The organism is Rhodococcus sp. IEGM 1318 (assembly GCF_033142465.1).
Classification (GTDB): domain Bacteria; phylum Actinomycetota; class Actinomycetes; order Mycobacteriales; family Mycobacteriaceae; genus Rhodococcus_F; species Rhodococcus_F qingshengii_B.
Genome location: NZ_JAWLSC010000003.1, coordinates 456644 through 514314, shown reverse-complemented (window position 1 = coordinate 514314; position 57671 = coordinate 456644). Strand labels below are relative to the sequence as shown.

The following is a 57671-nucleotide window of genomic DNA, read 5'->3' as shown; positions in this document are numbered from 1 at the left end:
CTGTGGTTCTCCATTCGAACGTGCCTGTCGCAGTCATCCGAAACGTCCCGAAGTCGAAACAGCCGCAGATGAGCGGCCCGATAGTGGTGGGTATCGACGGGACAGAGAACAGCGAACCCGCGATTGCCGAAGCGTTCGAGACCGCTTCACTCCACGGAGTGGAGCTCACTGCAGTCCATGCCTGGAGCGACTCCGACCTTACAACCGTGTTTCGCTCCGACCCTGACGGTGTATCGCTGGACTGGGACACGATCTCAACCGCCGAGCATGCGGTCTTGGCGGAAAGGCTTGCGGGGTGGCGGGAGGAGTACCCCGACGTCGCCGTTCGATGTGTCGTCGTACGTGACAATCCTGCAAGGCAATTGGAAATCGAATCGAAATCAGCGCAACTCGTCCTCGTGGGTCGGCGAGGACGGGGCGGATTCTCATCGATGTTACTCGGCTCCACGAGTCGCCGTCTCATGCACACAGTGTCCTGCCCGTTGCTGATCGTTTCGTCCCCGATCCGCCAGAAGGACCAGAACAAGTGACAACGCACCTCGAACCCCAATCGCCACCGAACTCGCCGTCGGACCGCAACCAATACTCCGCCACGGTCAATCGACTCGACGCGGAGTTCAAGGGACTCATCTCGGCGGAATGCATCAACATCGTCATGATGGGCTGCCTCGACGATCTGTCCTGGACAACACCGCAAGCCCGACCTGAACTCAGCGAACGACTGGCGCGGCAACGCATCATCAGCTATCTCGACAGCAAGGCCGACAACTTCAACTGAGGGGCTACGCATGACCGACCACGACGGAAGAAGCGCTCTCATTTCCGGAGGAGCGGGCCAGGTTGGTGCGGCCATCGCCAAAGCCCTGTCCGAAGAAGGGTTCGGAGTCCTCATCGGCGACCTCCTCGAAGGAGAAGGAAACGCTACAGCATCGAAACTCGGTGACCGCGTGGCGTTCCAGCGTCTCGACGTGACACAACCGGAGAGTTGGGAATCCGCCATCGACACAGCCGAGTCAACTTACGGACATCTGTCCGTCCTCGTCAACAATGCCGGAATCATCGAGCCTGGAAGCGTGCAACTACAACGCCCCACGCAGTTCAAACATGTTCTGAATACCAACCTGTACGGAGCATGGCTCGGAATACACTGTGCTGCAAAGTCCCTGACAACCGCGGGCGGAGGTGCAATCGTGAACATCTCCTCCGCAGCGGGCCTGACCGGATACCAGGGAATGGGTGCTTACGTTGCCAGCGAATGGGGCCTCCGAGGACTTACCAAGGCGGCGGCCCTCGACCTGTGCGGTAACAACGTGCGAGTTTGTTCCGTTCATCCCGGACCGATACAAGGCTCAGCGACAAATGATTTCGGCGGTTTGCCCTTCGTTTCCGATCAGCCTATCCCGCGTCTCGGAAGTCCGAACGAGATAGCATCGACAGTGCGCTTCATCGTCAGCGAAGCGACGTACTCCACCGGCACAGAATTTGTCGTCGACGGTGGGTACTCTGCGGGGCGACCGCGCTCGTAGCCGAAAGAATACCGAGGATAATCGACCTGAACTGAACACGACCAGAGGCAAGCGCACAATGGTGAACCATGAGACGCAGAACCATGAGACTCGGAAACAAGAATCGGTGGCATCTGCATCCCGCAGTCCGCACGGGTTCGGAGCTGACCCGCGGAGAACGTGCGGCCGATGTGGTCCGCAACGGTATGGGGTCGTGGCCGTTCGTCTTCGTGTTCGTCGCGATCATGGGAATCTGGGCAGGGTTCAACGGCAATACCGGTTTCGATCCCTACCCGTTCATTCTGCTGAATCTATTTTTGTCGATGCTTGCCGGCATGCAGGGAGCAATTCTGTTGATCTCGGCGAAACGGGCGGATGCCATCAGTAGTGAAGTCGCGGTTCACACTCTCGACAACACCAATCAACTCCGACAGTTGATCGAGGCGAACACGGCACTGACCGAGACCGTCGCGGAACTCTCGCGGGAGATCCACAAGCATGTCTGCACTCCGGAACACACCGCAGGGTGACGTCACCGCGTCGATCCCGGCGGGTTCACCGGTTTCGTCGAACACTTGCGAAGTGAGAATGAAACGTCATCCTTGGCGATGTCGAGCGGTATTCGCACTTCCCGCTCTCACCCAGAGGCCGAGCCAGGACAAATCCAGAGTGCTCAGCCCAACTCCGTAGATTCGTCGAGTAACCGCTCCAGATAGTTGAGGTCCTGGCGAAGCAAGGCAATCGCCCTGGCGGGACCTTCGGAAGTTTCGGTATGCGGATTCTCCTGGATGAGCGAATGTAATGCCATGTCGGCGAGTTGGTTTGCGACAGCACGGTCGTTCTCGAGGTCGCCTGGTTGGTGCCACCAGGCGATCCAGTTGATCATGCCGATAACGCCGAGCGCCGCAGTACGGGGGTCGACGGGGCGCATCTCGCCGGCGCGAATTCCTTCCTCGATGACGCGGATGAATTCCTTGAGCACATGTCGACGGCTGTGGTGGTACGTGGTTGCGATGTCCTCGGGGAGTTCAGCTTCCGATCGGATGATCAATCGGAATCTGTCCGGCCCTTGCGCCTGGTGCAGGGCGATGGCTGTTGCCATTTGGCGCAGTTTTTCGGTAGGGCCCAAGTCAGGGCGGTCATTGATCTCGTGCAGAAGAGCCGCGGGTGCCTCTGTGCTTTCACTCACGAGGCGGGAGAGGAGTTCGTCCTTGTTGGCCACGTAATGATAGAGCGCCGGCCGGGTCAGGCCGGTCGCGTCCGCAATGTCCTGCAGTGTCGTACTCGCAAAGCCTTTCTCAGCGAACAGGCGGGTGGCCTGCTCCATTATTTGCTTCTCCACGAGTTCCCGACGCGGGTTGCTGCGGGTTGCCGCGCCCTCGATGGCATCCTGATCTGTCGTGGTCAACTTGCCCCGTCCCCGGGAACGGCGCCTGGCCGCGGCTTCCTCGCTTGTCATGCCCGAAGAATAGCCCGGCCGAGGAGGATGTTTGCGCTCACGCCGAGGCCCCGAACGAGGAGAGCTCCGGATCAGCAGGAATCGATTCGGGTTCATCGAAGAATGCGAGGTCGATTCGCGCACTGGCCAGGCCGGCGGCAATGTCCTCGCGGCATGACGACGGTGCTTCGACTACGAGCAGGGACCCCGTACGACCGCGAAGCCGTTCGGCAAGGTCGAGTCGGGTGAGGACGGCAGCCCGCGACGGAGGTCCTGTCAACCAGAGTGCCTGGGCAATGGGTGCGGTTTCCACGATGTCAGCGGCTTCGACGCCCCACGCGGAGTCGAAATCAATGTTGATCACTGCGGTGGAGCCAGCGTCACGCAGCTCCGAAGTCGCGACACGGTCCTCGAACCGGTCTTGGTCATGATCGAGGGATTGCGCGAGGATCCAGTCCTCGATGTCCGTCGGGGGTACCGCGCCGACAGGTACGTTGCCGTAGCTCGCAAGCCCCTTTTGAACCAGTGTGGGGGCGGACTCGTGAAAGCGGCCGACGCTGACTTTCCCGGCGCGGGTCATGTAGGCGATCATCAGCTGCTCGAGTGGCAGGTTCATTCGCTCCGGGAACGACTCCCACCAGAGTTCGCTGCGCCGCGCGATCTCCTGGAGATATTCGACAGCGGGCCGCCGCACCTTTTCGTACGCCACGAGGGCGTCCTCGACAGTCTGTGCGGCGATGAGTGCATGGTCGAGGGCGATGGCGTCCTCCATGGCAAGTTTGGTGCCTGATCCGATGGAGTAGTGGGCTGTATGGGCCGCGTCGCCAAGCAGGACAGTCTTGCCGCTGTGCCAGCGCTCGCACGAAATGGTACGAAAACGTGTCCACCGGGTTCTGTTCCCGATCAGGCGGTGGCCTTGGAGGGTGTCCGCGAACGCACGCTGCAAATATTCCAGGGCGAAGCCGTCACTGTCAGCGGGAGCTGTCCGGTCGGTGGAGACATCGAATCCGGCTCGCCGCCATGTTTCCTCGTCGGTTTCGACGAGGAAAGTGCTGCGGTCCCCGGCGTACGGGTAAGCGTGAGCGACGAAGGTGCCGTGTTCAGTGGTGACCGGAACGAAGATTGCGCGAGGGAGTGCAAACTCGGTTCCACACCACAAGTAGAGGCCGGCCCCGGTACTTACGCGAGGGCCGAAGGTATCGGCCATCTGTGTGCGTGTTGCGCTGTTGATTCCGTCTGCTGCGATGACGAGGTCCACATCGAGTTCTGCGGCTTCGCGCCGTTCGCCGAAATGCATTCGCACACCGGCATTTTGCGCTTGTTGCTGAAGTACCGCGAGCAGGGTGGTGCGCGCGACGGCAAGGAGTTCACCGTGTGCCAGCGTAGCCATTTTGTCGCCGACCTGCATTGACATCTCGTGAGGGTGCGCTGCCCCGACAATGGCTTCGAGCGATGCAGGGTCGGCCTCACGCAAGTTCCGTTGAGTGCGCGACGCCAAGCCGACGCCGAACCCGAACGTCTGATCCGGGCGGCTCTGCTCGTAGACAGTCACATCGGCGTCTGGATGACTGCGTTTGACCAGCCTCGCGGCGTAGAGGCCACCTGGTCCGCCACCTAGTACTGCCACTCGTTCCAGATTCATATCCAACTCCACTCTTTGTGACGCACTCGTTGATTATTCGTCGCCAACGTCAGATGATCAAACCGGCAACTTTTAGCCTCAGGCCGTCCACGAAACATCAACGCGGAACTCAAATTGACCCGTACGTAGATTATTCAACGTGGACGTCAAAAGTCAAGAAATTCAGGTTCTTCGCACTGGACTCACCACTCCGGCCAGGTGAGGACATGATGAGTACGACACCGGCACCGATTCCGTCCACAACAACCTGAGTGCATTGCTCCAGTCCAGCCAATGACATTGCAGAAAAACAACTTTGAACCAGTAGGTAGTCGAGCAAAGGTCGAGATTCCGAAAGAGGCTGTGAGACGCCAACGACGTCTCACAGCCGTGATTCTTCCGGTGTCTTGCTAAACCCCGATTGGCCGGGAATCCGATTCATCGACCAATTTCGCCGCAATCTCGGCCCTCAAACGCTTCTTGTCGATCTTGCCCACATTCGTCTGAGGGAAGGACGACACCCACTCGAGCCTTTCGGGCCACTTGAATTTAGCGACCCCCAGCTGGGCCAAGTGTTCCTGGACATCTTTGAGCGGCAGCACATCACCGCGTGTCGCGACAACGTACGCACACGTTCTTTCGCCGAGTCGGGGGTCCGGCATGGCGACGACAGCGACGTTGGCGATCCCAGGATGTTCCAACAGGAGCAGTTCGAGTTCTTCGGCGTTGATCTTCTCCCCACCCCTGTTGATCAGATCTTTGATCCGGCCCTCGATGGACAGGTAACGCGCGCCCTCGATCTCGGTGATCGTGCCGAGATCTCCGGTTCGGTAGAAACCGTCGGAGGTGAAGGCATCCCGGTTGTGATCCGGAGCGTCGAAGTATCCGGGAATCGTGTAGGGGCCTCGGCAGCACAATTCTCCGACCTCCCCATCCCTGAGTTCTGTCTCGGATCCCGGTTCGAGGATGCGTACCTCGTCATCGGAGGAGATCGGCGAACCCACCGTCGTCAGTCGAGCTTGTGCGGGCGCATCGAGAGGGGTAACTGTGAACAAGCCCTCGGCCATGCCGAACAGCTGGCCTGCCCACCGCTCAGCGCCGTCGTCGACGCGCTCGAAGAGCTCATGCGGAACCTTGGCCCCCGAAAGGATGATCCGCTTCAGAGACACCGCCGCTAGATCGAACTCCGGTGTCATGACGGCTTGGTAGTGACCGTGCCCGATCAGTACCTCGGTAGCGCCGGACCGTATCATCAGATCGAACGCAACCGAAGCATCGGCCGTCGCGAGAATCAAGCACGCTCCGACCGAGTGCGCCGCGTGCAACCCGCACGAGATGCCGGCATTGTGGATGATCGGGATCAAATGTGCGACCCGACTGTTCTCGTCCCATCCGAGGCTGTCTGCGTACAGCAACGCGTTGTTCCAGTATTCGGCGTGAATTCGTGGGATGACCTTGGGAACTCCAGTGGTTCCACCGGAGAGCTGGAACGCAGCCACGTCACTCGGATCGGTCTGTATTGCGATCTGCTCGACGACTGCATGCGCCGTGTGCGGATCGATGTCGAGGCCGAGATCTTCGAGTCGAGTCACCTCGTCCCGATCGTTGCTCGCAACATCGCCGACGCTGATGATGTGCCGCATCGTGGGGTGTCCGGCAGCGTGTTCGCGGGCGAACTCGACGAGGTCGAAGGAGGGCAGACCAGCCTCGACGAGGTGCGCCACAGCGCCGACCTTGCGACTGACGTGCCCGATCTCGTGCATGCGGTGCGCCGCCAGCGTTGCCACCGGTACCAGCCCCGCCTTGATGCAGCCGTACCACGCGAGGACCGTCTCCAGGCGGTTGGTGAGTTGGAAGATGACCGGATCGAGTCGGCGAAGGCCGAGTCGTATCAGCGCGGCGGCGATCTGGTCCGTACGGCGGTCCAGTTCAGCAAAACTCATCTGCCCTTCGGCGGCGATCACGGCCGGTCGATCCGGGAAGCGGGTAGCAATCTGATGCAGTCGCCGCCCCGTGGGATCGGAACTCCATGCGCCGCTGTCACGGTAGCGACGTGCACGTTCCTCCGGGAACGGAACGAGGCGTCCGCCCCAATCCGAGAATGTCACCGTTTTCCTCCTCTATTGATCGTAATCACGATTGTCCGGAACATCACCGATCCGCCACCGCAGGCAAAAGCCGCGCCAAATCAAGCGCATGATCGGGATGATCGGCGGGAACGATTCCGGAGTAGATGGCGGTCCAGCAGCCGGGGCAGCACAGCTGCCGGAAAACCACCGCGGCATCGACGTACTCGGCGGGGTCGGAGGTGACCTGTGGGCCGGCGATCGACGACGGGCCCTCGAATCGCGCGAGGTCGAGGGTGGTGCTGTTCTTGTCGTCGCCGAGTAGACGACCACACTGAGCGCAGCCAATCGCGCGGGTGTCTCCGATCGCGACCTCGACGAGGTTGTCGTCGAGTCGACGAGCACCAGCCAGCTCGAGTGTGGGGCCGTCGGCGGGAATGTCGCCGGAGCGCTCTCGCCGCTCGGAGCGCATCTCCTCACGCCGACCCAAAGTCTGTTCTTCGTCGACGTCACCGTCGACGAGCAAGACGCCGTACACGGTTTCGGCTCCGGATGCCGTGACTTTGCCCTCGCGGTAGTCCGCTGCCACAGCCGCCGGGTCACGTAGGAGCGGGTCACCGTAACCTCCGCCACCCTGCCAGTGCATGTAGAGCACTTCGCCGGGGGCTACATAGCTCTCTGCATAGCAAGCCCCGAGTTCGCGACAACCGCCGAGCTCGTGGAGCGAGCCGGGAATGCTGCCGGCTGCAAACTGCTCGACGATGTCGGTATTGCGGGCGAGCACCTCGACGCCGGTGTTGCCCGGATATCCGCCTGCGAGGCCGTTGTTCTGGGCGACGGCCTTGCCCGCAGAGGCAAGCACCAGGCCCATCGGCAGGCTGGTGCCGTACGGAGTAATGGCGATGGAGGCGCTGACGCCGCCGCGGTGACGTCCAGGCCCACCGGAGTCCGGTTCCTCACGGCGCCACAACGTGAGCAGTGGGTAGAGAAATTCGGTCATCTCGGTGTCGGGGATGCGACCCATCGGAATGCAGAACAGCCCACCGGTATCCATACCGTCGGCGGTAGGCCGAGCTCCGTACCCGCCCGCCATGGGTTCCATCATGATGTTGAGGAAAGGAACCGATTGTTCGGGGCGTTCGTCGAGGCCGGCGATCACAGCTGTGTCCCAGGTGCCGCAGCAGGCCGCCTGCACACTCTTACCGAGATCGACAGAACGATCCAGCATCTGGGACAGACATTCGGCGATCAGAGTTCCTGTGAGCCAGGCCGGACCGATAGGTCCACGGCTGACGGCAGCAGGGAAGGTGGCGTTGTTGATCGTGCCCTCTTCGGAGACCAAGTCGAAGCAGCGCATCAGACCGCCCGCGGACCACGGGATGTCGCCGGCGAGAATGGGCAGCAGAGCGAGCATGACGCCGCCGCGCATACCGGCGTAGGTACAGTTGATCACACCGGTCTGTGGGTCTGTGCCGGTGAAATCGAAGGTGAGATGGTCGGCTGTCTTGGTCATGGCCACGGTGATCTTGTGGATTCCGCGGTCGCCGATCTGGGACTGGTCCTGGTATCCAGTGGCCTTCCAGGTCCCGTCAGGTAGCGAAGTGAGCTTTCCGCGCAGGCGGCCCTCGGCGTCGGCCATCATCCGCTTCATCACGGCCTTTACCGTGTCAGCACCGTACTGTTCGATCACGGAGAGCAGCCGGTTACGACCGACGGTGTTTGCGCCGATCTTCGCCCGCAGGTCCAGTCCGACGAGCATCGGCACCCGGGAGCGCCGCACCCAGGCGTCGGAGACGTCGCGCTGCAGTTCGTAGTCGCGAACGACCTTGATCGGTGGTGTCGGAAGCGATTCGGAGAAGACATCCTTGGCTGAGGGATCGAACGACCCGAGGCCGGACCCACCGAGGTCGGGTTCGTGACAGATCGCACTGGTCCAGGCAAACAGCTTGCCCTCGTGGAAGATCGGTTGGTAGACGATCACATCACTCTGATGCAGTCCGCCGCCGACCCAGGGGTCGTTGCACAAGAACATGTCGCCCTCTGCGATACCTGGGTTTGTCGAGCGGTGCTTCAGAGTCCAGTAGATGGCCAGATCTACGGCACCGACGAGCATGGTGTTGTACAGCCCGACCTGAACTTCCTGGCCGATTTCGTCGCTGATCGCAAAGTCGAAGTCGTTGGCGTCGGTGACGATCGGCGACCCGGACATGCGCTTGAGCGCTTCGCCCATTTCGTCGGTGACCGACCACAGCCGGTGCCTGATCACCTCGTAGGTCAACGGGTCCAAGTTATCGATCTGCTCTTGGGTGACGCTATGAACTTCCAGCTTCGGGGGAAGTGTGCGCGCGAGTTCGTCCGGATCGATCGGTCGGCTCGAGAACACCTCGGAGCCTGGGATTTGCATGGTCATTGCGGAGCTCCTAGTTGGGATGAATGTTCAGGTTGCCGAGGCGGTCGACGGTGCCGGTGGTGTCGTGCGGGACGACGACGGTGGTGGTGGGTACCTCGACGATCGCGGGACCGGACAGGACGTGCCCAGCGAGCAGTTTGCTGTAGTCGTAGACGTCGGTGTCGACGAAGCCAAGCTTGCCGTCGAGGCAGACCTTGCGGGTACCGATCCGCGCGTGGGTGGAATCGGCGGAGTCTGCAGATTTGAGGTCAGGAAGTGCCGGTGAGAACGGCAGGATTCCAGTGGCACGAACGCGGTAGGTGATGGCCTGTATGCCAGCCTCCCGGAAGCCGCTGTCATTTCCGTAGAGTTCGGCGTACCGCTGTTCGAACAGATCCGAGGCCCGCTGGATCCCTGCTGCATCGAGGCTTCCCTCAGGCACCGGGGTTGCCACCTCAGCGAGCTGCATCGCGTAGCGCATGTCGATTTCGCGTTCGACTTCCACTCCGGTGAAGTTCAAACCCTGGCGATTGAGTTGCTCGAGCACCTGTGTCTCGAGCTGGGCGAAATTACGCTCGGCTCGGGACGGGTCGAGTGGCATCGCTGCCGGGTCCGATAGTTCGGCCGCGAGCACGATGTTCGACGAGGCGAGACCGTACGCCGAGAAAGCAGAAGCAACTTGACCGAGCGGGATGATGACTTCCTTGACCCCGACCTCTGCGGCGTATGCGGCGCAGTGTGCTGGGCCGGCACCACCAAAGGCGTAGAGAACGAAGTCACGGGGGTCGTGCCCCGCTTCGACCACCGTCTTGCGCAAAAGGTCACCGGTTTGGGCGTTCTGGACCGCATAGATGGCGGCAGCCGCGTCCTCGATCGAAAGACCCAGGGGCTCTGCGATCTTCGAGCGGATCGCTTCCCGAGCGAGGTTCTTGTCGAGCGGCTTACGGCCGCCGAGCAGACCTCGTTCCGGAAGAATCCCGAGCACAAGGTTGGCATCGGTGTTGGTGGGATCGGTACCGCCCTGGCCGTAGCAGGCCGGGCCCGGTACCGACTGGGCGCTATGGGGTCCGATCTGGAGATTGCCGCCGGCATCCACCCAAGCGATAGCACCGCCGCCGGAGCCGATGGCATGAACTTCGAGAGTGGGAACGTTGATCGGGTGATGGTTGATGATCGTGGTGCTCGCCCGGACGGGCTCACCGTCGACGACGAGACCAACGAGGAAAGTGGTGCCACCTACGTCCGTGGCGATGATGTTGCGATGGCCGAGTTGCTTACCCAGGGAAACCGCGCCGACCACGCCACCGGTCAACACTGAACCGACCGTGCTGATCGCGTTCTTCGGTGCCTCGGCCGCTGCGACAGCACCGCCGTTGCTCTGCATCACCAGCAGGGGGCCGGCCAGTTTGCGTTCGCGCAGCTTCGATTCCAGTTCGCCGAGGTAATCGCGGAGTCCGGGCCCGATTTGAGTGCTCATGATGGTGGTCGCGTTGCGCGCGAACTCCCGGATGCGTGGGCTCACCTCGCTCGACAGGGAGACGAACATGGTCGGGTCGATCTCGTGGACGAGTTCTCGAATGCGCTGTTCATGAGCAGGATTGCGGAACGACCACAGCAGTGAGACCGCAATCCCCGACACTCCATCTGCGAGGAGTGCGCGGATGGACTCGCGGGCAGACTCCTCGTCGAGGGCGACGACGACATTGCCGTCACGATCGAGCCGTTCGGTCACTTCGAGTGCATGCTTCTTCGGGACGAGACCGTGAGACTTCTTCTGGCCCATCACATTCTGGAGCTGTTCGGGCGAACCGCCGAGATACCGCCCCTCAACGTTCATGATGTAGATGGAGTCGCGGTGGCCCTTCGTCGTGAGGAATCCGACTGGTGGCACGTTTCCCATGACGAGCGCATTGAGCGACGACGTCGTGCCGTGCGCGATGTGATGGGTGTTTGCCAGCATCTCTTCGATCGGGCAGCCCAACTGCTCAGCAAGTGCCTCGAGGACGTCGAGGACACCCTGCGAATAGTCCGGGGGTGTCGATGGGGCTTTCGCCGCCACAATCGTACCCGCATCGTCGTCGAGCACTGCGTCGGTGAAGGTTCCACCGACGTCCACTCCGATTACATATGCCATTGCCGCTGTGCTCCTTCGTACTTGGGAATGCGACGGAGTGCGAGGTCATCTCGAACACTGCTTACGTCTATGTCGATTATTCGACGTCCGCGACAACAAGTCAATAGTCAAATGTGAGAATCGACACGAAAGGTGAACATGCCAGCACGACCACACAGATGCCGGGCGCGCTGGTCAGGTAAGCGGCGAACCGACCTTCGACCGAAGAGCGTCAGGAACCGTTCGCGAGCGACCCTCGTCATCCACGAAAACCGTGACCGTACAACCGGAGAAATAGACCTCGCCGCACATCCGTGCGAACCATAGATACACCACCGAGGTCGCGCCGACCTGCGCAATCTCCAACGACAGAGTGAAACAATCCCCGAACCTAAGGGCGCGATGAAAGTCGACTTCGACCCGGCGACGAGGAAAACGATCCGGCGGCAATTGCAACTCCCTGAGCAAGGAATGCTCCACGCGTTCAGCCCATATTGACGCCATCGAGTGATGCGCCGCGCCACCACCGTCCACGTCGACCCATTCCACTCGAATGTTCTTGCTCATGTGGGCCATTCAGATCACCCTCCTTCGCTCGCTCGCACGTCGAAGCCAGCGGAGCGCACGCATTCGCAATCGCGCTCGAGGCCCGACAGGGCTTGACGAATCGTCACTAACGTCGAATAATTGTCATCAACGTAAATCTACGTTAGTCGGGCGGACCATCACATGTCGCCCGGAAATTCCAGATCAGAAGGGCTACCCCATGGGCATTCACAGAATCGGACTCGTCGTTCCGAGTTCGAATGTGACGGTCGAGACGGAAATGCCGGCCCTGCTCGGCCGACATACCGACGCCGAGTTCTCGTTCCACTCGAGCCGGATGCGGATGCAGTCCGTATCACCGGAACAGTTGCGGGCTATGAACGCTCAACGTGAACGATGCATCCTCGAACTCGGTGACGCAGGCGTCGACGGCGTCCTCTACGCATGCTTGGTCGCCCTGATGTCAGTGGGTCCAGGCGAGCACCAGCGAGTGGAAGGACTCGTCGCCGAGCAACTGGCAACCGGCGGTTCGGATGCGATCGTTCGCTCCAGCGCGGGCACCCTCGTCGAAGCGCTACGCGCGATCCACGCGAAGCGAATAGTCCTGGTCACCCCGTACATGCGTCCGCTCGCCGAGCAGGTAGTCGCCTACATCGAGGCCGAAGGTATTCAGGTCACGGACTGGCGTGCACTCGAGGTGGCGGACAACGCCGAGGTCGGCTGCATCCCCGGCGAACGAGTCATGGAGGCTGCCCGATCCCTGGACCTCACCGGAGCCGATGCGATGGTGATCTCTGCCTGTGTGCAGATGCCGTCTCTCAACCTTGTCCAGTCAGCCGAAGACGAGTTCGGACTGCCAGTTCTCTCAGCCGCCACCGCTGGTGCTTACAGCCTCCTGCGTGGCCTCGACCTTCCCGTCGACCTTCCCGGCGCGGGGAGCCTGCTACGCGCCGACTCGCCAGCAACCACCCGTCGCTAGCCCGAAACCCTTGGGAGAGTTCACCATGCCCACACTGCAACACACCGTCAAAGGCGTCGATCACGTCGCCTACCCGACCTTTGATCCCGCCGCTACCGTCAAGTTCTACCGAGACGTGCTCGGATTTCCGGTGGTGCATTCCATCTGCGCCGCAGGGTGGGGTCCGGAGAAACACCCGGACTTCATCCACTTCTTCTTCGACATCGGAAACGACGATCGGCTTGCATTCTTCTATTACTTCGGCCTCGACCCGTTCGAAGGTGGCCCGCAAGGCGATTCGTACTCCCGCTTCGCCGCAAACGTGCCGATCTTCTTCATCCGATCGAGACACCTCGCGATCCACGTCGACAACGAGAAAGATCTGTTGGAATATCGGCGGCGCCTCGACGGCAGCGACTGGCCGGTCGAAATGCAAATCCAGCACGAGACGATCGAGTCGATCTACACCCACGATCCCAACGGCTACATGATCGAGATCACTCGTGCCCTTCGTCCGGTGACCCCGCAGGAGGATCTGGACGCCAATCTCACCATCGACGCCCTCGTCGATGTCGTGTCCAGCCCCGAACCGAGCATGTCAGCCCTACTGACTCGAAAGGCCGAGCTGATCGTCGAGCGAGCCGAAGCCTGGCAGCGAGTACAGGACGAGAAGGAAAGGTCAAGCATCTGATGACCACTATGTTCATCCTCGACGTTCCCGAGAACATTCCAGTCGCCGCAGTCGCCGGACAAGACCCTGCGGTAACGATTGAACGCGTCGGACCGTACTACCGAATTGTCTCCGACTCCCCCATCGTGATCGACCGACGGGCGACCGAAGCACGTCACGCAGTGTGGTACAGCAGCGTTGCCGGACTGTATCGGTCTCGAATCACCCAGTGGGACAAGGACGCAATGCGAATCGAGCCGCAATGACCGAGCAGACACCGCGCCTTGGTGCCGGCCGTTACATCGACGCCGCCCAAGCGCCCGAGACCACAGTGGTCTCACTGCACGAGCTCAACACTGCGGACGGGGCTAAGGTCAGTGGAATCCTGCGGGTCGTGCCTGGCGCCCGCACCGTGGTCACGCTGATGCACCCTCGGCAAGACCTGACACACCACGTGCTCGTCCCCGAGTTGCTCGCACGCGGATACGCGGTATGGACGCAGGGCACCCGGTCGGTCAACAACGACATCGCTTTGGTGCATGAACAGGCCCTTCTCGATGCGGCAGCAGGGCAAGTATTCCTGCGGGAGAAAGGGTTCGATCACGTCGTCACCCTCGGGCATTCCGGTGGCGGCACTCTCTTCGCGTTCTACCACCAGCAAGCTGGTTTACCGGCCGCTGAGCGCCTGACCCACACGCCCGCCGGCCGGCCCATCGACCTGGCGGGAGCGCAGATGCCGCTGCCCGACGCGGCAGTGTTCATGGCCCCGCACCCCGGTCAAGGAGCACTGCTGTTGCGGTTGATCGACCCTTCGGTCATCGACGAAACAGATCCACTGGCAACCGATTCCGAGTTGAATCCGTTCGATCCCACCAACGGATTCGCCGAACCTCCGCACAGTTCCTCGTACTCGCCCGAGTTCGTGATTCGCTACCGATCAGCGCAGCGGGAGCGCATCGCCCGCCTCGACGCGATTGCCCGCGCACGCATCGACGAAGCCGCAGCTGCGCGTGAGCGATACACAAGCACTTCCGATTCAGCCGAACGCCGCGCCGCGCTCGCACCCCGAGTGTTGACCGTGTATCGCACCGATGCTGATCTGCGATTCACGGACTTGTCTCTGAGCTCGAACGGGCGCCCCTACGGCTCGCTCCTCGGCCGGCGGCCGGACCTGACCAACTACGGACTCGTCGGCTTTGGACGCTTGGCCACCCCCGACGCCTGGTTGTCCACCTGGTCGGGACTGAGCAGCAACGCCGACTTCCTCCGCTGTGCCCCTGCTCTCACCACACCGTCCCTGTTCGTCGAACTCACCGGCGACCAAGCCTGCTTCCCCGAGGACGCCACAACCATGGTCGACGCCCTCGGATCAACGGACAAAACCCACGTCCGCGTCGCCGGTACCCACTTCGGCGGCCCGATCCACGACGGTGCCCCCACCGGCGCCAGCCTTGCCGCAGCCGATATCGGCGCCTGGTTGGCAACTCGGTTCGCTTGAGCATTCCCCCCAATCCCTCTGAGCCCCGACCCATCTTGCATTCAGGAGAGCCGAAGGGGCCAATCCACGCCGAGCGGAGACACTGATGTCTGCCCGTATCCCACCCGCAGCGCCCGTCGTCGGGCTCTGCCTCATGGCACTCGTCCTCGAGGGCTATGACCTTCTGATGTACGGAACCGTCGTTCCTTCACTGCTGAGCTACGCCCCCTGGGATCTCGATGCCACCGACGTAGGAATGCTCGGTTCGCTCGTCGGCGTCGGAATGCTGGTCGGCGCCCTGCTCGCCGCGGCCGTCGGCGACCGATGGGGACGGCGACGCACCATCCTCGCCGCCGTCCTCGTCTTCTCCGCAGCGACAGGCCTGTGCGCCATCGCACCGACCCCCGCGATCTTCGGGGTCGGGCGCCTCCTCGTGGGTCTCGGTGCCGGCGTACTCATGCCCACCGCGGCAGCGACGTTGATCGAGTTCGCCACCCCCGGAGCCCGGGCCCGGTCGGTGGCGCTCGGGTTCGTCGGCACCAGCATCGGCGGGATTTTTGCCGGAGTGCTCTCGCTCTGGCTCGTGCCCGAGTACGGGTTCCGCGCAATGTTCCTGGCCGGAATGGTGCCAGCACTCGTCTTCCTACCCATGATGCTCCGGTATCTCCCAGAATCACCCGCGTACCTCGCCGCCCGGGGCCAGCACGACGCTGCTGCAGCAATTGCCAACCGATACGGCCTCGACCTCCCCGCCGCCCCCGCGCCCGAACCGGCTTGCATCCCCACACACGAACGCGGACTGCGCGCACTCTTCGGCAACGAACGCACCCTGGCGACCTTGCTGTTCTGGGCAATGACTCTGGTCTGCCTTCTCGTACTGTTCGGTGTCGCAACCTGGCTTCCTGCGCTCATGAAATCCGCCGGTTACCCGCTGGGGGCCGCATTGTCCTTTCTGCTTGTCTTGAACGTCGGCGGTGCGGTAGGAGCGCTCGTCGGCGCGATGCTCGCCGACCGGTACGGCATCAAACCCGTGACCGCCGCCTTCTTCCTCAGCGCCGCACTGTCCCTGCTGGCCATCGCCACCACTCCACCCCTCGCAGTCGTCTATCTGCTGGTATTGCTCGCCGGACTCGGTACCACGGGTACTCAAATCCTGCTCAACACCTACATCGGCACCTTCTACCCCGCCTCCTGCCGCGCAACCGGGCTCGGTATGGCACTGGGGGTCGGGCGGATCGGTGCCATCGTCGGCCCCACCTACGGTGGCCTCTTCGTCTCACTCGGCGCCAACACCACCTGGCAACTGTTCGCTTTCGCCGTGCCTGCCGTCGTCGGCGCGGCACTGACACTGCTCGTACCGCGCACCACTGGTGACACGGCAACAACTTCCAACCCAACTGGAATCACAAACCAAGAACGCGGTGTCGCGCCCACCAACCTCGCCGGATAAACCCCACACCGAGAAACTTCACCCAGAAACGAGCACACCATGAGGGAAGCCGTCCTCGTCTCGACAGCCCGAACGCCGATCGGCAAGGCATACCGAGGCGCCCACAACAACACACAACCTCAGCACCTGGCCGCACACGCGATCGCCCACGCCGCGCAACGAGCCGGAATCAACGGCCGGGAGATCGAGGACGTCGTACTCGGCTGCGCCATGCAGGAGGGCCCATCCGGAACCAATATCGCCCGCCAGGCCGCGTTGCGCGCCGGGCTCCCAACCTCCGTGCCAGGGATGACCATCGATCGCCAGTGCGCCTCAGGGCTGATGGCCATCGCCACTGCCGCCAAACAGATCGTCGGTGACGGCATGCACATCGCGATCGGCGGCGGCGTCGAGTCGATCTCCCTGGTCCAGAACGAACACCAAAACCGTTATCGCGCAACAGATCCTTGGCTCGTAGACAACCTCCCGAGTACCTACCTGCCGATGCTGCACACAGCAGAAATCGTGGCCGAACGGTACAAGGTCAGCAGAGACCGGCAAGACGAGTTCGCGCTGCTGTCCCAGCAGCGGACCGCCGCAGCGCAGGCCGCGGGCCTCTTCGACGCCGAAATCGTTCCCATCGACAGCATCAAAACCACCGAAGACGGAATCGCGCCCGTACAACTGATCGCCGATGAAGGGAACCGCCCCTCCACCACTGCCGCCGGACTCGCCGCCCTCCGGCCGGTCCTCCTCGACGGCGAAGTGACAACCACGTCGACTGTGACCGCGGGCAATGCTTCGCAGCTCTCGGATGGCGCCTCGGCGTCGGTCCTGATGGAGGCGAAGGAGGCCGAGCGACGCGGTCTCGAACCGCTCGGCGTGTACCGCGGCATGGCCGTGGCAGGGTGCGGACCGGACGAAATGGGAATCGGACCGATCTTCGCGATCCCGAAACTACTCGCGCAGCACAACCTCACTGTCGACGACATCGGGCTGTGGGAACTCAACGAAGCGTTCGCCTCCCAAGCCGTCTACTGCCGCGATCATCTCGGTATCGACCCCGACCGATTCAATGTCAACGGCGGCGCAATCTCGATCGGTCATCCGTACGGGATGACCGGCGCCCGCCTGGTCGGCCACGCTCTCGTCGAAGGGAGGCGCCGAGGCGTTCGGTATGTCGTGATCTCGATGTGCGTCGGCGGCGGAATGGGCGCAGCCGCACTCTTCGAAACAAACTGAAATCTGTCATCCTGCAAAGCTTTTACCCTGAAGGCGCAAGATGGGCAATCGCCGCGTGCAAATGTCCGGCCCGGTGGATTTCGCTCCTGGACCGTCAACCCTGCGTAGGGCTGACGGTCCAGGAGCCGTTTGGCAGCTAGAGCCGGTCAGGTCCACGGAAGGTCGACATAGTGGACGTCCGGCCCGGGGGTGGTCAGTGTTATTTCGGGAACCGCGCACCGCGGCGAGGTGCGCAAAAGGAATCGCACCGCTTCGGCGACGTCCGAGGGCGACAGCATGGCACTTGGCTCCTTGTCCATCCACGTGGATCCGGGTGTCTCGACCAATCCCGGGCAGATGGCGGTGACCTGGATGCCAAGGCGGCTGAGCTCGCCGTGCGCCGATTGGCTCAGGGCGATCATCGCCGCCTTGGTCATCGAATACGCGGCCACTCCTGCCCGCGGCAACTTGCCGAAGATCGAGCTCACGTTGACGATCAAGGCCTTACCGTGTTCGGCTCCCGCCACCTGCAGTGTCGGAATGCAGCTTTGCATCAGCAGATAGGCGGACCGAAGGTTCAGATTCAGATGGAGGTCGAGCTTCGGCGTCGCCATGTCGGCGATGTTTCCGCTCAGTCCCAGGCCGGCATTGTTAATCAGGACGTCGGTGCGGCCGTACCGCTCGACGTGCGAGGTCACTACGGCCTCGCAGTCGGCGCTGTGGGCCAGATTCCCGGACACCGGCAGGACCTCGACGCCACGCGTGCGCAGGTGAGTCGCAGCGTCGGCGAGTTTACCCTGGTCCCGGGCGACAATTGTCAGGTTGTAGCCCTCGTCAGCGAGCGCTTCCGCGATAGCCAGCCCGATTCCTGCAGACCCGCCAGTGACGAGCGCGGCTCGTTGATTCCCGTTCATCGCATCCTGCTTTCTATTCATGTTCGTTGCGGCACGTGGTTGTTCGGCGTGCTGTGGCATCCGCCCAGATTGGGGCTGCCAACTCCCGGCGACTGCCGGACGCAATTCTCAGGTGTGTCCCTTGACACATCAATTTACATTGGTGTTCAATATATTACATCAACGTAAATGCTGTGACTATGGATGGCAGGACAATGACAGACACAGGATTCGCAATCAGGGATGTAAGAGTCTTCGACGGAGAGGACGTCGTCGAGCATTCGACGGTCCACATCAAGGGCGGATTCATCGAGTCCGTCGCGACGCAGTTCGACTCGACTGCCGACATCGACGTCATCGACGGGCGGGGGAAGACTCTGCTCCCCGGACTGATCGACAGCCACACACACGCGCAGCCGCCATCATTGGAGAACGCCCTGTTGTTCGGCGTGACAACGGAACTCGATATGTTCTCCTGTCCGGAATGGATGGACTCGCAGCGGCGCGATGCCGCCGAGCGCAATGACCTCGCTGACGTGCGGTCCGCATCCATCGGTGCCACTGTGCTGGGCGGGCATCCATCGATGATGATCGGGACTTACTTCGATGAGCAGTACCCGGTGGTGAATTCCCTCCAGGACGCCTTCCCATTTGTCGCCGCCCGCGTGGCGGAGGGCGCGGATTACATCAAACTTCTCATCGACGACGGCACTTCGCTCGGGCACGATTCCCCCACCCTCGGCGAGGACGTGGCACGGGCAATCGTCGACGCGGCACATGACCACGGCAAGATGGCGGTTGCGCACGTCACGTCACTGGCCGGAGCGGAGCAGGCTCTTCGCGCCGGAGTCGACGGGCTCGTACACATCTTCTTCGATCGACCGCCCACAGACGAGATCATCGCCCAGGCGCTCGATGCTGGGATCTTCATCACTCCGACACTCAGCACGGTTGGTTCCCTCGCCAGCGACATCGACGGTACTCACCTCGCCAACGACGACAGAGCCCGTCCACTCATCCCCGCTTCGTGGCACGAAAATCTATGCCAATGCTGGCATCTCGGTTCTCCTGGATCTATCGACCATGCAATTGAAGCGACCCGGCGGATGCACGAAGCCGGAGTGGACATCTTGGCAGGCACTGATGCTGCCGGCATCGGAGTGGTCGGCACCGCGCACGGCGTGAGCATGCACGGCGAACTCGAGCTTCTCGTCCGGGCAGGTCTGTCGCCGGTGCAAGCGCTGCGCGCGGCGACGTCATCGCCCGCCCGGCGGTTTGGTCTCACAGACCGGGGTCGTATCGCACCAGGGCTTCAGGCTGACCTGCTTCTGGTCGAGGGCGATCCCACGCGTGAGATCACAGCAACTCTCTCGATCGCGGGCATATGGCGGCGCGGTGACAAACTCTCTCGCGTCCCGCGATAATCGGACAGGTACCCGACGACCGATCGGCAGGCGGTCTGATCGAAACGCACACTCACCGTTACGGTTTCGTGTCCAGCGCGAGCAACGCTGCATCCGGACTCGCCACGAGAGCATCCGCGGTTGCGGAGAGGGTCTTGGCGAAGAGGGTGGCGGTAGCTGCGTCGAAGAGATCGGAGGAGTAGACGAGTGTCGCCTCGATCCCGGCGGGTTCACCGGTTTCGTCGAACACTTCGGCGAAGTGAAAATGAAGGTCACACTTGGCGATGTCGAGTGGCCGCGGCGTGACCTCGAAGGTAAGCCCGTCGGATTCGAGCACTGCGGCAGGGAAGTTCTCGAACGACATTGCCACCTGGAAGAACGGGTGCAGCGACGCATGACGAGGAGGATCGAGGTAGTCGACCAGTCGCTCGAACTGCACATCACTGTGATCGTGCGCCAACAGTTCTACTCGGCGGCACTCGGCTACAAGAGAGTCGAAGTCCTCCGTGACGTCGACGTGTGTGCGAAGCACGAGTGTGTTCACGAACATGCCCACGAGGTCGTCGAGTTTCGGATGGCCCCGGCCTGCGACCGGGCTACCGATGATGATGTCGTGGTCACCGGACAGAGCACTCAGTGTCGCCGTCAAGACGGCGTGAACGACAGTGAACATCCCGGCCTCGACTCGCTTTGCAGTCGTCGTCAACCCGCGATGAGTCTCGGAATCGAGCAAGAATTCGACTCGCCCACCCCCGAACGTCCACATCAAGGGCCGAGCATGGTCAAGTGGCAGAGAAATCTCGCTCGGTGCCCCGTCGAGAACCGTCGCCCAGTGTTCGAGTTGACCGACAGTGAGGTCTGTCCGCTCCTGCTGCGCGCCCAGAATTGCCGTGCGCCACTTGGCGTAGTCCGAGTACCGCACCGCGGTCTCCGGCCACGTCGGGTGTGTGTTCCGCGCGCGAGCCTCGTACGCGATGGACAAGTCGCGCGCGAGGATGGCGAGAGACCATCCATCTGCCGCAATGTGATGGACAACCGCCGCCAACAGATGATCGTCGCGACCGTATGCACACACGATCAAGCGAATGGGGATCTCGGAACGCACATCGAAACCCCGAGAGAGCGTCTGGTGAACGATCGATCCTGCATCGCTCGAATTCCCTTCGATCACTTGAAGTCCGCGCGGAATCCGGTCCGGATTCACTACTAGCGGGCGGGGCGAACCCGCGACATCCGGATACACGGTTCGAAGTGTTTCGTGCCTGACCATTACGTCATGCACGGCCGAAGCCAACGCGTCGTGGTCGAGTCTGCCACGCACGCGAATTGTGAAGGGCAGGTTGTACAGAGCAGGCGAGGTGAGTTCTCGACCGATGTATTCCTGTGCAGGTGAAAGCAGCGGCGTCGAGGCGTCGCCGGCTCGTTCCAATGGTGGCACCCGTCCGACGTGTTGTCCGAAGGAACTCGCGAGCGCGGCGGCGCTCGGCGAGTCGAACAGATCGCGAACACCGAGGTTTATGCCGAAATCAGCGTTGAGGCGGCCGATCACTCGAGTTGCAGACAATGAATCTCCCCCGAGATCGAAGAACGAATCGCTGTGGCCGATCTCGGTGGCCGTGAGCACTTCCTCGAAGGTACGGATGATGCGGGACTCGATCGGTGTTGCGACCCGTACCGCTTCTCTCCGCTCGAAGGTGGGAGCGGGGAGCACGCCCCGATCGACTTTCTTGTTCGTGGTGAGCGGAACCGCGTCGATGCGAATCACGACGACCGGGATCATGTATTCCGGCAACTTCTGTGTCAGAAGGCGTTCGATACTCGCATCCGAGTCCAGGATTCCCGAGTGCAGTTTCACGTAACTCACCAGCGCCGGCGAACCGTTGGCCAGATCGCGGACCAACGTCGTGGCGAACTCGACCGACGGGTGGCCGTACAGGACGGAATCGATCTCACCGAGTTCGATTCGGCGCCCACGCACCTTCACCTGATCGTCTGTGCGGCCGAGGAATTCGAATTGGGCGTCGTCTGTCCATCGGACCCGATCGCCGCTTCGGAACATACGCTGCCCCGATGAAAGAGTGGACGCAACGAAACGCGCAGCCGTCTCCCCCGCTCTACCCTCGTATCCTCTGGCCAATCCAGGTCCCGACAGGTAGAGCTCCCCCGCGGCCCCGGTGGACAACGGCTCGAGCGATGCGTCGAGAACCACCGCCTCGACTCCGTGCATGAGCCGCCCGAGTGTCACACGATCGTCGACGTTCAAGACGTCGGTGATGGTGACACTGCATGTCGCCTCGGTAGGACCGTACGCGCTTCGAACACGCACGAACGGCGCCCACCGGCGCATCAGTTCGTGCGGTAATTTCTCGCCACCGACTATCAGGAATTTCAAACAGGGCACCCGTTCCGGAGCCAATGTTGCGAGCGCCGAAGGTGTTACGAGTAGATGTGTCACGGCATGACGGCAGATGAGGTCTTCCAGCTCGAATCCACCAACGGTCTCGGGTGGGCAGATCACCGACGAGGCGCCGAACAGAGCGGGAGCGAGCATCTCTACGAAAGACGTGTCAAAACTGGTTGAAGCACAATGCATTACGACAGAGCGTGAATCTAGCTCGTATTTCTTGCGAATGTCGGTAGCCAAATTGGCCAGGCCACGGTGAGTGACCGACACCGCTTTGGGCCGGCCCGTGGAGCCGGAGGTGAAGATCATGTAGGCCCGATGATCGGCATGTGCGGGCTCGGCGTCGAAGGACGGCCCGAAAGCACCGGGGTCGCGGTCCAAAAACAGCCACTCGAGGTCATACGGCAACGAATTTCGCAGCCCGAAAGTCGTGAGCCCGATCTTCGGTTTGCATACACCGAGCATGTCCACGAGCCGTTCGGCGGGGTGGGCCGGATCGACCGGTACGTATGTAGCTCCCACTCGCGCCGCAGCCCACATTGCCAGGACCGATTCGATGGATCGCGGGATCGTCACGACGACAACATCATCGGGACCCACATCGGCGGACTTCAAGCGTCGACTCCATATCTCCGCCATCCGATCGAGGTGCCCGTAGGTCCATGACCGATCACCGTCGGAGATCGCAACCGAATCGGCAGCGTGGTTCACTGCGGAACGCAGAAGAGAATCAAGACTTCTGGGCTCGACCGAAAGCTCGCCACACGCCGGCGTCGTGGCTCCCAGCTCGACATCCGTCCACAGAGGCGGAGCAGGATGATCCGAGCGTGTGTCGACGAATGCCTCGAGGAACCGAACGAATCGATCATGATGCGCAGAAAGTTCGGCAGAGCTGTACAGCGCACCGTTGGCCTCGAGATCGACACGAACGTTCCCTGTGTAACCGGGGTAGACGTTGAGCGCAATATCGTCGACCGGTCCGGTCGTGAGTATCTCGACGTGACCTCGTACCGCACCCAAGGTCAGGGTCCTGTCGAACAACATGACGTTGACGACCGGACCGAACGATTGCACTCTTGACTGCCGTCGACCGTCAGTCAGAGCGGAAATATCCTCCCGGCGGTAACGTTGGTGCCGAAGTGCCTCGCTCAGTGCGCTTTCGACAACGCGTACTGCCGAGGAGGGGGTCGATGCACCCACTCCGTGAAGTACCAGAGGAACCACGTTCGACATCGCGCCTGGCAACGATCTCGACGCAGCAGTCACTCGTCCGGATACCGGCAACGACAAACACAGGTCGTCGACACCACACATCAGCGCGACGTACGACGCGAACGCCGATATCACGGTTGCTGCCGAGATATCGGTAAGTGGCACTGTGCCACTCGCCCGCAGCGTTCTTCGCCGATTAGTACCCGTCGCACTCGTTCCCAAGGACGGAAATGAAGGAACTGACCGGAGTTTCTCATGCCAGAACTCTCGATCGCGGACACAGCGTTGTGATTCTCGGTATCGGCTTTCCTGGCGGGCAACCGCCGCCGCGCGATCCGCCACAACCGAGTCGACCTGATCCGGCCTCACCGGACCAGCGGACAGATAGATCTCGGTGGTGCGGCGCATCAGAAGTGCAGCGGAGTAACCGTCGAGTGCGATGTGATGCGCACGGTAGTACCAGAACCAGCGATGAGGACCGACCTGCAACAGATTTGCGACGGTGAGGGCAGTACCCGGATCGAGAGTTGCTGTGATCCACTCTCGATTCATCCACGCCATCGCTGCCTCGACGGGATCGTCGTATCGACGAAAATCCAGCCTGCCACCGATCAGTGCCACATCAGGGTCGTCGTCCAAGTCAGGCACTCCCTCCGTCACACGTAGACGAAGGCCCGCAACACCGAACTCACGGTGCGCGGCGACTGTCGCTGATTCCAGTCGAGACGCGTCCAGCTCACCGTTCAGATCAACGAACTGAGCTATGACAAACGGCGTCGTCGGCTCGAGGGACTGAGCGAACCACAACGAGCGTTGTGCAGCTGTCAACGGCGTCATCGTCTCGCTCGGATCACGACGATCTCCTCGGTGACCTGATCGGGAGCGATGACACCGATCGACTCCAGGTATCGCCTGCGCGACAGCAAGACCGGACCGAAAGGAATCAAGGTCCTCGACACCACCGATGCCTCGAGTTCATGGTCGGCCAACCGTTCGACGGTGCGATCGATACTGCTGAGTGCTGACTGGATCAGCAGTATCGTGCCCTCCTTCCGCAGAACACCCGGTGCCGTCGCACATATGCGATCGATCAACAAGCGTCCGTCGTTGCCTCCGTCCCAACTACGAGCACGGCCGGTGCGCGGCGCACGATCGCCCACAGAAGGAACATAGGGCGGGTTCGAGACGACGAGGTCGAATCGACGACCGTGAAACGGGGCCAGGAGATCTCCGTGACGGGCGTGGATTCTGTGACCGCGGAGTCGCCCGTTCATCCAGGTGCACACCGCGGCACGTCGTGAGATATCCACGGCGAAAACCGTTCCCGCCCCAGCTTTGGCCGCACACACACTCAGCGCACCACTACCGGAGCACAGATCGAGAACCTGAGAAGACGCATCCAACTTCTCGGCGCGTACTGCGTCGGAGATGAGGCGGGTATCGCTCTGAGGCGCATAGACACCGGGAAATCGAATCATCACACTGCGCTCCTGCCGTGGACTTGCTCGGTGGATGTCTACGACTGCTCCTGCCAGACTGCCTTCGCTCCGCTCTCACCGATTCGATAAACCTGGACCGTCGAACCAACGGCCGCCACGATTGCCATTGCCGCTATCGCAACTGTCACGACTCGGAGCAGCGTCGAACTGTCGGACAGTGAAGTTCGTGCGCTTCGCCACTCGGTGAATCTATTGGTATGCAGAACCCACCATGTCGCCGCGAACACGAACACCGCGATGGACCAGATCAGAAGTTGATCACCGAGTTCGGCGTGAATCTCGATCAACTCGCTGTGAGGCGAATTGTGTTCGAGCCATTCACCGGCATCGGTCGTGATCGGTACGAGTATCAACGTGACGAGGGCGATGGCCGGTGGGAAGATCCCGAGCCTGCGCCGAGCACTCGGCCACAGAACGGAGCAGAGAACCAGAACCGCCGAGAGCGGAACCAACACGACAACGAAATGAACGAGGAGTGGGTGAGCGGGTAATCCGCCGATCGTAGTCAGGCCCATGTCGATCAACGTAGGCAGGATTTCTTGGAGAGTTCTGGGGACCCTGCTCGAACGTGCTCGGTGTCAACGAGCTACCGGCAGCACAATCTCGAAGGACGAGCCGACATCCGGTGTCGATTCGACGAAGACTTTCCCTCGGTGCGCGTGCGCGATCTCGCGAACCAAGGACAATCCGATGCCATATCGCCGGCTACCGGCGGGTTGAGTCGGGCCATGTGAGAATCGGTCGAACAGAATCGGAACCGCTTCAGATTCGATTCCGATTCCCGTATCGCTCACGCGGATTCTGACGTGGTCGCGATCTCGCTCGACGCGGAGAAGGACGTGGCCTCCTGGACGCTCGTGAGCAAGCGCATTGTCAACGAGCGCGAGAACCGCTCGGCGCAAAGCCGATTCGATCCCCAAGACCACTGGCTCTCCAGTTCCGGCCTTGCTCACGTCGACAGAGACGCCAGATTTCTGAGCATGATCGGCCACACTGTCACGGACCTTCTCACACACTGCCGCCATGTCCACTCGATTCCGGGGTTGTCCGCTGTCGTCCATCGATGCGGCCATCAACAGGTCCTCGATGACTTCGCCGAGGGCCCGAGTGTCGTCCACCAACCCGTTGAGCTGCGAAACAAGCTCAGAAGACTCGAGCGAGCCTCCGCGTCGAGCCAAAAGTTGTGCACGAGTGTGTAGTACGGTCAACGGCGCACGTAGTTCGTGCGATGCATCGGCGACAAAACGACGTTGCAACTCGAGCGCCTGTGTCAGTGGCTGAATCGCACGTCGGGACAACAACACCACGACGCCCACAGATGCGGCAATTCCGGTGAGTTCGGCAAATCCGAGTGCAAGAAGTAATCGCTGCCTTCCTGATTCATAGGGCTCGAGTGCCGCGATCACGACAACGCGACCTTCCGCACCGTCGGAGACGAGGGCCCTGAAGTTGCTGTCACCATCGGTGAAATCCGAATACCCAGCGGGCGCATCCAACAGTTCCGCGGTACCGGTGGGGGCATGCGCGCTCACGGTCTCCACCCCATCATCGGAACGAAAGGCCAGCGACATACCGGGCGGCGGATCGTCCGCATCGTCTGCTGTGGCTGCAACCTCGGTCAGTGCAGAACGAATCTGACGATCCTGTGCCCGCGCATACCCCACGTAGGACACCGCTCCGACGATCAGCAACACGGCACCGAGAGCAATGGCGGCTTGGACCGCAGCTGAACGTCCGGCTCGCCGTAGACGCACCTCGTCACCGAACCCGATCCCAGACGACTGCCTGTCCTTGTTTTTGCTGCGGACAATCATGATCCGAGCCGGTATCCGAGTCCGTGGACGGTGGCTACGACGTCCCTGCCCAGTTTCCGCCTGAGATAGTGGACATAAGTGTCAACGGTGCCTGGAGTATCGGCACTTCCGAAGACACGCCCCAGAAGCTGAGTCCGAGAAAAAACCTGCCCAGGCGATGCGCACAGAAACCCGAGCAGTTCGCTCTCGCGTTCGGACAACGAGGTCACCGATCCGGACTCGGTGTCGGTAGCCGTCCGGTTCACTCGATCGATTTCCCACCTTCCGACCACGATCGGCACTATGGACGTTCGGCGACGCAACAGCGCACGCATTCGAGCCAACAACTCGGGAATCTCGAAGGGCTTGACCAAGTAGTCCTCGGCACCGGCATCGAGTCCCTCCACTCGATCGGCAACGGAACCGCGAGCAGTGAGGATCAACGACGGTACTGAGCAATCCCTCGCCCGGAGGGTTCTGAGCAATTCCACACCGTCGATGACCGGCACTCCACGATCGAAAACGAAAGCATCGTAGCTGCGGGTCAACGCCAGATGCAGACCGACTTGTCCGTCGTGCGCCACGTCGACCTCGTGCCCTTCCTCCTCGAAGAGGTCCGCAAGCAGGCCCGCCAATTGCCGGTCGTCCTCGACAAGAAGAATTCGTGGTTTCGCGCCCATGCCTGCGAGCCTGCCACGTCCGTTCTGAGAACTCTCCAAGATTGCACCGCGATCGTGGAACTCGGAACTCTCCGACGGCACGACCGATTCCCCGCAGCTTCACAGCAGACGTGCAGCCCCGGACAAGCACCTCGGCCGATTGTTGAGTTCTCAATCGAACCTTCGAGAGCAGGCATCAGATGGATACACCGGAAGACGGATTTCGACGCACCCGAATCGTCACCGGGGCCCTCGTGGCATTCGGAGTCGTGGGCGTTGTCGGCGGAACAATACTTGCCTATTCGGATACGCAGGCCACGCCGATCACAGCGACCACAGACGAAACCAAGCAATCGAGCAGTGCACCTGGCGGCAATTCGACTCCGAACTCGCAATCGAAAACTACCTCAACCGCGGCGGCACCGACGACCTCGAGCGGAAGTTCTACTCCCCACGCTCGATCGGCCGGATCGTGACCACCTCCCTGAGCGTCGCGAGTTCCATGTGGAGGGTGTGGGGCCTCGAAGCCACGGTCGTGGTGACAAAACCCGAGGCGATTCCATCTGCCAGGTCGATAATCGACGAGCGCCTTCTCGAAATAGAATTGGCATGCAGTCGATTTCGTGACGATTCAGAGATTCGAGCTCTCGAAAAGTCGACAGGCCTACCGGTCGAAGTGAGTAGCACGCTTGCCCGGCTGATCCAGACAGCACTCGATGGCGCCGAGTGCACGGACGGCGCCGTCGACCCGACCATCGGCGCAGCGCTCGTCGCGCTCGGATACGACCGCGATTTCGCGCAGATCGAAGGCAGGGACGTGCCGATCAAGACATCGTTCGTCTCTACTCCGCAGTGGACCTCGGTCAAACTCGACGGACAAAAGGTCACAGTTCCCTCGGGCGTCCAACTCGACCTCGGGGCAACGGCAAAGGCCCTCGCAGCAGACGAATGTGCGCAAGCTGTCAGCATGTCACTCGACTGCGGTGTCCTGGTGTGCCTCGGCGGAGACATCGCTACCGCCGGACCGGCGCCGGACGGTGGGTGGATCGTTCTCGTCCAAGACGGCGACGACGCCCCGGCCGATACGGTCGCCATTCCAGGAGGGACAGCCATCGCTACATCCAGCACCAGGAAGCGTCGATGGTCGCAAAACGGTAGACACGTGCACCACATCGTCGATCCGCGGAGTGGCACCAGCGTTGATGCCGCATGGCAGACGGTCACCGTCGGCGCGGACAGTTGTGTGTCAGCAAACCTCGCGAGCACCGCATGCATCGTCCGAGGTTTCGAAGGTGCGCGGGACCTCATGAACACGGGCCTACCGGTGCGACTGGTGGACCGTGCAGGTGAGATCCGCCTACTGAACGGATGGCCGACGGAAGATGCGGTCGCCACCGGCAGACGGGCACCCTAGTCGTGGACGAAGCACTGTGGGCATTGGGCCGAGGGACAGGTATCACCGCTCTCGTGTTCATGACGATGTCGATGGTTCTCGGAATCGTCACACGGTCCGGGAGAGCTCTAGCGGGACTACCTCGATTCGGCGTGCAGAACGTGCACAGGGACGCCGCCTTGATCGGGGTGATCCTCGTAGTCGTACACATGCTGGCACTGTTGGCCGATCCGTACGCACAACTGAAACTCGTCGACTTCGTCTTCCCCTTCCTGGGTAACTATCGTGCCTTCTGGCTCGGACTGGGCACCCTTGCGTTCGATGTTCTGTTAGCGGTGTCCTTGACAGGACTACTGCGAAATCGCCTAGGAAACAGAACTTTTCGCGTCGTTCATTGGAGCGCGTACGCTCTGTGGCCGATCGCGTTCGCGCACGGACTGGGAAACGGAACGGACTCAGGACACACGTGGTTTCTCGCCATCGCCATCGGATCGGCCGTCGCGGTGACCGGAGCAGTTCTCTGGCGACTCCGGACAGACTTCGTCGAATTCTCGACCCTGCGCCTCATGGAAAGGACGTGACGTGACAACCGAATCCACCTATGCGGGCCTTCTCGCCGCATGCTCACCCGATCTAGCCACCCACACGGCCCTCCACGGCCACAACCCACGCTCGTCGCCGGGTACCTTGAGCCGCCTACTCGCCGATGCCGGTCTCCACGGGAAAGGCGGGGCGGCATTTTCGACTGCGCGAAAACTCGATTCCGTAACTGGACGGCGTGTTGTGGTTATCGCAAACGGTAGCGAAGGCGAACCGCTCAGCGACAAGGATGCAGTTCTTCTCGAACGTGCGCCGCACCTCGTCCTCGACGGCTTACAACTCGTCGCACACGAGTGCGGAAGCGAAGAAACATATCTGTACGCAGGATCGCAACTGCTTCAATTCGTACGGAATGCGTTGAAAGAAAGAAGGACTGCCGGGCTGACCGAGCCTTTGGTCACACTCGTGGCTTCACCGAAGACATTCATCAGCGGCGAGACATCCGCGGTAGTCGGAACGATCGAAGGCCGAGCACCCATTCCTCGAGACCGCTCGGTACACAGCACCGTGGCCGGGCTGAACGGACGACCCACAGTGGTTCACAATGTAGAGACACTGGCGCACATCGCTCTCATCGCCCGATACGGACCCGAGTGGTTCCGCACGCGAGGGCTGGGCGACGCGTCGGGGACGACCTTGATCACCCTGTCAGGCGATGTGACCGTGAGTGGTGTCGTCGAGATCCCGATGGGAATTCCATTGGATCAGTTGGTGACCCAGTATTCGCGTACTGATACTCCGTCGATCAGAGCAGTCCTCGTCGGCGGGTTTCACGGAGGTTGGATCGATGCGCAAGACTTGCCAACCACCACCATGACAACAACAGCTTTGGCGAAGGTCGGTGCTTCGCCCGGCGCCGGAGTCATTCACGTACTGGGTCACGCAAGGTGTGGTCTGAAGACTTCAGCCGACATCGTTGAGTATCTCGCCGATCAAAGCGCTCGGCAGTGTGGACCGTGCATCAACGGAATGCCCCGACTGGCACGCGCGTTATCCGAGATTGCCTATCGCTCAGGGTCGGTCCATACCCAGGAGTCGATCCGATATCTGGCAGATCTGGTCGAGGGGCGTGGAGCATGCAAACATCCGGACGGGACAGTGAGATTGGTGAGGAGCTCCCTTCACGTTTTCCAGCACGATCTCCGAATGCATGCCGCAGGAGCCTGCGAGGTCAACACACGGATGGGAGCGGCGTCATGAGCACAAAATCGCCCAAAGTCCTACACATCGATTGGACTACATGTGAAGGTCGAGGACTGTGCACAGAATTGCTGCCGACCCTGCTGACGCGCGACGAATGGGGATATCCACTCCCACACGATCGCCGACGTGAGCCACACATTCCCGCCGAACTCGAAACGGATGCCCAACGCGCCGTCAAACTCTGTCCCAGAGCGTCATTGAGGGTTCTCTCGGGTCAGGATCGATGAAAATCTGTTTCCATGCACAGATCCCGACTCCGCAATCAGTCCATACTGTCGACATCGATCATCGACCGCCGAGCGGCAGCGCTCCCCCACCGACGGGGTAGGGAGGGAGCGTTCCCACAAGTGTCGGTGTCAATGTGGTCGCAGACGGATCGGAACGACCGAGAGTGAATTTCCGAACTTCGGCACCACTTCCGTCGCTGCCGCTGACGAGGAGATCCGCGCCGGTGGTCGTGCTCGTCGTGGCTACTCCGACACCCGTCCCTGGACCGGCGAACGGATCGAAGGATGCAACTTCCCGAAACACCACGTCCGTCGAATGATGATCTGGGCTCTCCAGGTACATCTCGGGCGCACCGTCGAGCCTCGATCCACTCGAGAAGACGCGGATGGATCCTTCGCCTCCGAGCATGCCTGCCACTATCGACTTTGCTCCGCCCTCGGCGCCGGCCACCCAACCGGTCGACAGAGACACCCCGTCGCGGTAGCCCTGATCGAAGGCCAAGAACTGTGATGTCGTCACCGGACCAACCGCATGACCTGCGTGTTCATCGGAGTCGCCCTTGGTCGCCGCCGTCGGCTCGTACAGGTCGTAGCGGAACGTCTTGACCAAAGGCTCGTCGCCGGCACCCGGCGCGGTCACGATACTCGCCCGACCGGAGTGACTGTCAACCATCCCGGTTGCAAAAGTGACGCCACTACTCGAACCCGGATACGGAGAGAAGGAGCCGAATTCTGCCGGCGCGGACTTCTTGTCCGCCGGAAGGTCGGTGGAGTAGATCTTGACCTGCGACTCCATTCCTGGGCCTGACGAAACGATGATGTTGTCCGCCAGAGCATTCCCGTCGATGTCGACGCCGCCTACGTTCACTCCACCACGAAAGGCCGAATCGAAAGGTGCAAATCTTGCCAACTCATCGGTGAACGGCACGCCTCCGACTGCGTTGTACGCCAAGACTTCCGGAGCCGATCCTGCACCTGTTCCAGCCACCAGATCAAGCACCATGTCTCCGTTCACGTCGGCCATTGCAACGCTCGGTGTGCCTTCGAACGACGGGAAGGGAGTGACGGTGGAGATCAGCTTGTCGCCGTTGGCATCGAATATCTGAACTTTGGCGGGAACGCCGGCCGAACCGGGTACCGCCACTGCATAGGTCGACACCTCTGGAATCACGTTGACAGTCGCCATCAATCCGTTGTCCTCGTGATTGAGTCGGTGGCAGTGGATGACAAAGGTTCCGGTGTACTCGGTGAACTTTGTCCGCAACGTCACCGATGCTGGTTCCAGCGCATTCTCGTTCTCGTCCGTCACCGGCGCCGGCACGTTCACGTTGTCGATTCCCCACGGCTGAACGCCTGTCGTCGTCCCTGCGACGGAATCCACGACTTCCATCACTTGGAAGTCGTTGACGTGAATATGCATCGGGTGTTCGTCATTGTTGAGGTTCGTGATCTTCCATTCTTCAACGGAATTCAGCCGCGGTTGAATCAGCGGGATGTTGGGGAACGTGTTGTCGGCGAATTCGTAGGTGAAGGCCTTCGGATCACTGTTGCTGGCCTTTTCGTTTCCGAACCCACCGGAGACTGTGAGGTTGCGGGTCACGTCGGGCGTCATCGCTGCGGTATCCACGAAGGAGGTGTAGGTGTCCAGCTTTTGTCCGAAGTCGAATGGAGTCGTCTTTCCTTGGCCCTCATCTGGTGTCGCGCGGATCAACTGCTGAGTCGGGAAGGTGAAGAATCCGTCCGCGTAACTGATCACCGACGGGTCAACGGTGACGGTTCCGAGTTCGGCGGACGGATTGTCGGTGCCGTTGTTTGTGTACAGAATGCCTGGATTGCTCACCGGCTTTGCACCTTCGAGCGGTGGCATTTCCAACACCAGATCGCCGGACTCCGGCATCGTCACCGCGATTGCGTATCGCGAGGCCGGCGGAATCACCAGCCTGGTTCCGTCCCCATCCACGGGTGGCCTGACCTCGTCGAACGGGTTTCCGTCCTGCCCCACGATGGCGAACTTCGGATGGGCGCCGGTTGCGGTTTCCGTCAACGTGACCGGCATGTAGGCAAAGTCGCTGATGTTGGCAAGCACCCAGATCTCCGTCTGCCCCGGCTTCAGTTTCAGCGACGGCTGGAACTGACCGTTCACGGTGTACTGCACGTCGCGTTGGTTGTCCGGCAGTGAGGGATCGGCCGGAACACTTGTCGATTCACCCACGAAGCTCTGCAGATTGCCTGGGACGAATTGATTCTGTCCACGATGGTTGGCAGGCGACAACGGTCCGGTGTACCAGTTGGTGAAATACTGCGCGCCCTCGGTAGTGTCCGAGAAATTCACCGGAGCAAGGCTCGGACGGTACGTCCCGTCGGCTAATTCCGTGCCGGTGGGCGGCGTCAAGGTACTGACGAATTGGGGCCAGTTCGCGTCGTTGAGCTGTCGGCCCTTTCCTTTGCGGTCGAACACGAAGTTGTACTGCAGTGCCATATCGCGGATCGGGACGTCGTTAGCCGTCACGACGGGCAAATTGCCGTCCGGCCGGCCGATTTCCAGTAGCCCGGCCAGGCCCATGTACGTCTGCTGGGCGGTGAGGGTGTGCCGGTGACTGTGGTACCAGTAGAGACCGTTCGGCATCGTCCCCGGAATCGCGTAGTCGTACACATTTCCCTGGCCGGCGGGGATGTTGAGCAACACGTTGTCCGCATTGCCGTCCGGACTCACGTGAACTCCGTGCGTGTGTAGATTCAAAGGAGCCGACGTCAGCGCCGGCGGATAGGTCGGCACATCGCCGCCCGCCGGTGTGAATGCAGGATCGTAAAAGTCCTCGATCGTGAGATCCTGCAAATCGTTGTCGTAATGAATGATCAATCGCTCTCCCGGATTGACGCGGAGAGTCGGCCCCGGATAGACGTCACTCGCCGAGGTCGACCCGTCCGACGCCGTACCGCGGATGACTTCGTACCCGAAGAGCAGAAAATTCGACACCGGCGCCGACACGGTATCGAGCGGAATCACGCCCTGATGAGCGGACAACCGCACCTCGAGTACACCATCTCGACTGCTCAGTTTCACCGGCTCCCGATAGTCGACGGCGGTTCCACTCGAGCCGTAATTGGCGCCCATCTCGGACGCCGATTCACCGGAGGTACACGCGGCCAACGCCACCGTCATGGACACCACTACTGCTGCGGCTAACGCCTTTCCTCGCAGTGCGATCACTGGTTTCCCCGTTCCATGGTGGCGTGAGATACGTCCGATCAGCGCACATCAGCCTATCGAGAAAACATCGGCTGAACAGTATATTCCCGACAAATTGCCCACCTAGGGCCCGCTTGGGCGCTGCACCTTGCAAGCAGTCTCAGCAAACCGATCAGAAATCGAGAAGCACAGCCACGGGACCCGCAATTACGTTGAAACACATGAACACACCACCGAAGTCCACTGCCCACCACACGTCGTCAATCCACACATCAGCAGGGAGCGCCCAGATGACCACCGCGCAATCCGTGATCCTCGACGTTCCCGACCTCGCCGCAGCCGAGGCCTTCTACAACGCTCTCGGCGTCGGAGATCGAATCCAGCTACGCGAATCGAACGAACCGACAACCGGGTTCCGTGGGTACACCCTTTCGCTCGTTGTCGCCCAACCGAACATCGTCGACGCTTTTGTCGGCGCGGCACTCGCAGCCGGTGCCACCGCGTTGAAGCCGGTGAAGAAATCCCTCTGGGGATACGGCGGAGTTGTTCAGGCTCCGGACGGTTCGATCTGGAAGATCGCCACGTCGTCGAAGAAGAACACCGGACCCGCCACCCGCACAATCGACAGCTTCGTGCTGCTGCTCGGCGCCGAAGACGTCAAGGCCAGCAAGCAGTTCTACCTCGACCACGGACTCGAGGTGTCGAAGAGCTTCGGCCGCAAGTACGTCGAATTCACCAGTACAGCAGGCAATGTCACACTGGCACTGTATGGTCGGCGCGCCTTGGCGAAGGATGCCGGGCTCGCTCCGGAAGGCACCGGATCGCACCGGATCACCATCACCGGCGCTTCCGAACGCTTCGCGGATCCCGACGGTTTCGCCTGGGAATCCGCCGCTTGACATCGGGCACGGATCATCGGGAAGGTGATCGAAACCCGACTTCGGAGTTGGGCGCGTCATGAGCCGGATAAGCATGCACCAGGGCAGTGGCGAGCTTGGGCACCGCGTGGGTGAGCGAATGCTCGGCGCTATGCGCTATCGCATGAGCTTCGGCAAGAGTTGCCCGGGGATCGATGTCGAGTTCTGCATCGGCATGTAATCGGTGCCCGATCCACCGCATCTTCAAATCACGTACCCCGAGAACCCCGGGCTCGCGCTGTAGCGCATGTTCGGCATCGTCCAACAACTCCGGTTCGACACCGTCCATCAGACGCCGGAAGACGTCTCGTGCCGCGGTCCGCAGCACGGCCACGATCGCCACTGTGATGACAAGACCGATGATCGGATCTGCCAACGGGAATCCCAGAGCGACTCCCCCAGCTCCCAGAAGGACTGCGAGTGAGGTGAATCCATCTGTCCGAGCATGCAGTCCATCAGCCACCAATGCAGCTGAGCCGATCTGCCTTCCGACTCGAATCCGATACAACGCCACCAATTCGTTGCCGATGAAACCGATCACACCTGCCGCCGCTACCCAACCGAGGTGCTCGATCTGGACCGGGTTGATCAATCGCCTCACCGCTTCGACACCGGCGATCACTGCCGACAGTGCGATCATGGCGAGCACAAACAATCCGGCCAAGTCCTCCGCACGCCCGAAACCATAGGTATAGCGCCTGGTTGCAGCGCGCCGACCGAGGGCAAAGGCAATCCAGAGTGGGACTGCCGTGAGTGCGTCGGAGAAGTTGTGAATGGTGTCCGCCAGCAGGGCCACCGAACCCGAAATCGCCACGATTGCAACCTGAGCAACTGCGGTGATGCCGAGCGCGACAAGACTGATCTTGACCGCCCGGATGCCGATCTCGCTCGATTCCAGCGCATCGTCGACGCTGTCCGCGGCGTCATGACTGTGCGGGGCGAACACTTCGCGAACCGCCGATCGAAATCCCTTCGTTCCATGTCCGTGTCCGTGACCGTGCCCATGACCGTGGGATGTTCTGGGCTCGTGCGTCATAACGCACCTTCTTCTTGATCGGTCCGCTCGACCTTCGCGGAGCGCTCCGGGTGAATCTCTCGAAGCTCACCCTCACTACGGTGGTGGCCCGGTAGTCCAGGTCCGGCATGCTCGGCATTGAAGACCGCATCCGTAACCAGTTGGCGCACATGGTCGTTCTCGAGACGGTAGAACACCGTCGTACCGTCGCGGCGCGTTCGTACCAACCTCGCCATGCGCAGCTTTGCCAGGTGCTGCGACACCGAAGGCGCCGGCTTGCCGACACGCTCTGCCAATTCGTTCACCGAGCACTCTCGGTCGACCAATGCCCACAACACCTGCACACGGGTTGCGTCGGCAAGCATGCGGAACACCTCCACAACGAGGTCGACTTGATCATCGGGAAGTTTTCGGCGACAAACACCACTATCTGCGTTCATACGTAGATAGTAGATCATCAGATGCGTCGAAGATGATCTCTCCTCGATTCACCAGTTGTGCAAAGCTTGGCGGCAGAGCACTTCTCCACTCGCAGACAGGGAAACAACCGAGATGAGTCCTGACGACTGGAACGCCGGCATCATTGCAGAATTCCGCGCGAACGAGGGCAAAGTTGGCGGACCTTTCGAAGGTGCCCCCATGGTGTTGGTCCATCACACAGGACGCAAGTCCGGACGCAAGTTCGTGAGCCCGATGATGTACCTGCCAGACGAGCAGGATCCGAACACCGTTTACGTCTTCGCATCGAAGGCCGGCGCCCCGACCAACCCCGACTGGTACTACAACCTTGTTGCCGCCGACCAGGCCGAGGTCGAGGTCGGTACCGAAACGTATCCGGTCTCCGTCAGCGAAGTAACCGGCGAGAAGCGCGACCGAATCTACGACGAACAGGCCAGCCGATACCCCGGATTTGCCGAATACGCGGAGAAGACAGCCGGGATCCGCACCATCCCGGTTGTGGCACTGACTCGCGCGTAAATCCTGCGATGTGCAGCCCTGCCGTTTACATCACGAAACGGCAGGGGTCGTTCGAAACGGAATCACGACACTGACGACGCTTTGACCTCAGCCTTCGCATGCCGTCCGAGCAGCACGTATCCAACCCAGGATCCGACAACCACTGTCGCCGCGAGCGCTTGCACAAGGCCTTCGATACTCACCGGATAGAACACACCGGTGATGTAGTGCGAGATGAATCCAGTGGACGGCAATTCCGCGATTCCGGCCATCCGGCGGGCCCAATTCTCGAGATTGGTCAACGGGCAGTCATACCCGACCGCTATCGAGCCGGCTCCCCAGACAACCGCAACAAGATGGAATGCAATGCTACGACGCCACTTCCACGCCACGAATCCACCAAGCACCACATAGAGAACAAACCCGAAGTGAACGAACACCGTCACTACTTCGATGAGCCGATACACCATCGTCGTCTCCGCTCGTGGCGCGGAAGTCCCGCAACAATCAGACTATTCCGATGTTAGTCCCCGTAGCGGCGATCTACCCGGTGTATGCAGCCGTCGTGCGGACAGCGGCGGCGTGGGCGGCATCCGGGTCGTCGCCCGATGCGATTGCGGCAGCGGCTCATGATTCACTGCTTCCCGCGACGAATGCCTTGGCCTCGTCACTACCCGCCGATCCGAGCCTCCCCCGACACCGGCGTGAACCACAGCGCGATGCGGTCGAGCTGGGTGACCGCCGCCCAGACCGTGCCGATGGGTGCCGCGAGCGTCCGCGACATGCGGAGCGTGCGTGTTTTCCCTTCGTCACCGCCGAACGGGCCCGTTCTCACGCCACCAACTGCAACGAATCAATTGCTTTGTCGACGGTTAGGCTCCTCGGTTCGAGCGAAACTTCAGCTAAGTCGCTGGCGGAGATGTACTGATACTTCTTCTCCAGCGGAGCTCTTGCCGATCGCCTTGCAGAGGGCCACGCGCAGCGGAAGCCAGTGAGGTCCGTCGCCGGAGGGCATCAGCGTCGCCTCGAAGGGATGATCACCATCGAGGGTCCCGACCACCTTGACAGCGCGTCTGGTACCCAGAAGTTCCGCCGAGCCGGGCACGGTCAAGTACGTTGCGAACGCCCCGTCTTTCTCGATGGGTGAGGTGAACGAGTAATCGAGCGGTTGTGGAGTCTTGTCAGCGGCCATGTCGCGTCACTGCTGAGCGGCTAGCAGGACGTCGGTGTCGAAACACGTGTGAGTGCCGGTGTGGCATGCTGCGCCCTCCTGATCGACGATCAGCAAGACGGAATCGCCGTCACAGTCGAGGCGCACCTCGTGTACGTACTGGGTGTGCCCGGAGGTCTCTCCCTTGACCCAGTACTGCTGCCGCGAGCGCGAATAGTACGTCCCCTTACGGGTTTCCAGTGTTCGCGCGAGCGCTTCGTCGTCCATCCACGCGACCATCAGCACATCACCGGTCGACTTCTCCTGCGCAACCGCGCTGAACAGTCCGGCGTCGTTTCGCTTCAGCTTCGCCGCGATTGCGGGATCAAGGCTCATATGACGTTTATACCTTCCACCTGTGACTTCCGTGGAATTCCCCTGCGTGCCCGCCCTAGAATGGAAGTTCCTTCGCCGTCACCGTGGAAGAAGATCCGACATGAACCATCAGCATCATGACGGTCCGCACCCGGAGTACTCATGCCATCTCACGAACCCGAGTACCGATCACGTCCGAACGCGCCACATCGTTCTCGGCATCGGCCCAGGGTCTACCAGCAAGAATGTGCTCAGCTACGCATTGGCGCTTGCCGCCAAGGAGGATTCAGCCCTCCACGTCGTTCACTGCATCACGTCCGAGGACCTGCCTGTCGAAACCGACTCGCCACAATTCGAAACACGCCTGCACGACGAGATGGTGGCGCAACGCGAGCAGACAACCTCGACACTCGCCTCGCACACCGACACCTGGACATACGACTGCACCTACGGAGATCCAGCCGGTGTCATCCTCGCGACCGCGGACAAATACGACGCCTTCACCATCGTAATCGGCTCACCGCGAAAAGGCGCTGCCTCCGCGGTGAGCCAACTGATTCACAGTTCGGTCTCTTCCCGACTGAACCGGCAGAACCGCTATCCCGTGATATCGGTTCCCGCCGGCGTCAGATCAGCCAGATAGCCGAACACCGGCACATGCCCGCCTAAACGATCGAATAGTCTTCGAGCGGAAAGCGTTTCGCTTCGACGAAAGCGTTGCGTGTCGATGTGGGCCGCAGGATCGCAGCCTCACCGTGCTGATTGAAGTAATAGCTTCGCGCAGTCTGGCAACTGCCGCCGTAGAAGACGGAGTCCGCCAGGTTCTCGGTCATCCGGTCGAGGAACTCGGCGTTGGCAGTTTCGGTGACCTCGAATGTTTCCGCGCCGCGCCGTTTCACCTCGCCGAACAGTCGATCCATGTGCTGCATCTGGGATTCGATCGTCGTGAAGTAGGACAATCCGCTGTACGAGTACGGACTGGCGAGCGTGAGGAAATTGGGGAAGTAAGGAACCGCGACCCCTTCGTAGGCCTGGAATCGGTTGTCACGCCACCACTTACCGAGGTTTCGGCCCTCGCGACCGATAACCTCGATGGCCGGAAAGTTCACATCCCAGAGGTTGAAGCCCGTTGCCAGCACCAAGGTGTCGATCTCGGTCTTGCGGCCGTCGGCGGTGACGATTCCGTCGGCAGCAATATGGTCGATCGACGTCGTTTCAAGATGCACATTGTCTTTGGTGAACGTACGGAAGTAGCTGTTGGAGAACGTGGGTCGCTTGCACCCGAAGTCGTAGTCCGGTGTGAGTTGCTTGCGCAGGGTCGCATCTCGTACCTGGGACCGCAGAAACGCGCGTGATGCGGCCGACGCACCCTTGTTCAACAGTTTGACCTGCTTGTAGTGCAGAACTGCGCTGACCATGATCATTTCGAGAATCGACGAACTGACGGCGCGGGCGATTCGCTGCGTGAGCGGAATGCGCGAGAACAGCTTCTGCACTGCGTTGGGGATGGGGACGTCGATCTTGGGAACCACCCAGATCGGCGTGCGCTGGTAGACGGTCAACTCTGCGGCCTGACGCGCCACCTCGGGGATCAACTGCACAGCGGTAGCACCGGTTCCGATGATTGCGGTCTTGGTGCCGGACAGATCGTAGGAATCGTCCCAGGCAGTGGTGTGAATGATCTTGCCGGCGAAGTCGTCGATACCGGGGATGTCCGGCCGATGCGGTTGCGACAGGAAACCCGTCGCAGTCAGGAGGTACTTGGCAGTGATGTCCGGCGCCCCCTCGACGGATACGACCCAGTGCGAGGAATCCTCGTCCCAGCGGGCTCCGTCGACGACGGCACCGAACGTCATGTGCTTACGCAGGTCGTATTTGTCTGCGACGTGATCGGCGTACTTCTTGAGTTCGGCGCCCGGCGCAAAGAGCCTGGACCAGTTCGGATTGGGCTCGAACGAATACGAGTACGTGACCGACGCGATGTCGACAGCCAACCCGGGATAGCGGTTGACGTGCCACGTTCCGCCCAAATCGTCCTCGCGCTCGAGGATCGCCAGCTTGTTCAGGCCCAGCCGCTTGAGTTGAATGGCCGCACCCATTCCGCCGAAGCCCGCCCCCACCACTACTGCGTCGTACTGCACTGTCATCGGAGAATCCCTCTCATGAACTACGCACTCATGAACTGCACATCAGAAAATGACATGCCATTCCGTTATGGAGAACGGTATCATTCTTGACGTGACGAAGGCCATGACCAGAGCGGAACGAAAAAAGGCGGAATTACGCCGCGAGATCATCGACGCATCATTCGAGTGCTTCGCCGAGCGCGGCTATCACGCAACCGGAATTGCCGACATCGCAACAACTCTCGGAATCGGCCACGGGACCTTCTACCGGTACTTCGAGAACAAGCGCGACATCATCGACCACGTCATCGACGACCTGATCGCCAAGATCATCAGCGCACTGGCCACCGAGAATTCACCTGACGCAGCAAGCACTCTGGACGAGTACCGCGCTCAAGTGGGACGGATCGCCGAAGCGCTCCCCCGCATCTTCTTCGACGACCCACGCATCCCGCGGGTTCTGCTTTTCGAGACGACGGGCGTCGATGCCGATCTCACCGGCCGGATGCTCGATCTACTCGATCAGTCGGCATCGTTGACCGCGGCGTACCTGCATCACGGAGTCGAATGCGGCTATCTGCGCGCCGACCTCGACGTCGACAACACTGCACAGGCCGTCAACGGCATGATGCTGGCAAGTGCGATTCAAGGATTGCGAGCCGATTCGTCCGCCGACTGCACGGCACTGAACCAAGCCATCAGCCGCCTCATGTTCGACGGAATCCGCGCCGAGAACGCCTAGCGAACAACAATTCCCTCGGCACGCATCGCATCCTTGACCTGTGGGATGCTCAGATCGCCGAAGTGGAAGACACTTGCTGCGAGAACTGCGTCCGCGCCCGCTTCGACCGCCGGGGCGAAGTGCTCGACCAGGCCGGCGCCGCCACTGGCGATCACCGGTACATGGACCGCCGCCCGGACAGCGCGGATCATCAGCAGGTCGAAGCCGGCCTTGGTGCCGTCGGCATCCATCGAGTTCAGCAGGATCTCCCCCACTCCCAACTCCGCACCACGCTCGGCCCACTCCACCGCGTCGATCCCGGTGCCGCGTTTGCCTCCGTGCGTCGTGACCTCCCAGCCAGACGGTGTATCCGGCTGACCCTGGGGAACGGTGCGGGCATCGACCGAGAGGACGATGCACTGCGAGCCGAAACGCTCACTCAGTTCCTTGAGCAGTTCCGGGCGCGCGATCGCCGCGGTATTGACGCTGACCTTGTCGGCACCGGCACGCAGCAGACGATCGACGTCCGCGACCGTGCGCACCCCACCGCCGACGGTGAGGGGAATGAAAACCTGCTCGGCAGTACGGCTTACGACGTCGAGCATCGTGCCGCGATCCGACGTGGATGCGGTCACGTCCAGGAAGGTCAGTTCGTCGGCACCCTGAGCGTCGTACGCTGCCGCGAGTTCCACAGGATCTCCGGCGTCGCGAAGATTCTCGAAATTGACACCCTTGACCACTCGTCCGGCGTCGACGTCGAGGCACGGAATCACACGAACTGCGAGGGTCATGACTGTGGTCCTCCTGAGGACGAAGCGCGCGGATCACCGAGCGCGTTGAGGATATCGAGAATCTCACCGTGGATGCCCGGGGCGGCGGCGAGCACCGACTCCGATTCTACGGTCCACGGATTGCCGGACAGATCGGTGACCACCCCACCCGCGCCGCGAACGAGCGCGACCCCGGCCGCGTTGTCCCACGCGTTACGGCCGTAGACGATCGCACCGCCCAAGATGCCCGCCGCTGTGAAGGCCAGATCGACTCCGGTGGAGCCGTGTATCCGGATCCGCGAGGACACCTTGCTGATCTCGGCGAGCAGGTCGAGTCGGAAGCTACCGGGAATCCGGCCACGACTGTTGACGTTGAGTGCGCCCAAGCCGACGATCGACGACGCCAGATCGGTTGGCTCCAGCGGCGGTACGGCGATTCCGTTGACCAACAACGGACCGCCGGCACGAGTGGCGTACGTGTGACCGATCAACGGAAGCCAGGTCAATCCGAGCACCGGGACACCGTCGTCGAGAAGCGCCAACAGCGTTCCGGCAGTAGGTAATCCGGCCGAGTAGTTGAAAGTGCCGTCGACGGGGTCGAGTACCCAGACAAGTCCCGAACCGACGTCGGGGCCACCGAATTCCTCGCCGTGCACCTCGATGCCGGTCTGCTCGAACAACTCCGCGCTCAACCGCTTCTCCAGCGCGAGATCGACCTCGGTGGCAAAATCGCCCCAACCCTTGCGGACCGCGCTCGGGGCACCGACACCGGAGACGAACTGATCGTGGACGCCGTCGAGAAGCCGACCCGCAATCGCGAGAAGTTCGTCGAGGTCACGCGTCGGAGTCATCTGGAAAATCTATCCGGAAACTGCTGCCAGTGCTTCGGGGAGTGTGAAGCGACCGGCATAGAGCGCCTTGCCAACGATCGCACCCTCGACACCCTGATCTACCAGGCTGGAAATAGCAAGGAGATCCTCGATGGTCGACACACCGCCTGAGGCGACGACGTGCGCGTCGGTGACCGCGCATACCTGGCTGAGAAGTTCGAGATTAGGTCCGGTGAGCGTGCCGTCCTTGGAGACGTCGGTGACGACATAACGGGTGCAGCCGTCACGGTCCAAACGCGCGAGGGTCTCCCACAGATCCCCGCCGTCGGTGACCCAGCCGCGACCACGGGTGCGGTACTGGCCGTCGACGAGACGAACGTCGAGGCCGACGGCGATCTTGTCGCCGTACTTGGCCAAGGCACGTGCACACCACTCGGGATCTTCGATTGCGGCGGTGCCGAGATTCACGCGAGCACAACCGGTGGCCAGCGCAGCTTCCAGGGAAGCGTCGTCGCGGATTCCTCCGGAGAGTTCCACCTTGACAGTCAGGTCGCCGATGACGCCGGCCAGCAGTTCGCTGTTCGATCCACGCCCGAAAGCAGCGTCGAGGTCGACGAGATGTACCCATTCGGCACCGTCGTTCTGCCACGCAAGAGCGGCGTCGCGGGGCGACCCGTAACCGGTCTCACTTCCCGCCTCTCCTTGCACGAGGCGAACAGCTTCACCGTTGACGACATCTACAGCAGGCAAAAGGACCAGGCTCACGTGCGGTAACCCTAGTGGGTCAGGACCTCGAACCGTCCTCCGGGTCACCGAACGCTTTTCGGGTCATCCGCTTGGATACGACGCCCATTGCCGCAATCGCAGCGACGACCCCCACGAGACCGATCACGAGGCCGACACCCGGCGAGGGTTTGAGCACAACGATGACGACCGTGGCGACCGCCAGCGCAGCCACCGCGGCGCCGAGCGAGAACAACGCCAGACGAGCGAGGGAGAAATTTTCGCCGCGGTTCGATCCGGGTCCCCCGGTCACAAACTCTGCACCCAGTTGCTCAGCAACTCGGCGCCTGCATCGCCGGACTTCTCGGGGTGGAACTGCGTCGCGGACAACGCACCGTTCTCGACGGCAGCGAGAAACTTTCCGCCGTGATCGGCCCACGTCAGCTTCGGGGGCGCAATGTGCTCGGACGGCGCGAGTTCCCAACTCTGCACACCGTAGGAGTGGACGAAGTAGAAGCGGGTATCGGCGTCGATACCCTTGAACAGGGTGCTGGACTCCGGAGCCTCCACGGTGTTCCAGCCCATGTGCGGCAGGACCTCTGCTTGCAGCCTCTCGACGGTGCCGGGCCATTCGCCGCAGCCCTCCGCCTCGACACCGAATTCGACCCCCCGGTCGAACAGAATCTGCATGCCGACGCAGATGCCCAGCACCGGTCGGCCACCGGCCAGGCGTCTGCCGATGATTCGCTCACCCTGGACTGCACGCAGACCTTCCATGCAGGCCGCGAACGCGCCGACCCCGGGCACCACCAGACCGTCCGCAGCCAGTGCCACGTTCATATCGTTGGTCACCTCCACCTGCGCCCCGGTGCGCGCTAAGGCGCGAGTAGCCGAATGCAGGTTGCCGGAGCCGTAATCGAGTACAGCAATCGTGGAAGCGCTCATGCCCCAACTCTATCGGGCAACCCTGGCGCCGATCACTTTGCCGCCTGCGGCCAGTGCCGGGAGGAGAGCAACAACTACCGCGGAGACCGCGAACACCCACGCATAGCCGGCTGCAGTAGCCACGAATCCCAACGCCAGCGCTCCGATTCCGGTGCCGGCGTCATAGCCGATGTTCCAGATCGCGCTCGCGGATCCGAGTTGTCTCGGGCCGGCAGCCTGAAACGCCATGACCAATGATTCGTTCTGCACCGCACCGAAGCCGAGCCCGAAAAGGACCGCCGCACAGAACAAGACCGGTGTCGAACCGCCGTCCACGTTGATCGCGAACAGCACCAATCCGATGGTCGACGACACCAATGCCGGTGCGAGTGTCCGCCCACTGCCGAGGCGGTCAGCGATCAGCCCCGCCGAGTACCGGCCGACCAACATGGACCCACTTGCCGTCGCCAACACCACGCCCGCGACGGCCGCGCGCTCCGAGATGGCGATCGGCAGCAGAGACGACAGCCCGCCGAACGACGCGGACACGCAAGCCAAAGCGAGCACCGGAACCAAGACTGCGAACACACTCAACCGAACGGATTCCCCGGTGGGCTGAGCGAAGATCTTCGGCAACCGGGCAATGGCCACCAGTGCGAGTGCCGGGATAAGCGCACCGAGAACAAACACCGGTGTCGCCGACCACCGCTCCATGAGCGCAAGCCCCAGCGGCAGCCCAGCCATTTGCGACGCTGCGATCGCGATCCCCTGAGCGCCAGTGGCACGGCCGAGAATTCGTTTGGGCGCCAACTCCGCTACCAGTGCACTACCGGCCACCGTCAGCAGGCCGAAACCGATTCCTCGCACCGCGGAAACCGCCAGGACAGGGCCGGCGTCGGCCGAGATCAACAGCACCAACGACGGCGGACCGAGGAGCAGACATCCGACCGCCAGCACGCGCCGATAGCCCTGCGTCCGCAACAACCGAGGCACGAGCAGTTGCGTCACGACCGTGGCCGCCATGAAGACACCGGTCACCGATCCGGCAAGCGCATCCGATCCGCCGGATTGCGCAACCAGCAACGGCACCACCGGCAACAGCAACGACCAGCCACCGAAAGCTGCTGCCGCCATGATCAGGACACCGATCATGCCCGGAGTACGAAGCAACCCCGGCCCCGCCTCTTTCCCCGTCACAGACGCAGTAACTCTTCGCGTCACAGACGCAGTATTTTTTCGCGTCACAGACGCAGTGCGCCCGCTACCGCCGCCAGAACCGCCATCGCGAGGAGGATTCCCGACGCCAGCTTGTTGACCTTGAACATCGAGTAGGCGCCGCCCACAGCAATTCCCGCACCGATGAACAGCAGATAGGTGAAAAGGACGCTCACAGTGTGCCCTTCGTCGACGGCACGCCGCTCACGCGCGGATCCGGCTCGACCGCCTCACGCAGAGCGCGCGCAACGGCCTTGTACTCAGCCTCGGTGATGTGGTGCTGATCGCGACCGTACAGAACCCGAACGTGCAGTGCGATACGCGCATTCAAGGCGATCGACTCGAACACGTGGCGATTGATCACCGCGTGATACGGCACGCCCGGGTACCCGCCGATGACGGAGTGCACCATGTAGTCGGGCTCGCCGGTATGCACGCAGTACGGGCGACCGGAGACGTCGACCGACGCGTGCGCCAGCGTTTCGTCCATCGGGATGAAGGCGTCACCAAAACGACGGATGCCCTTCTTGTCGCCGAGAGCCTGGCCGAGCGCCTGGCCGAAAACGATCGCGGTGTCCTCGACGGTGTGGTGAGCGTCGATCTCGACGTCACCCTTCGCCTTGACGTCGAGATCGAAGCTGGCATGGGTACCCAACGCGTTGAGCATGTGGTCGAAGAACGGAACGCCGGTGGAGACGTCGACGATGCCGGTCCCGTCCAGATTCAGTTCGACGACGATGCTTGATTCCCGAGTTGTTCGTTCGATCCGCGCGATGCGATCGCTCATGCCGTCTCTCCTGAATTCGTGTCGACCAGCTGGGTGCCTGCGATTTCGTCACTGGCCTTGATGAACGCGTCGTTCTCGGCTTCGAGTCCCACGGTGGCCCGCAGATATCCGGGGATGCCGATGTCGCGGATGAGAACCCCGCGGTCGAGGTATTCCTTCCACGCCTGTGCACTGTCGGTGAACTGACCGAACAAGATGAAGTTCGCGTCACTGGGAATCACTCGGAAACCGGTGTCCGCCAGTGCCTTCGACACCCGATCACGCTCGGCGGACAAGGCGTGGACACTGCCGAGGGTCTCGTCGGCGTGACGCAGGGCGGCACGTGCCGCCGCTTGCGTCACCACCGAGAGGTGATAGGGCAAGCGCACCAACAACAGTGCGTCGATGAACGCGGGAGCGGCGGCGAGGTAGCCGAGTCGGCCACCGGCAAACGCGAAAGCCTTGCTCATGGTGCGGGTCACAACCAGCTTGGCCGGGAACTCGTCGATCAGCGTCATCGCGCTGGGGGCAGCGGAGAACTCCGCGTACGCCTCGTCGACGATCACGATGCCCGGCGCCACGTCGAGGATGCGTCGTAGTTCCGCAATACCGACGCTGTGTCCGGTCGGGTTGTTGGGACTGGTCACGAACACGACGTCCGGTCGACGTTCCTCGATCACTGTGACGGCAGCATCCACGTCGAGTGCGAAGTCGTCCCGACGGAAGACCTCGACCCACTCGGTATCGGTCCCGTCGGCGATGATCGGGTGCATCGAGTACGAGGGCACAAAACCCATCGCGCTACGTCCTGGACCTGCGAACGCCTGCAACAACTGCTGCAGAATCTCGTTCGATCCGTTTGCCGCCCAGAGGTTGTCGACGGTGACCGGCACTCCCGTCTGCTTCGACAGGTACGCAGCGAGATCCGTCCGCAGAGCCACGGCATCGCGGTCGGGGTATCGGTGCAGTTCCTTTGCGGCCTCGCGCACGGACTCGGCGACGTCGTCGATGAGCGCCTGCGTCGGCGGATGCGGGTTCTCGTTGGTGTTGAGTTGAACCGGAACCGTCAACTGCGGTGCGCCGTACGCCGACTTGCCACGCAGGTTCTCGCGAATCGGAAGTGCGTCGACCGAAATCGATCCTCCAGGAGCACTACTCATCGCAGAGCTACTCATCGCAAAGCCTCGAATCGCAGGCGCACAGCTTCCCCGTGCGCGGGCAGGTCTTCGGCATTGGCAAGCGTGATGACGTGTCCGGCAACATCTTTCAGAGCCGACTCGGAGTAGTCGATCACGTGGATCCCACGCAGGAAGGTCTGCACGCTCAGACCGGAGGAGTGACGTGCACACCCGGCCGTCGGCAGAACGTGGTTGGAGCCGGCGCAGTAGTCGCCGAGGCTGACCGGCGCCCACGGGCCGACGAAGACGGCACCAGCGCTGGTGACCTGTGCTGCGACACCGGTTGCGTCCTCGGTCTGAATCTCGAGGTGCTCGGCCGCATAGGCGTTGACGACACGCAGACCGGCGGAAACATCGGAGACCAGCACGGTGCCCGACTGACTGCCGGTCAGTGCGGTGGTGACGCGCTCGCGGTGCTTGGTGATCCCGAGCTGCGCGGCCAGGGCCTTGTCGACGGCGTCGGCCAATTCGACGCTGGTGGTGACGAGGACGCTTGCAGCCATGACATCGTGCTCGGCTTGGCTGATGAGATCGGCGGCAACGTGAACCGGATCAGCCGTGTGGTCGGCGAGGATCGCGATTTCGGTCGGTCCGGCCTCGGCGTCGATGCCGACCAGGCCACGGCACAGACGCTTGGCGGCGGTGACGTAGATGTTGCCGGGACCGGTGATCAGGTCTACCGGCACCAACTCGGAGCCATCGGTATCGGTCCCGCCGTAGGTAAGGAGGGCGACGCCCTGTCCGCCGCCGACTGCCCACACCTCGTCGACACCGAGCATGGCTGCGGCGGCAAGGATGGTCGGGTGCGGCAATCCGCCGAAGTCGGCTTGGGGCGGCGAGGCGACAACCAGCGATCCGACGCCGGCAGTCTGAGCCGGCACGACGTTCATGACAACGCTCGACGGGTACACGGCATTACCGCCGGGGACGTACAGCCCGACGCGCTCGACGGGAACCCAACGCTCGGTGACCGTGCCACCCGGGACCACCTCGGTGACAGTGTCCTTGCGACGCTGATCGGCGTGCACCTTGCGGGTGCGCTCGATCGCAACCTCGAGGGCTTCCTTGACGGCCGGGTCGAGTTCACGAAGTGCGCGCTCGAGCTCCGCAGCCGGAACCCGGACCGAAGACGGACGAACGCCGTCGAACTTCTCGCCGAACTCGAGCGCGGCTTCGGCCCCACGATCACGAACGGCTTCGACCATCGGGCGAACCTGATGCAGTACCGCGTCCACATCCACTCCACCTCGGGGAAGCGCGGCGCGAAGTTCGGCCGTGGATGGGGTACGACCACGCAGGTCGGTGCGGGCAAGCATGAGAGTTCCTCTCGTACGCAAACGGGGTGCCTGTGCAAGCGGCAGCAAACCGGTCCGGCATCACAGGCCTGAACAACGCGCCTGAAATACAGAACTGATGTCAATTATCCAGGATAGGCGCACCCCATTTTTCACCGGTCCACCTGCGACGCTCACTGCAGGTCCGGCGCCCGCCGCCCGGCAAGTTCGATCAGCTCGTTCCTTCGAGGTGTTGCCACCGAGATTTCACGGCCGTCATGCAGACGAAAGCGGACCCCGTGGCCGGGAGACGCGAGGATTACCCGCATACCGGGGCCGGTCATCCGAAAACCGATCCCGGAGCCCATCCCGATATGGACTGCAGTTGCGGACACAACTTCGTCCCACCGAAATACCTGACGCAACCCCGGAGACAGCGCGATCATCACCCGTTCGGAGTCTGTGGTGATGATCACGCGCACCTTCCACATGTACGCAGCCAAACCGAAGCAGAAGGTCGCCGACAACACAGCACCGACGTAACCCGCCGGGTCGCCTTCCACGATCGCCGCAAACCCGCAGACAATCACCAAGATAATTCCGAGGACGACGCACAATGCGACCGTCGACCGCCGCAGTAGTGGGCTCAGCGGAATGGACTCGTGAACTTCGTGCACAGCACCCCCACCTCGATCGCCGACAACCCCACCCCGAGGAACGACACCGGGAACACGACCATCCCATTACTCCCGCTTTTATAACAAATACGTCACGCACAGCTAGGGTCCAAAGTCGTGACAGACAGTGACGTGGCCACGACCGCACCTCCGGCCTTGCCGACCCCCGAGCGATCCAGCGGACCGAACCGAGCACGGATCGTTGCGATTGTCGCATCGATCCTCGGCATAGTTTTGTGCGGATCGGTGCCGTTCCTGCCGATCGAACAGGACACGGCCGCCGTCAACTGGCCGCAGGCCGGGTCGACGACAAGCGTCGAGGCGCCATTGGTCTCGTACACACCGTTGCGCATGGAGGCATCGATTCCGTGCGCGTCGATCAGTGAGTTGGCCGCCACCGGCGGAACGCTCGTCTCGACTGCTCCCCCGGGTGCCGCCGATGCGCGCCGCTACGGATTTGTTGCCACTGTCTCCCCCGAATCCTCCGACGCTCCCGCCCGGGTGGACGTTGTCCTGCGCGATCGAGTGTTGCTCTCGACACCCGTCGCTGATCTGCCGACTGGATGCGCACTCACGCTCGCCGCCGAGCCGACCCGAACCACCTTCAGTGCCACCGGTTCCGAACCGCGCGTCATCGAGGGCGACAGCCGGCCACAGGTAGTCGGCGTCTTCAGCGACCTCGATTCGGCGGCAGCCGGTTTGAACGTCTCGATCGAGGCGGACTCTCGCTTCACGTCGAGCCCGTCGGTGATCAAGACTCTCGCCATGATTCTCGGGGCACTCACGGCTGTCGTGTCCCTCTTCGCGCTGCACCGCCTCGACAACCGCGACGGCCGGGGCACACGCAGATTTCTGCCCGCCCGATGGTGGAAGTTCACCGTCCTCGACGGCGTCGTCGTCGGAACGCTGGTGCTGTGGCACTTCATCGGCGCTACCACCACCGACGACGGCTACCAGTTCACGATGGCAAGAGCCTCCGAGCAATCGGGCTACATGTCCAACTACTTCCGGTGGTTCGCGGTCCCCGAAACCCCGTTCGGAACGCCGTATTACAACATCCTCGGACTCCTGGCCCACGTCAGCACCGCAAGCCCCTGGGTCCGTCTGCCTGCTCTGTTGGCAGGCATCATCACCTGGCTCGTCATCAGCCGGGAGGTTGCGCCTCGGCTGGGCGCCGCCATTCGCGGAAATCGACTCGCCCTCTGGACCGGCGCGCTTGTCTTCCTCGCATTCTGGCTTCCGTTCAACAACGGACTGCGCCCCGAACCGATCGTTGCTCTCGGCGTCCTGCTGACCTGGTGCTCGATCGAACGCGCCGTCGCGACGAGACGACTTCTGCCGGTCGCAGTCGCGATCCTGATCGCCGGATTCACCTTGACTGCCGGTCCTTCCGGCCTCATCTGCTTTGCCGCACTCATCGCCGGAATACGCCCGATCATGCGCATCATCATCGAACGTGCGCGCACCATCGGTTACGTCGCGGCTGTCGGGCCACTGCTGGCTGCCGGACTCTCGATCCTCATCCCCGCGTTCGGCGATCAGAGTCTGGCCGCCGTCATCGAGATGCAACGTGTCCACTCGATCTCACCGAATCAGCCCTGGTTCGACGAGTACCTCCGCTATCAGTACCTCTTCAACATCTCCGTCGACGGTTCCCTGACCCGCAGATTCGGTGTGTTCGTCATGGTTCTGTGCCTGGGCGTCTGCACCGCGATGATGTTGCGCAAAGGCGGCCGGATTCCCGGTTTGGCCGCCGGTCCGTCACGCCGCGTCGTGGGGCTGACGATCGGCGCACTGCCACTGCTGATGTTCTCGCCGACCAAGTGGACACACCACTTCGGAATCTTTGCCGGACTCACCGCAGTTCTGGCGATGATGACTGCCGTCGCCGTGGGAACGAAACTCCTGCGTTCGCCGCGCAATCGGGCCCTCTTCGCGGCGGCTGTCCTGTTCCTGCTGGCGGTCGCATTCACCGGCAGCAACAGCTACTACTACGTGTCCAGCTACAGCGTTCCGTGGTGGGACAAGCCGGTGTCGATCGGCGGGCTCGGCGCGAGCACCGTCCTCCTCGGGCTGACCGTGCTGATGCTCGGCGTCGCCGCGTGGTACTTCTTCCGTGAGCCGTACACCGCAGGAAGGGAACCATCCGCGAAGCACGCTCGACTGCTTGCCATCTCGCCACTGACGATCGCCGCAGGTGCCATGGTCCTCTTCGAGGTGCTCTCCATGGCCAAAGGCGCGGTCACCCAATACCCTGCCTACTCGGTGGGCCGCGCGAACGTCGACGCGGTTCTGGGCCAACAATGCGGACTCGCCAATGACGTTCTGCTCGAAACCGATCCGAATGCGTCGATGCTGACCCCCCTCGCCGGCAGCGTAGCCACGGCGCTCTCCGCTGGTGGGGCAACAGGATTCGATCCGAATGGTGTCGCCTCCGACCTTCGAGCCGACAAGGAAGCCACGGCTACCGGCGGCGCGAACACCGTCGACACCTCCGAGGACACCGCCGGTAACTCGGCCGGAACCGGTGGTGGCGCCGGACAGACCGGAGTCAACGGCAGTTCGGTCGCGTTGCCGTTCGGTCTCGACCCGGCGACAACACCGGTCATGGGCAGTTACGGTCAACCGTCCCCCGGCACTCTGACCAGCGATTGGTACCAACTCCCCGACGTGGGTGAGAACGCAACCCGTGGCGACATCATCTCGATTGCAACGGCTGGTCGTGTCCGATCCGTCGACAAGGACGGAATCGTCACTTACGGCCAGAACGTCGAGGTCGAGTACGGCACAGCGCGCGGCGTCGACGACGCGGAAGCAGACGATGTGGAAACACTCGGAAAGATCACACCCCTCGACATCGGGCCGGCACCGTCCTGGCGGAACCTGCGTGTGCCGCTGGCTCAGATTCCCGTCGAAGCCAACAGCATTCGACTTGTCGTCAGCGACTACGACAGCAAGGCCGACCAATGGGTGGCCGTTACCCCGCCACGCGTTCCGAAGACCCAGAAGCTCAACGACGTCGTCGGCTCGCAGGCGCCCGTCATGCTGGATTGGGCTGTCGGCCTGGCATTCCCGTGCCAACGCCCCTTCGATCACAGGGTCGGAATCGCCGAGGTCCCCGAGTACCGGATCCTTCCCGACCATTCCGGCGCGCTCGTGACCAGTGCCTGGCAGGACCACTACGGCGGCGGACCGTTGGGGTGGATCGATCTGCTGCTCAGCGCTCAGACCATTCCGTCGTACCTCGACAACGACTGGGCTCGCGACTGGGGTTCGATCGAGAAGTACACACCGATCGATCCGGGCGCAGTGCCCGCCCAGGTCGACGAAACACGAGTACAGCGTTCCGGAACGTGGACCCCTGGTCCGATGACCATGGTGTTCTGAGCGGGAAGGTTCTGAGTGACGAGGTCCAGTCGCGGGCGGATCGGACGAAACGCCTGCGACTGGACACTTGTATGACTTAGTCTCCCAGACATGGGAGCCCTGTCACGGTCTATCGCGCCTGCGCTGATGGCACTGACGTGCCTGGTCGGGGCGCTTGCCCTTCCCACGCACGCATCGGCTGAGGTACCGGACCATTTCCTCTGGGGCGTTGCCACCTCCGGATTCCAATCGGAAGGATCGTCACCGGACAGCAACTGGTCGAGATACTCCGACTCCGGACGAACCCACGACAAAATCGGTGACTCGGTCGACTTCCGCCATCGCTACGCCGAGGACATCGATCGGGCGGCCGATCTGGGATCGAAGGTTTTCCGATTCGGCGTCGAGTGGGCGCGAGTTCAGCCCACCCCGGGAAACTGGAACGAGACCGAATTCGCGTACTACGACGACGTGGTGGCGCACATCCGCGCGCGGGGCATGACTCCGATGATCACGCTCGATCACTGGGTGTATCCGGGATGGGTTGTCGATCAAGGCGGATGGGCAAATCCGAAGACGGAAGCCGATTGGCTGGTCAACGCAGAGAAGGTAGTCGAGCGGTACTCCGGAATCGGGGCGCTGTGGATCACGATCAACGAGCCGACTGTGTATGTTCAGCGCGAATTGACCTTTGGCGGAATCGCACTCACCCAGGCACCGTCGATGTTCGACTCATTGGTCCGAGTCCACCGGGCGATCTACGACCGCATCCATGTTCTCGATCCCGGTGCCCGTGTGAGCAGTAATTTCTCCTTCATTCCCGGTGTGTCCGAGGCCATCGATTCGGTGTTCACGGATCGAGTGCGCGACAAGCTCGACTTTCTCGGGATCGACTACTACTACGGTGTGGCCCTCGACAATCCGAGTGCCGCGTACGCCGCGCTCGACGAGTTCTACAACGTCACACCACAACCCGAAGGCCTGTACGACGCATTGATGCGCTACTCGGGCAAGTATCCCGAACTCCCCCTCTACATCGTCGAGAACGGCATGCCCACCGACAACGGAGCGCCGCGCGCCGACGGATACACACGCTCGAATCACCTACGAGATCACATCTATTGGATGGAACGCGCCCGAGAAGACGGCGCCGACGTGATCGGCTACAACTACTGGTCCATCACCGACAACTACGAATGGGGTTCGTACCGGCCTCGATTCGGCCTCTACACCGTAGATGTTCTCGGTGATCCCACCGCGACCCGTACCCCGACCGACGGAGTCGACACCTACCGCCGGATCATTCGCGACAACGGCGTCGGCGCCGACTACGTGCCCGTCATGGCCCCGGCTTTCTGCTCGCTCGTCGACCCTCCACGCAGCTGCACGGCTACTCGATGACAGCCGTTTTCCGAATTTCCACCACTCCTCGTCGTTAGGATCCCCCATGCGAACACTGCAAAAGATCGCCGGAACTGCTGCTGCCACAGCTGCCCTGATCCTGGCTGCGGGAGGCGCTGCGACGGCAGTCCCCAACCCGGCCGATTCACCCCGTGAGGCGCAGGCACGTGCCTACATCGACGCCCTCGTCTCCCATGACGTCTCCGATGTTCATTTCGCCCCGGACGCCACGCGCGTCGAAGCCGGAATCAAGACCGGGTTCTCCGGACCGCAGATGACCGCCGACCTCGAAAACGGCATCCAATACCGCGTCATCCAGGGCATACGCGACCTCGAGATGTCGGAAGCCGGGGACATCGTCTCGACCACCTACCTGCTGGACGCGGGAATCGGTGGCACTCGCCTCATGACCGTAGAGATTCGTGAAACCTTCGAAGTCCGTGACGGACTCATCCACGACGTCGTCGCCGACATCATCCCGGTGTCGGTGTCGTAAGGCGCGCCCGATAGCTACTGGGCGATGCACCCGAGACCCGGGTGCACATCGCCGCGAAGGCAGCGGGCGTCGAGTATCCGAGTTCAGACGCAACGGACGTCACACTGGCACCGGCGGAGAGTTTCGGAAGCGCATGAAGAATGCAGGCACGCTGCATCCACGACGACGCGCTCATCCCCGTTTCCGAGATCAGCAAGCGGTGCAGCGTTCGTTCACTGATGTGGAGTCGCCCGGCCCACCGCGCGGGCGAGTCGTGAATCGACGGGCCTGCGAGATACCGCGTGCACAATGCCCGCAATCCCGGGTGCCGAGGCAGCGGAAGTTCCACAGGTAGAGGTGCAAGATCGCGAAGTTCGTGGAGGATCAATTGAACTACTGCGGCCTCACGTCCGTGGGCAGAGATGTCGTCCTCCACCTTCAGCCCGACATCCAGGTCGACCGCAGCGACAAGTAGCTCACGTAGGAGCGGCGAGACCGCGACTACCCGGCACCTGACCGGAAACCAGGGAACTGCGGACGGTTCGATGTAGAGGCTTCGTGTGCTGACGCCGTCCATCGTCACCGCATGCGCGACACCGGCGGGAATCATGATCGCATTGGACGGCAGAACCGTCCACTCACCGTCTTCGGTTTCGACGTTCATCGCACCGTTCACAGCGTAGAGGAACTGGGCTCGTCGATGATCGTGTGCTGCCAGGGCGTGACCGGGTGGGTAGTCGGTTCCGATGGCGAGGACACTGCGAGGTGAGTGATCGACGTCCTTGATCGGAATGTTGCGCACCGGAAAGAATCTACCGAGTCGGTGTCCGATTGACAATGGAATCTGGCGAACCTTCGAATGTGAGCCAGGAGGGAAATCGCTACCGTTCATCACGTGCTTCACTACGCCCTCATCCTGCTCACTTTCGGCGCTTTGACCGGAGTCACCACTGTTCTGTTCGGATTCGGTGGCGGGTTCGTCACCGTCCCAGTCGTTTACGCCGCGTCCGCACTTCGGCCAGACGTCGCCGATCCGATGCACGTCGCCGTCGCGTCCTCGGTTGCAGTGATGGTGGTCAATTCACTCAGTGCCACAGTGGCATTCAGGAAATCAGGACGACTTCGGACGGAGTACATCCGACCTCTGATCGGACCCGTCGCGGTCGGAGCAGCGCTCGGAGCGGTCGCGGCAGGCCACGTCGACGACGGCATCGTCCGGATCCTGTTTGTCCTCTACCTCGTCGTGACGATCCTCGACAGCCTTCTGCGACAAGGGTTTCTGACTCCACCTGAACCTCGCGAACATCTTGACCGTCACGGCGTCCACGCTGTCGGGATAGGCATCGGTGCCGTCGCAAGTTTCCTCGGAGTCGGCGGGAGCGTCATGACGGTGCCGATGATGCGACGCGGCGGAGTTCCGATGGCCGATGCCGCCGCGAGCGCCAACCCGTTGAGCCTGCCTGTCGCCGTCGTCGCGACTGCGGTGTACGCGGCGGCATCCGGACACATCTCTGCTTCGGATCTGTCGGCGGGCAGAGTCGGCGCTGTCGACCTTCTGGCCGTCTGCACGCTTCTCGCCGGCTCTCTGCCTGCGATTGTGCTGAGCCGGCGACTAGTCGGTGCTATTCCGGACCGCGTCCATGCCGGCGCCTACATCGCTCTACTCTGCGTCGTCACGGCAGTGATGATCGCGGCCTAGCGAACGGCGTACCGCAGGTAGATCACGCCGCCGTCGAAGGTTTTCTCCTCGAGCAGTTGCAGATCAAGCCGCTCTTCCGGGAGAGCTCGTAATCCGCCACCGATATTGACCGGACACAGAAACAGTCTCACTTCATCGACCAAACCCGCCGCGAAAGCACTAACCGCAACCGTCGGTCCACCGATCGAGATATCTTGTACCGCTTCGCTCTTGATCGAGCTGACAAAGTCTGCATCGAAGCGCGGGACGATCCTGGTGCGCGCAGTCGACACCTCGTTCAGCGTTGTGGAGTACACGATCTTGTCGATTCCACGCCAGATCCGAGCGAACTCGACGGTCGCCGCCTCGATTCCGGCAAACTCGTCCGGAACCGAAGGTCCTCCTGGCACTGAATAGCCAGACACCGACGTGCCTGCGGGGTCCTCGTGTGGCGTCGTTTCGTGTGCCATCGTTTCCCAGGGAATCATCGTCTCGTACATCCGGCGCCCGAGCAGGTACGTGCCGACTCCCCTCTCGAGCTCGTTGACAAACGAATGGACCTGCGAGTCGGGAACAGCCCAGTCGAAGTTCCCGTCGCTGTCCGCTATGTACCCGTCGATCGAGCAGATCGCCGAGTAAATCAGGCTCACCATCGGTCCACGTGCAGCACGTTGTCGACGGGTTCGCGCGCCGCAGGTTTGAACGTCTCGCCGGTGAAGTACGCCGTCGGGATCAGAGCCGCCTGATGGAATCCGGCCGGAATGCCCAGCAGCTCGGCAACTTCCGCCTCACGCTGCAGGTGCAATGTTGTCCATGCCGTACCGAGCCCACGTGCCCGTGCGGCAAGCGCGTAACTCCACGCAGCCGGGAGTAGAGAACCCCACAGACCGGCTTGGTTCCCCTCCGGCAGCGTCTTGCCCGCCTTGATGCACGGAATGAGAAGGACCGGCACCTCACCCATGTGCTCACCGAGCCACGCGACGCTGGTGCCCACGCGCTGTTGGATCGGCGCGCGATCAGGATCGTCGGCGAAGAGTTTTGCCGCCGAACCGTGAGAAGCAAGGTACTCGTCGGTGACTTCCTTGTAGATCTGCCCGACTGCTGCTCGCAGTGCCGGATCGGTCACCACCATCCACTGCCACCCCTGGCGATTCGAACCGGAGGGCGCTTGCAGGGCGATCTGGAGGCACTCCTTCACCAGATCCAACGGCACGGGACGGGTCA

The 57671-nt window shown here is 61.9% G+C and carries 57 protein-coding genes (2 of these 57 running past the window's edge); 23 read left to right on the top strand and 34 right to left on the bottom strand.

Annotated elements, in window-relative coordinates; all coding sequences use genetic code 11:
• From R4P65_RS10670 to R4P65_RS10655, 4 genes are all read left to right on the top strand, one after another.
• On the top strand, positions 1–530 hold the 3' portion of the coding sequence (locus R4P65_RS10670; RefSeq protein ID WP_195791374.1) for a universal stress protein. The gene continues 403 nt to the left of window position 1, outside the view; 530 of the gene's 933 nt are visible here — the last part of the coding sequence; its start codon lies off the left edge, out of view; it ends in the stop codon at positions 528–530.
• Positions 527–778 (top strand): hypothetical protein, encoded by a 252-nt coding sequence (locus tag R4P65_RS10665; RefSeq protein WP_019748736.1) that lies wholly within the window; start codon positions 527–529, stop codon positions 776–778. Before R4P65_RS10670 ends, R4P65_RS10665 begins: the two co-directional genes overlap by 4 nt.
• A gap of 10 nt (positions 779–788) precedes the next feature.
• Positions 789–1526: an SDR family oxidoreductase gene (locus R4P65_RS10660; RefSeq protein WP_317826457.1), complete on the top strand. Its 738-nt coding sequence runs from the start codon at positions 789–791 to the stop codon at positions 1524–1526.
• Positions 1527–1594: 68 nt separating this feature from the next.
• On the top strand, positions 1595–2035 hold the full coding sequence (locus R4P65_RS10655; protein WP_100199295.1) for a DUF1003 domain-containing protein: 441 nt from the start codon (positions 1595–1597) through the stop codon (positions 2033–2035).
• A 143-nt stretch (positions 2036–2178) separates the two neighbouring features.
• Here the strand turns inward: R4P65_RS10655 and R4P65_RS10650 are convergent, their stop codons facing one another.
• The 6 genes from R4P65_RS10650 to R4P65_RS10625 all read right to left on the bottom strand — a co-directional run bounded on the left by R4P65_RS10650 (position 2179) and on the right by R4P65_RS10625 (position 11699).
• Complete coding sequence (locus R4P65_RS10650; RefSeq protein WP_317826456.1) at positions 2179–2964, bottom strand: TetR/AcrR family transcriptional regulator; 786 nt, start codon at positions 2962–2964, stop codon at positions 2179–2181.
• A 37-nt stretch (positions 2965–3001) separates the two neighbouring features.
• Positions 3002–4585 (bottom strand): FAD-dependent monooxygenase, encoded by a 1584-nt coding sequence (locus R4P65_RS10645; protein ID WP_317826455.1) that lies wholly within the window; start codon positions 4583–4585, stop codon positions 3002–3004.
• 389 nt (positions 4586–4974) lie between these two features.
• Positions 4975–6672, bottom strand: coding sequence for a (2,3-dihydroxybenzoyl)adenylate synthase (locus tag R4P65_RS10640; RefSeq protein ID WP_317826454.1), 1698 nt, complete (start codon positions 6670–6672; stop codon positions 4975–4977).
• 43 nt (positions 6673–6715) lie between these two features.
• On the bottom strand, positions 6716–9040 hold the full coding sequence (locus tag R4P65_RS10635) for a hydantoinase B/oxoprolinase family protein (RefSeq protein WP_317826453.1): 2325 nt from the start codon (positions 9038–9040) through the stop codon (positions 6716–6718).
• A 10-nt stretch (positions 9041–9050) separates the two neighbouring features.
• Complete coding sequence (locus R4P65_RS10630; RefSeq protein WP_317826452.1) at positions 9051–11153, bottom strand: hydantoinase/oxoprolinase family protein; 2103 nt, start codon at positions 11151–11153, stop codon at positions 9051–9053.
• 174 nt (positions 11154–11327) lie between these two features.
• Positions 11328–11699 (bottom strand): acyl-CoA thioesterase, encoded by a 372-nt coding sequence (locus R4P65_RS10625; protein WP_317826451.1) that lies wholly within the window; start codon positions 11697–11699, stop codon positions 11328–11330.
• A 199-nt stretch (positions 11700–11898) separates the two neighbouring features.
• On the opposite strand from R4P65_RS10625, the gene R4P65_RS10620 reads away from it, so the two are divergent.
• The 6 genes from R4P65_RS10620 (at position 11899) to R4P65_RS10595 (ending at position 17454) form a co-directional block, all read left to right on the top strand.
• On the top strand, positions 11899–12657 hold the full coding sequence (locus R4P65_RS10620) for a maleate cis-trans isomerase (protein WP_195791369.1): 759 nt from the start codon (positions 11899–11901) through the stop codon (positions 12655–12657).
• Positions 12658–12682: 25 nt separating this feature from the next.
• Positions 12683–13327, top strand: coding sequence for a VOC family protein (locus R4P65_RS10615; RefSeq protein WP_317826450.1), 645 nt, complete (start codon positions 12683–12685; stop codon positions 13325–13327).
• Complete coding sequence (locus R4P65_RS10610; protein WP_195791367.1) at positions 13327–13572, top strand: hypothetical protein; 246 nt, start codon at positions 13327–13329, stop codon at positions 13570–13572. Before R4P65_RS10615 ends, R4P65_RS10610 begins: the two co-directional genes overlap by 1 nt.
• Positions 13569–14804 carry an alpha/beta hydrolase gene (locus R4P65_RS10605; protein WP_317826449.1) on the top strand — a complete coding sequence of 412 codons (1236 nt, stop codon included), beginning with the start codon at positions 13569–13571 and terminating at the stop codon, positions 14802–14804. The genes R4P65_RS10610 and R4P65_RS10605 overlap by 4 nt, the downstream gene beginning before the upstream one ends.
• An 85-nt stretch (positions 14805–14889) precedes the next feature.
• Entirely contained in the window at positions 14890–16233 is a 1344-nt protein-coding gene (locus R4P65_RS10600; protein ID WP_317826448.1) for an aromatic acid/H+ symport family MFS transporter, read from the top strand.
• Positions 16234–16272: 39 nt separating this feature from the next.
• Entirely contained in the window at positions 16273–17454 is a 1182-nt protein-coding gene (locus tag R4P65_RS10595; protein ID WP_317826447.1) for an acetyl-CoA C-acyltransferase, read from the top strand.
• Between the two features lie 146 nt (positions 17455–17600).
• On the opposite strand, the gene R4P65_RS10590 is transcribed toward R4P65_RS10595, so the two are convergent.
• Positions 17601–18347 carry an SDR family oxidoreductase gene (locus R4P65_RS10590; RefSeq protein ID WP_019748751.1) on the bottom strand — a complete coding sequence of 249 codons (747 nt, stop codon included), beginning with the start codon at positions 18345–18347 and terminating at the stop codon, positions 17601–17603.
• Positions 18348–18541: 194 nt separating this feature from the next.
• Between R4P65_RS10590 and R4P65_RS10585 the strand changes: the two genes are divergently transcribed.
• On the top strand, positions 18542–19750 hold the full coding sequence (locus R4P65_RS10585) for an amidohydrolase family protein (protein ID WP_195791363.1): 1209 nt from the start codon (positions 18542–18544) through the stop codon (positions 19748–19750).
• A gap of 58 nt (positions 19751–19808) precedes the next feature.
• Here R4P65_RS10585 and R4P65_RS10580 read toward each other — a convergent pair whose 3' ends face one another.
• From R4P65_RS10580 to R4P65_RS10560, 5 genes are all read right to left on the bottom strand, one after another.
• Positions 19809–24182 (bottom strand): amino acid adenylation domain-containing protein, encoded by a 4374-nt coding sequence (locus R4P65_RS10580; RefSeq protein WP_317826446.1) that lies wholly within the window; start codon positions 24180–24182, stop codon positions 19809–19811.
• Positions 24179–24826: a HemK2/MTQ2 family protein methyltransferase gene (locus R4P65_RS10575; RefSeq protein ID WP_411742531.1), complete on the bottom strand. Its 648-nt coding sequence runs from the start codon at positions 24824–24826 to the stop codon at positions 24179–24181. Before R4P65_RS10575 ends, R4P65_RS10580 begins: the two co-directional genes overlap by 4 nt.
• Positions 24827–24861: 35 nt before the next feature.
• Entirely contained in the window at positions 24862–25359 is a 498-nt protein-coding gene (locus tag R4P65_RS10570; protein ID WP_317826445.1) for a DUF2231 domain-containing protein, read from the bottom strand.
• Positions 25360–25422: 63 nt separating this feature from the next.
• Positions 25423–26658 carry a HAMP domain-containing sensor histidine kinase gene (locus R4P65_RS10565; RefSeq protein ID WP_317826444.1) on the bottom strand — a complete coding sequence of 412 codons (1236 nt, stop codon included), beginning with the start codon at positions 26656–26658 and terminating at the stop codon, positions 25423–25425.
• Positions 26655–27317 carry a response regulator transcription factor gene (locus R4P65_RS10560; RefSeq protein WP_198035756.1) on the bottom strand — a complete coding sequence of 221 codons (663 nt, stop codon included), beginning with the start codon at positions 27315–27317 and terminating at the stop codon, positions 26655–26657. The genes R4P65_RS10565 and R4P65_RS10560 overlap by 4 nt, the downstream gene beginning before the upstream one ends.
• 451 nt (positions 27318–27768) lie before the next feature.
• Between R4P65_RS10560 and R4P65_RS10555 the strand changes: the two genes are divergently transcribed.
• Genes R4P65_RS10555 through R4P65_RS10540 form a run of 4 tightly spaced genes read left to right on the top strand, consistent with a single transcriptional unit; the run spans position 27769 to position 30719 of the window.
• Positions 27769–28710, top strand: coding sequence for an FAD:protein FMN transferase (locus R4P65_RS10555; protein WP_317826443.1), 942 nt, complete (start codon positions 27769–27771; stop codon positions 28708–28710).
• A gap of 2 nt (positions 28711–28712) precedes the next feature.
• On the top strand, positions 28713–29270 hold the full coding sequence (locus R4P65_RS10550; RefSeq protein WP_021333648.1) for a ferric reductase-like transmembrane domain-containing protein: 558 nt from the start codon (positions 28713–28715) through the stop codon (positions 29268–29270).
• Position 29271: 1 nt separating this feature from the next.
• Positions 29272–30489 carry an NADH-ubiquinone oxidoreductase-F iron-sulfur binding region domain-containing protein gene (locus R4P65_RS10545; protein WP_317826442.1) on the top strand — a complete coding sequence of 406 codons (1218 nt, stop codon included), beginning with the start codon at positions 29272–29274 and terminating at the stop codon, positions 30487–30489.
• Positions 30486–30719: a ferredoxin gene (locus tag R4P65_RS10540; RefSeq protein WP_082900857.1), complete on the top strand. Its 234-nt coding sequence runs from the start codon at positions 30486–30488 to the stop codon at positions 30717–30719. The genes R4P65_RS10545 and R4P65_RS10540 overlap by 4 nt, the downstream gene beginning before the upstream one ends.
• A 58-nt stretch (positions 30720–30777) precedes the next feature.
• On the opposite strand, the gene R4P65_RS10535 is transcribed toward R4P65_RS10540, so the two are convergent.
• Positions 30778–33882 (bottom strand): multicopper oxidase family protein, encoded by a 3105-nt coding sequence (locus R4P65_RS10535; RefSeq protein ID WP_317826487.1) that lies wholly within the window; start codon positions 33880–33882, stop codon positions 30778–30780.
• A 317-nt stretch (positions 33883–34199) separates the two neighbouring features.
• Between R4P65_RS10535 and R4P65_RS10530 the strand changes: the two genes are divergently transcribed.
• Positions 34200–34808: a glyoxalase gene (locus R4P65_RS10530; RefSeq protein WP_317826441.1), complete on the top strand. Its 609-nt coding sequence runs from the start codon at positions 34200–34202 to the stop codon at positions 34806–34808.
• Between the two features lie 13 nt (positions 34809–34821).
• Here R4P65_RS10530 and R4P65_RS10525 read toward each other — a convergent pair whose 3' ends face one another.
• Entirely contained in the window at positions 34822–35862 is a 1041-nt protein-coding gene (locus R4P65_RS10525) for a cation diffusion facilitator family transporter (protein ID WP_317826440.1), read from the bottom strand.
• Positions 35859–36281, bottom strand: coding sequence for a metalloregulator ArsR/SmtB family transcription factor (locus R4P65_RS10520; RefSeq protein ID WP_317826439.1), 423 nt, complete (start codon positions 36279–36281; stop codon positions 35859–35861). Before R4P65_RS10520 ends, R4P65_RS10525 begins: the two co-directional genes overlap by 4 nt.
• A gap of 112 nt (positions 36282–36393) precedes the next feature.
• On the opposite strand from R4P65_RS10520, the gene R4P65_RS10515 reads away from it, so the two are divergent.
• Entirely contained in the window at positions 36394–36819 is a 426-nt protein-coding gene (locus R4P65_RS10515) for a nitroreductase/quinone reductase family protein (protein ID WP_317826438.1), read from the top strand.
• A 62-nt stretch (positions 36820–36881) separates the two neighbouring features.
• On the opposite strand, the gene R4P65_RS10510 is transcribed toward R4P65_RS10515, so the two are convergent.
• The 4 genes from R4P65_RS10510 to hisI form a co-directional block, all read right to left on the bottom strand.
• Positions 36882–37268, bottom strand: coding sequence for a DUF2784 domain-containing protein (locus tag R4P65_RS10510; protein WP_230813412.1), 387 nt, complete (start codon positions 37266–37268; stop codon positions 36882–36884).
• A gap of 200 nt (positions 37269–37468) precedes the next feature.
• Entirely contained in the window at positions 37469–37633 is a 165-nt protein-coding gene (locus R4P65_RS10505) for a hypothetical protein (RefSeq protein ID WP_317826437.1), read from the bottom strand.
• 63 nt (positions 37634–37696) lie between these two features.
• Positions 37697–37990 carry a DUF1905 domain-containing protein gene (locus R4P65_RS10500; protein WP_317826436.1) on the bottom strand — a complete coding sequence of 98 codons (294 nt, stop codon included), beginning with the start codon at positions 37988–37990 and terminating at the stop codon, positions 37697–37699.
• 6 nt (positions 37991–37996) lie between these two features.
• Complete coding sequence (gene hisI / locus R4P65_RS10495; RefSeq protein ID WP_050655350.1) at positions 37997–38344, bottom strand: phosphoribosyl-AMP cyclohydrolase; 348 nt, start codon at positions 38342–38344, stop codon at positions 37997–37999.
• Positions 38345–38444: 100 nt separating this feature from the next.
• Between hisI and R4P65_RS10490 the strand changes: the two genes are divergently transcribed.
• The gene (locus R4P65_RS10490) at positions 38445–38966 is read left to right on the top strand and encodes a universal stress protein (RefSeq protein ID WP_317826435.1); all 522 of its coding nucleotides are present in this window, start codon (positions 38445–38447) and stop codon (positions 38964–38966) included.
• A gap of 22 nt (positions 38967–38988) precedes the next feature.
• Here R4P65_RS10490 and R4P65_RS10485 read toward each other — a convergent pair whose 3' ends face one another.
• Complete coding sequence (locus R4P65_RS10485) at positions 38989–40470, bottom strand: NAD(P)/FAD-dependent oxidoreductase (protein WP_317826434.1); 1482 nt, start codon at positions 40468–40470, stop codon at positions 38989–38991.
• 103 nt (positions 40471–40573) lie between these two features.
• Between R4P65_RS10485 and R4P65_RS10480 the strand changes: the two genes are divergently transcribed.
• Positions 40574–41191, top strand: a complete 618-nt coding sequence (locus R4P65_RS10480) for a TetR/AcrR family transcriptional regulator (protein WP_269068031.1) — start codon at positions 40574–40576, stop codon at positions 41189–41191.
• On the opposite strand, the gene hisF is transcribed toward R4P65_RS10480, so the two are convergent.
• The 11 genes from hisF to R4P65_RS10425 all read right to left on the bottom strand — a co-directional run bounded on the left by hisF (position 41188) and on the right by R4P65_RS10425 (position 49527).
• Positions 41188–41961 carry an imidazole glycerol phosphate synthase subunit HisF gene (gene hisF, locus R4P65_RS10475; protein ID WP_095969965.1) on the bottom strand — a complete coding sequence of 258 codons (774 nt, stop codon included), beginning with the start codon at positions 41959–41961 and terminating at the stop codon, positions 41188–41190. The two genes, R4P65_RS10480 and hisF, sit on opposite strands and share 4 nt — an antisense overlap.
• Positions 41958–42791 carry an inositol monophosphatase family protein gene (locus R4P65_RS10470; RefSeq protein ID WP_230813418.1) on the bottom strand — a complete coding sequence of 278 codons (834 nt, stop codon included), beginning with the start codon at positions 42789–42791 and terminating at the stop codon, positions 41958–41960. The genes hisF and R4P65_RS10470 overlap by 4 nt, the downstream gene beginning before the upstream one ends.
• 9 nt (positions 42792–42800) lie before the next feature.
• Positions 42801–43535, bottom strand: coding sequence for a bifunctional 1-(5-phosphoribosyl)-5-((5-phosphoribosylamino)methylideneamino)imidazole-4-carboxamide isomerase/phosphoribosylanthranilate isomerase PriA (gene priA, locus R4P65_RS10465; RefSeq protein WP_003942371.1), 735 nt, complete (start codon positions 43533–43535; stop codon positions 42801–42803).
• A 19-nt stretch (positions 43536–43554) separates the two neighbouring features.
• Positions 43555–43806, bottom strand: a complete 252-nt coding sequence (locus R4P65_RS10460; RefSeq protein ID WP_230813419.1) for a hypothetical protein — start codon at positions 43804–43806, stop codon at positions 43555–43557.
• Positions 43803–44438, bottom strand: coding sequence for an imidazole glycerol phosphate synthase subunit HisH (hisH, locus tag R4P65_RS10455; protein WP_230813420.1), 636 nt, complete (start codon positions 44436–44438; stop codon positions 43803–43805). The genes R4P65_RS10460 and hisH overlap by 4 nt, the downstream gene beginning before the upstream one ends.
• 9 nt (positions 44439–44447) lie before the next feature.
• Positions 44448–45569, bottom strand: a complete 1122-nt coding sequence (locus R4P65_RS10450; protein ID WP_317826486.1) for an MFS transporter — start codon at positions 45567–45569, stop codon at positions 44448–44450.
• 89 nt (positions 45570–45658) lie between these two features.
• Positions 45659–45808, bottom strand: a complete 150-nt coding sequence (locus tag R4P65_RS10445) for a hypothetical protein (protein ID WP_230813421.1) — start codon at positions 45806–45808, stop codon at positions 45659–45661.
• Positions 45805–46419, bottom strand: coding sequence for an imidazoleglycerol-phosphate dehydratase HisB (gene hisB / locus R4P65_RS10440; RefSeq protein WP_003942383.1), 615 nt, complete (start codon positions 46417–46419; stop codon positions 45805–45807). The genes R4P65_RS10445 and hisB overlap by 4 nt, the downstream gene beginning before the upstream one ends.
• Positions 46416–47558 (bottom strand): histidinol-phosphate transaminase, encoded by a 1143-nt coding sequence (locus tag R4P65_RS10435; RefSeq protein WP_317826485.1) that lies wholly within the window; start codon positions 47556–47558, stop codon positions 46416–46418. Before R4P65_RS10435 ends, hisB begins: the two co-directional genes overlap by 4 nt.
• 11 nt (positions 47559–47569) lie before the next feature.
• Entirely contained in the window at positions 47570–48892 is a 1323-nt protein-coding gene (gene hisD / locus R4P65_RS10430; RefSeq protein WP_317826433.1) for a histidinol dehydrogenase, read from the bottom strand.
• Positions 48893–49044: 152 nt separating this feature from the next.
• On the bottom strand, positions 49045–49527 hold the full coding sequence (locus R4P65_RS10425) for a hypothetical protein (RefSeq protein WP_317826432.1): 483 nt from the start codon (positions 49525–49527) through the stop codon (positions 49045–49047).
• Positions 49528–49659: 132 nt separating this feature from the next.
• Between R4P65_RS10425 and R4P65_RS10420 the strand changes: the two genes are divergently transcribed.
• The 3 genes from R4P65_RS10420 (at position 49660) to R4P65_RS10410 (ending at position 54790) form a co-directional block, all read left to right on the top strand.
• Positions 49660–52914 carry an arabinosyltransferase domain-containing protein gene (locus R4P65_RS10420; RefSeq protein WP_411742535.1) on the top strand — a complete coding sequence of 1085 codons (3255 nt, stop codon included), beginning with the start codon at positions 49660–49662 and terminating at the stop codon, positions 52912–52914.
• A 126-nt stretch (positions 52915–53040) separates the two neighbouring features.
• On the top strand, positions 53041–54294 hold the full coding sequence (locus tag R4P65_RS10415; RefSeq protein WP_317826483.1) for a glycoside hydrolase family 1 protein: 1254 nt from the start codon (positions 53041–53043) through the stop codon (positions 54292–54294).
• 46 nt (positions 54295–54340) lie between these two features.
• Positions 54341–54790 carry a hypothetical protein gene (locus R4P65_RS10410; RefSeq protein ID WP_317826431.1) on the top strand — a complete coding sequence of 150 codons (450 nt, stop codon included), beginning with the start codon at positions 54341–54343 and terminating at the stop codon, positions 54788–54790.
• Here the strand turns inward: R4P65_RS10410 and R4P65_RS10405 are convergent.
• Entirely contained in the window at positions 54768–55571 is an 804-nt protein-coding gene (locus R4P65_RS10405) for a helix-turn-helix transcriptional regulator (protein ID WP_317826430.1), read from the bottom strand. The two genes, R4P65_RS10410 and R4P65_RS10405, sit on opposite strands and share 23 nt — an antisense overlap.
• Positions 55572–55664: 93 nt before the next feature.
• On the opposite strand from R4P65_RS10405, the gene R4P65_RS10400 reads away from it, so the two are divergent.
• Entirely contained in the window at positions 55665–56468 is an 804-nt protein-coding gene (locus R4P65_RS10400; protein WP_317826429.1) for a sulfite exporter TauE/SafE family protein, read from the top strand.
• On the opposite strand, the gene R4P65_RS10395 is transcribed toward R4P65_RS10400, so the two are convergent.
• Together R4P65_RS10395 and R4P65_RS10390 are read right to left on the bottom strand one after the other, a co-directional pair.
• Positions 56465–57100 (bottom strand): dihydrofolate reductase family protein, encoded by a 636-nt coding sequence (locus R4P65_RS10395; RefSeq protein ID WP_317826428.1) that lies wholly within the window; start codon positions 57098–57100, stop codon positions 56465–56467. The two genes, R4P65_RS10400 and R4P65_RS10395, sit on opposite strands and share 4 nt — an antisense overlap.
• A protein-coding gene (locus R4P65_RS10390; protein WP_124569410.1) for a nitroreductase family protein crosses the window boundary here: on the bottom strand, positions 57094–57671 show its 3' portion. The gene runs 79 nt beyond the window's last position; 578 of the gene's 657 nt are visible here — the last part of the coding sequence; its start codon lies beyond the right edge, outside the window — the gene reads right to left on this strand; the stop codon is at positions 57094–57096. The genes R4P65_RS10395 and R4P65_RS10390 overlap by 7 nt, the downstream gene beginning before the upstream one ends.

Coding starts and splice junctions, on each gene's coding strand:
- R4P65_RS10660 (WP_317826457.1), top strand. CDS start 789: ATGACCGACCACGACGGAAGAAGCGCTCTCATTTCCGGAGGAGCGGGC.
- R4P65_RS10655 (WP_100199295.1), top strand. CDS start 1,595: ATGAGACGCAGAACCATGAGACTCGGAAACAAGAATCGGTGGCATCTG.
- R4P65_RS10650 (WP_317826456.1), bottom strand. CDS start 2,964: ATGACAAGCGAGGAAGCCGCGGCCAGGCGCCGTTCCCGGGGACGGGGC.
- R4P65_RS10645 (WP_317826455.1), bottom strand. CDS start 4,585: ATGAATCTGGAACGAGTGGCAGTACTAGGTGGCGGACCAGGTGGCCTC.
- R4P65_RS10635 (WP_317826453.1), bottom strand. CDS start 9,040: ATGACCATGCAAATCCCAGGCTCCGAGGTGTTCTCGAGCCGACCGATC.
- R4P65_RS10630 (WP_317826452.1), bottom strand. CDS start 11,153: ATGGCATATGTAATCGGAGTGGACGTCGGTGGAACCTTCACCGACGCA.
- R4P65_RS10625 (WP_317826451.1), bottom strand. CDS start 11,699: ATGAGCAAGAACATTCGAGTGGAATGGGTCGACGTGGACGGTGGTGGC.
- R4P65_RS10620 (WP_195791369.1), top strand. CDS start 11,899: ATGGGCATTCACAGAATCGGACTCGTCGTTCCGAGTTCGAATGTGACG.
- R4P65_RS10615 (WP_317826450.1), top strand. CDS start 12,683: ATGCCCACACTGCAACACACCGTCAAAGGCGTCGATCACGTCGCCTAC.
- R4P65_RS10610 (WP_195791367.1), top strand. CDS start 13,327: ATGACCACTATGTTCATCCTCGACGTTCCCGAGAACATTCCAGTCGCC.
- R4P65_RS10605 (WP_317826449.1), top strand. CDS start 13,569: ATGACCGAGCAGACACCGCGCCTTGGTGCCGGCCGTTACATCGACGCC.
- R4P65_RS10600 (WP_317826448.1), top strand. CDS start 14,890: ATGTCTGCCCGTATCCCACCCGCAGCGCCCGTCGTCGGGCTCTGCCTC.
- R4P65_RS10595 (WP_317826447.1), top strand. CDS start 16,273: ATGAGGGAAGCCGTCCTCGTCTCGACAGCCCGAACGCCGATCGGCAAG.
- R4P65_RS10590 (WP_019748751.1), bottom strand. CDS start 18,347: ATGAACGGGAATCAACGAGCCGCGCTCGTCACTGGCGGGTCTGCAGGA.
- R4P65_RS10585 (WP_195791363.1), top strand. CDS start 18,542: ATGACAGACACAGGATTCGCAATCAGGGATGTAAGAGTCTTCGACGGA.
- R4P65_RS10580 (WP_317826446.1), bottom strand. CDS start 24,182: ATGACGCCGTTGACAGCTGCACAACGCTCGTTGTGGTTCGCTCAGTCC.
- R4P65_RS10570 (WP_317826445.1), bottom strand. CDS start 25,359: ATGGGCCTGACTACGATCGGCGGATTACCCGCTCACCCACTCCTCGTT.
- R4P65_RS10565 (WP_317826444.1), bottom strand. CDS start 26,658: ATGATTGTCCGCAGCAAAAACAAGGACAGGCAGTCGTCTGGGATCGGG.
- R4P65_RS10560 (WP_198035756.1), bottom strand. CDS start 27,317: ATGGGCGCGAAACCACGAATTCTTCTTGTCGAGGACGACCGGCAATTG.
- R4P65_RS10540 (WP_082900857.1), top strand. CDS start 30,486: ATGAGCACAAAATCGCCCAAAGTCCTACACATCGATTGGACTACATGT.
- R4P65_RS10535 (WP_317826487.1), bottom strand. CDS start 33,882: ATGACGGTGGCGTTGGCCGCGTGTACCTCCGGTGAATCGGCGTCCGAG.
- R4P65_RS10530 (WP_317826441.1), top strand. CDS start 34,200: ATGACCACCGCGCAATCCGTGATCCTCGACGTTCCCGACCTCGCCGCA.
- R4P65_RS10525 (WP_317826440.1), bottom strand. CDS start 35,862: ATGACGCACGAGCCCAGAACATCCCACGGTCATGGGCACGGTCACGGA.
- R4P65_RS10520 (WP_317826439.1), bottom strand. CDS start 36,281: ATGAACGCAGATAGTGGTGTTTGTCGCCGAAAACTTCCCGATGATCAA.
- R4P65_RS10515 (WP_317826438.1), top strand. CDS start 36,394: ATGAGTCCTGACGACTGGAACGCCGGCATCATTGCAGAATTCCGCGCG.
- R4P65_RS10510 (WP_230813412.1), bottom strand. CDS start 37,268: ATGGTGTATCGGCTCATCGAAGTAGTGACGGTGTTCGTTCACTTCGGG.
- R4P65_RS10500 (WP_317826436.1), bottom strand. CDS start 37,990: ATGGCCGCTGACAAGACTCCACAACCGCTCGATTACTCGTTCACCTCA.
- hisI (WP_050655350.1), bottom strand. CDS start 38,344: ATGAGCCTTGATCCCGCAATCGCGGCGAAGCTGAAGCGAAACGACGCC.
- R4P65_RS10490 (WP_317826435.1), top strand. CDS start 38,445: ATGAACCATCAGCATCATGACGGTCCGCACCCGGAGTACTCATGCCAT.
- R4P65_RS10485 (WP_317826434.1), bottom strand. CDS start 40,470: ATGACAGTGCAGTACGACGCAGTAGTGGTGGGGGCGGGCTTCGGCGGA.
- R4P65_RS10480 (WP_269068031.1), top strand. CDS start 40,574: ATGACCAGAGCGGAACGAAAAAAGGCGGAATTACGCCGCGAGATCATC.
- hisF (WP_095969965.1), bottom strand. CDS start 41,961: ATGACCCTCGCAGTTCGTGTGATTCCGTGCCTCGACGTCGACGCCGGA.
- R4P65_RS10470 (WP_230813418.1), bottom strand. CDS start 42,791: ATGACTCCGACGCGTGACCTCGACGAACTTCTCGCGATTGCGGGTCGG.
- hisH (WP_230813420.1), bottom strand. CDS start 44,438: ATGAGCGCTTCCACGATTGCTGTACTCGATTACGGCTCCGGCAACCTG.
- R4P65_RS10450 (WP_317826486.1), bottom strand. CDS start 45,569: ATGATCGGTGTCCTGATCATGGCGGCAGCAGCTTTCGGTGGCTGGTCG.
- hisB (WP_003942383.1), bottom strand. CDS start 46,419: ATGAGCGATCGCATCGCGCGGATCGAACGAACAACTCGGGAATCAAGC.
- R4P65_RS10435 (WP_317826485.1), bottom strand. CDS start 47,558: ATGAGTAGTGCTCCTGGAGGATCGATTTCGGTCGACGCACTTCCGATT.
- hisD (WP_317826433.1), bottom strand. CDS start 48,892: ATGCTTGCCCGCACCGACCTGCGTGGTCGTACCCCATCCACGGCCGAA.
- R4P65_RS10415 (WP_317826483.1), top strand. CDS start 53,041: ATGGCACTGACGTGCCTGGTCGGGGCGCTTGCCCTTCCCACGCACGCA.
- R4P65_RS10410 (WP_317826431.1), top strand. CDS start 54,341: ATGCGAACACTGCAAAAGATCGCCGGAACTGCTGCTGCCACAGCTGCC.
- R4P65_RS10395 (WP_317826428.1), bottom strand. CDS start 57,100: ATGGTGAGCCTGATTTACTCGGCGATCTGCTCGATCGACGGGTACATA.